Origin of the sequence: Lentilactobacillus kisonensis DSM 19906 = JCM 15041, assembly GCF_001434135.1 — a bacterium.
GTDB classification, from domain to species: domain Bacteria; phylum Bacillota; class Bacilli; order Lactobacillales; family Lactobacillaceae; genus Lentilactobacillus; species Lentilactobacillus kisonensis.
This window is the reverse complement of sequence record NZ_AZEB01000003.1, coordinates 115344-164629: the sequence shown is the minus strand read 5'-3', so window position 1 is coordinate 164629 and position 49286 is coordinate 115344. Positions and strand designations below refer to the sequence as shown.

Below are 49286 nucleotides of genomic sequence, written 5' to 3'. Positions count from 1 at the left end.
TTAACTAGGACTTTTGTCCCAGCCTCATTTTTGAAGAAGTTTTATATTAAGTTAACTTCCATTATTCATGTCTTGCTGCTAAATCTCGCATAATCTTTGGATATTTCTTATCTAAATTGTACATGAGAAGTAAGACGATTTGAGCAATGTAAATGATAACGGGAATATAAATAAACAATTGATAAATGGCACCAATTGCACTAGCAGATTGGGTTGCTGCAGTCCCACTGTAGTGTCCCCAAGCAAGAACCCAGCCAGTTAATGCGGTACCTAATCCAACACCGACTTTTTGACCGAGACTGCCGCCACTATAAAGCAATCCTTCAATTCGCACATGAGTCTTCCATTCGCCGTATTCAATCGTGTCAGGAAACATTGCCCAAACACCACCAAGTAGAGGTGCTTGTCCCAGACCTTTAATGATTTGAGCAGTCATCACTATCCAGAAACTATCTGGGGCAACTAGGGTGAAAAAATAACCAACAATGCTAATTAATGATCCAGCAATCATCACGCGTGTCTTTCCATATTTAGAAAATAGTTTAGCCATAATTAAAAATCCAATTAATACTGGCGCTAGATAGCCGATTGTTAATACGCCTACTAAACTATCGTTATGCAAAATATACTTAGCGTAGTAAATTGTACTGCCTTGGTTTAAAGCATAACCAACACTATAAATAATGAAGAAGATCGTTGCAATCCACCAATACTTATTCTGAAGAATCGCGTTCAGGCTTGTTTTTAGAGGAATTTTTTCTGAAGCAGCTGATACTTGAACTCGTTCCCTTTGTGATTTAAATACAATCATCAATAGACCGACTGAAATGATAGACAAAACGGTATAAGTGATTACCCAACTTAACTGCTTATTACCAAAGAAATTAACCATTGGCATCGTTGCGTTGGTAACAATTAATACGCCAATTTGGGCCATAAACATTCGGAATAAGTTGAACTTTTCTCGCTGATGTTGATCACGGGTTACTAATGAATTGAGCGTTCCATAAGGGATAGCAATAGCTGAAAAGGCAATCATTAATAGGTTGTATGATAGGAAAATATAAATAATTTTCCAAACCTCAGACCAACTTGCAGGAACGGCAAAAATGGAAATTGTCAAAATAGCAAATGGTAGGGCACCAAATAATAACCACGGCCGGGTTTTACCCCAGCGACTGTGCGTTTTGTCAACCAAACCGCCAACTACCACGTCAATGATTCCATCAAAGGAACGTGAAAACAGCATTAACGTGCCGATAATTCCGGCTGAAATCCCAATCACATCTGTATAAAAGAAGACAACGAACATTCCCAGGGAAGCAAAGGTAAAGTTAATTGCCATATCCCCGAAGCCAAAGCCAACGTAATCTGTAAATCCAAGCTTTTCTTTAAACGAAACTGGATGTTGTGCATCTGCATTACTTGCCATAGTTTTCTCCTTCTTCATTAACTAAGCGTCTACATCACAATTAATGACATTCCAAGAGGCTTTTGGAAGTGATAGGTTAGCAACGTCTTGTGAAGGAGTTGTCGTCTTTGGAACAATATTTTCAGGCTTCTCAAACGTATTGGTGGCTTTTAAATCGGCTCCTGTAAAGACGATTTGTTCTTTAGGAGTAACTTTACTGAATCCTGCAAAGTTCAAGTCTAATTTAGCATCGTTATTTAAATCAGTATTCAAGGCAAAAATATGCAACTGTTTCTTTTCTTTGTCATAGACAGTAGCTGATGTAACCACTGGAAGATCGCCATAGTCCGTTGCTTGCGTATCCCCAGAAACTCTTGGTGATAAAACGGTTCCGCGACCGTATTTGGATAGCAACTCAAATGGATAATAAATGGTTTGTTTGAGTAAATGACCATCTTCATCAGTAGTAATTGGGGAAATAACGTTTAGTAGCTGTGCTAAGCAGGCAATCTCAACTTGGTCAACGTTGTTCAAAATAGTAATTCCTAATCCACCAACGGTTAGCGCATCTAGCAAGGAATACTTCTCTTGTAAAATAGCTGGATGCTCTTCCCACTTTTTAGCATCAGTTAATTCAAATGTTGTCATACCATTCAAATCGTCTAAATTATTAATTTTGATATCTTGCATATTCCAAACATTCCATTCATCCAGGCAGATCTTGATGTCTTTGTTTTGGTACTTTGGATCTTTCTGCAGTGATTTTGAATAAGCAAGGACATTCTTTGTGTTTTGAATATGATTGTCTAACTGTTTCCATGAGGATAGGAAGTTTAAGGTCCCTTGACCAGAATTCATATTGTAATTGTGAGTTGAAATGTAATCAACGTATGGATAGAGATCCTTCATAATGGTTTCGTCCCATTTAAGATAGGTCGGAAGCATTTCATAAGAACTACCACAAGCAACTAAACTAATACTCTTATCAACCCATTTCATCATTTTTGCTGCTTCGCGGGCTTTCTTAGCATAATCAGCTGCTGACATATGCCCGGCTTGCCAATCGCCTTCCATTTCGTTTCCAAGGCACCAATACTTGATGTTGTATGGTTTGCGATGGCCATTTTTGATTCGGAGGTCACTCCAGTAAGTTCCATGATCATGATTACAATATTCAACTAGTTCTGCTGCGGAGCGAATATCGCCGGTTCCTAGGTTAACGGCGATCATTGGTTTAACCCCAACTTCTTCAGCCCATTGACAAAAGTCGTCAATTCCAAATGTATTTGGTTCAACACTAGACCAGGCAAAATCCATTGTCTTCGGACGGTTATCCTTAGAGCCAATGCCATCTTTCCAGTTATAGTTTGAAACGAAGTTACCACCAGGATATCTGATGACTCCTAAGTTTAGATCTTTAACGGCTTTCTTGACGTCTTTTCGAAAACCATTCTCGTCGGAAAATGGTTTGTCAGGATCGTAAATCCCACCATAGATTGATCGTCCTAAATGTTCGGTGAAGGAGCTCCATACTTTTGGATCAACATTACCTAATTCGAATAATTTGTCGTAATTGTAGACTGACTTCATAATTAATTTCTTCCTTTTCCATATTAATTACCTAGGTGACTGTCTTTCGTACTGTGCACATCTTTATAGTAGCCTGCTGTTGTTAACGCTTGCAACGCTAAAATGATAATTAAAATAGAAAATATCAGTTTCAAATAACTCGTAAGTTAATTGAACGACTTGAATTAATAGCCTATACTTGTCTTAATATCAAGCAAGTTACTTGCAGGCATTTAATTAACCGTTATGTTATTTGAGAAGGAGAAATAATGATCGTCGATTTAAGTGAAAAATCATTACCAGTCTATAAAGCATTAGCCAATCCCGTTAGACTTCATATAATTAGGATTCTCTGTCAAAAGCCATATAGTGTGAAAGCATTAGCGAAGCAAATTGGTTTAAGTCAGCCAATTACGTTACGTCATGTCAATCAACTTCAAGAGGCTGGCATTGTTCAATTCAAACGAGAGGGTAAGAATAAGGTATCTCATATATGTATTACAGAAGTTAAGTTGGACCTGCCACAACCTGATAATACTTCGTTACTTTCACAAAGCACTGACATTCCCGTTGGTTCCTACGTTGATTTTGACGTTGTCCCTACTTGTGGGATAGCTGATGTCAATAATTTTATCGGCAACGTTGATGATCCTAAGTATTTTATGGATCCGGGCAAGTTGAACGCTCAAATCATCTGGTTTTCCAAGGGATTTATTGATTATAAAATTGGTAATTACTTGTTTGCTAAAGATCAGGTGCAAATGCTGACACTCTCGGGTGAGTTTGGCTCTGAGGTTCCTTTATCTAACCCTGATTGGCCATCCGATATTACTTTCACGCTTAATGGTCATGAGTTAGCAACTTGGACAAGTCAGGGCGACTTTGCTGACACGCGTGGTAAATATACGCCAAGATGGACACCCGCAGAATTCAATCAGTACGGAACCCAAGTAACTATCTTGGTATCCGACACTGGAACCTGGATTGGAGGTTCTAAAGTTAGCAACCTTACCATTAGTGACTTACTACCACTTCCGCGACGGATGGATCTGCGGATTGAAGTCAAAGACAATGCAAAGCACGTCGGCGGGTGTACGATCTTCGGTAAAAAATTTGGGAATATTGATCAGGATATGAGATTAACGTTGTATTATAAGTAGTTTGGTCTGATCATTGAGCGAATTATTGCTAATATAGAGTGAACGACACGCATCCTTATTTTGGGTAGGATGCGTGTCGTCTCATTCTTATTTAATGTTGATTAGTTACTTAGTACATACATTTGAGTTTTTTCAAGAGTGATAGTAATTTCCTAATCTACCCAAAAAGTTTGAAAACAGAATATCGTTTTGGACTTCAAAGAAGGAATGGTCTGAATCACATGCATAGAATATTATTAAGAAACCATTCGTGCTAAATAAGGCGTATATTATCAACTAGAGGAAAAGGTGATCAGCCTCACTTTTCAAGTTGATTGAAATTGACTGTTTAAAGATTTAATAATAGCTCTACAGTAAGGATTTGTTAGTGTATTCCTACGTGTGGAGGAAATACATTGTATTAGGTGAAGGAGTGATAGGCATGAAAATAACAGATGTTCATTTTAAGCAAAGTAAACCAAGGAAAACAGAATACGAACAACAGCTGGAATACTCAAGTTACAAGGGTTTAAGTCCTGACGAATGGTATTACTTCCTATATGAGTACCTGGACACCGGACCAGAACGAGTTGTGAACACCTATAACTTGACGGATACTAGTAGTTATCCGGTCAATTACTATAGTGTTAAACTTGGCAATCAGTTACCAAAACACAAGGCGGTTACTTTAATCAGCAACAAACCGCAATTTGTGGTGATGAGAGCCTACGATGCTAATAGTAAAGAAGACGATTATCTACTATTTGACAAGCATGCAAACGTACTATATCACGATGTTATGAAAGCTGGTGACTTGGTACACTATACGCACAACTATGAATGGAACATTTACGAAACTGTTTTACACAAGTATTTAAAGGGAAGTAACTAACATGGTAATCCAACGACCGAACAAGAAACCTAGTCAAATGCGAGCGGAGTATGAACAAGCACAGGCACACCGCAGACATGTTAAAATGGCGTTACTAGCCGTTGTAATTGTCCTAGGGGTAATCTTTTACAAGTTTGTCTTACTAGTATTCTTGGACACAATAGCCGCTTTACTAGTCGGAGCGGGAACCAGTTATTTCATGTATGCATTGGCAGTCTTAATGTGGTTTGATGGTGATCGAAAATAGTATTTCCCTATTGTGGGAATTCCAACGTTGAAGACTCTAAAAATGAGTTGATCAAGTGCTCTCCGCATATGTGGAGTAAGGTGATCCTATCTAAAGGTGGTAGGGACTAACGTTTAGAAATTTGTTGGATACGGTTTTTGCGCGTGGGATGTATTCTTTAGCTTATAATTATTGGAGTTGTGCTTACATATGTCGTTAAATTTTTTTGTGATTGCACAATAGGGGAAACTTTACCTTTTTTCTTTAAGAGATCTTGAAATTAGACTAAGACCGTCTTTGAAGTGCAACAGAAAAGTTACATCCAAACTGAATTAATTGTCACAAAGGCCTTTATTAGTAATGGTGGCAAGTTGACAAGCGTTACCTTAAGAGTTGCTGATAAGAATATCGATTTGACGTTTGCTATTACGGATTCTTCGGCAATTGTTATTAATAGTAATATTTCAGAAAAATATGTGTTATTTAGCTCGATGGATCAGGAAATGTTTTTCGTGTTATACGTATATACTTATCTAATTATAAAACTAAAGCGCATATATGAAAGCGAAGCTGATATCTTTAAAGAGAAGGAGAGCCCTAAATTCTCAAAAAAGATAGGGTTAGAAGTTATTCGATCCATAGTTCAAAAGAATAAGATAACTATGAATGAAGTTCGAAATGTTTATGAGAAGAGCGAGTAATATTTTTTTGTTGGGTTAGTTTGTGAAATGGTTTTTATATGAATACCAATGTAATAATAAGAGTCTTAATTACATTGGTACTGATAAGCTATTGGTTCTAAAATAAATTGTAAATATTACTAAACCATACTTTCTCTCTTTCTCTGCAAACGAGATCATTGTCTGTTTCTTAATAAAGCTAAAATAGTTCATCCCATTTTTCCACTGATTCGGGTCCCCACTTAGGCGAGTATAAATTCCTGTTGTCGTAAGTAAGGGCATAAAGAATCTTTTTGTTTATATCGTAGTTGGCGGTGTACCAACTCCAGGCAACCAAGGTATTGTTTTTCATTAATTCATAAAGCTTCTTAGTGTGTTGACTGTCGTTAATAATTGGTTCAGGACCTCATCGTCTTGATTAACTTATAAAAGAATCTTAAGGATAGAGTGGTTAAAAACATTTATCACAAGACAAACAACAGTAATCTTGCCTAATCGCAATCTTACTGTTGCTTTTATATTCCCGAAAAATAAAAATACATAAAACAAATATTTTCACCCCACATTAATCCCCAAAAAATCATACAAATTCCACCCCTCAGTAAAATGAGGATTCTTCCGCGCCGTCATCGGGCAAACGCCAACTAATGCTTTAAAGTCACGACTTAGATGTGCTTGATCTGCGAAATTTAATTTGGCAGCAATCTCAGATAACGGAAGATTCGTGGTTGAAATCAACTGAATCACGCGATTAATTTTAACTAAGATTTTGAAGCGGGAAATTGAAACGTCGACCTCTTTTTTAAAAAGAGTAGATAAATAATGTGAAGATAGTCCTAACTGATTGCTCAGTTCGGGCACGGTCAAATTGGCTTCTGGTGAGTCAAGAATTATTTGGTAAATATAACGGATATCCTTAGATAAGTGAACATTTCTAAGTTGTTGGACACGGCGGGCCATGTCCTTTAAAATTTCTTCGATCTTGTTCATGACGTCATCAAATGCATTCAAGGATTCAATCGTTCTAACATATTGATCGTTTAACGAATAGGCCTGATCATAATCGATGCCGGCGTTAATTGCTGATCTGATCGTTACCGAGACACAGATAATGCCCCAATTTTTAACGCTTCTAAGTCTACCTTTATCTGACAAGATTCCAATTCGCCCGGAATTAATGAGTGCCAGAAAGGTTGAATGGATCGATGAAGGATCCCCCAGCATGATTGCGGCCTTTAATGCCCGTTCGTATACATAACTAATATGGACACCATCATCGTTAAAATTCACTGCAGTAATAATGTCATCAAGTTGTCTGGATGGGATTGCACGCTGGAAGGCAAGGTCAATCGTCTGGTTATCAATGGGGAGGCCGATTAATTGTGAGAAGAATAGGATCTGCTGGTAACAGTTATTTTTCTCCAGGATTGCTGTGTTCAGGCGTTTTGAAAGGTAAATGATCTTAGAGTTTAAGTTTAGATGTTTATCCTCTTGATTATAGTTAATGACTTCGGGCCCAATCAGATAGACAAGGTCCTCTTTGATAAAGCAAAAGGTAAATAGTGTTTGTGTATGGCAGAGAACGGTAAAACTGTCCCGTTTCGGTATCCGCTTTAACATTGATGCATAGGAGTTGGTCAGAATCTTCCCCTTTTTAAATAAAACGTCAAATTGCTGGTCATTAATTTTAAATTCAATTGCCGGAATGTTCAAAGAGCTTATGTAGAGCTGTTCTAACGTCATATTTCAAATCTCCCTTCAAAAATGTTCAAAAAGTTGGATATTTGTCAAAGTTATTTGCATTTAACCTGATTATACTAATTCTTGTAAGCGTTTACGAATGCTTATCGACCAACTTATAGGATATTAGGAATAGTTAGCAAATCGTTTTGACATAGGGAGGTATTGTGTTTTGAAGATATACGTTGACGCAAGTGCAGTAAGAGATGGGAATGGGACAAAGGAAGCTCCGTACAAATTAATTAACGAAGCGGCCAAAGTTGCCGTCCCAGGAGACGATGTATTAGTTTTCCCTGGAGTATATCGGGAGTATGTGAATCCGATAAACGGTGGAACGGAAGATGCCCGGATTACGTACCGAAGCGTGGAACCACTAAAAGCAGTTATCACAGGGGCTGAAAAGATCAATTCTTGGAAACAATATCAAGATAACGTATGGGTTTGCCGGATTAACAATAGTTTGTTTGGTGATTATAACCCCTATACAACGTTTGTAATGGGTGACTGGTACTTTGGTCCAGTTAATAAGCATACTGGAGCAGTATATATGAATGATCGCCAGTTCTATGAGACAACTTCGCTTGAGGAATGCATTGAAGCAAAGGTATATGCACGATCATGGGAACGGAAAAATTCCATTTATAAATGGTATACGGAACAGGATAAGAAAACCAACGAAACAATTATCTATGCTAATTTCCAAGGTAAAAATCCTAATCAAGAAAATGTTGAAATTAATGTCCGCCGGGAAGTCTTTATGCCCCAAGAAACTGGTATTAATAACATCACTGTTAGTGGTTTTAATGTAAACAAGGCAGCAACGACCTGGGCACCACCTGCATCATACCAGGATGGCATGATTGGACCACACTGGGCAAAGAATTGGATTATTGAAGATTGTGATATTAGCCATAGTAGGTGTGCAGGAATTTCATTAGGGAAGTACCGGGATCCTGAAAATGATCAATACTTTACATATGAACATGTAAAGAGTCCGACTCAAATGGAACGAGATGCTGTTTGTCGCGGACAATATCATGGCTGGTTAAAGGAGAATATTGGCCATCATATTATCCGTCGTTGCAATATTCATCATTGTGAGCAAGACGGCATCGTTGGTCGTCAAGGTGGCGTCTTTAGCTTAATTGAAGATAATCACATTCATGATATTAACAACATGCAGGAATTGGCAGGGGCAGAAATCGCTGGGATTAAAATGCATGCAGCAATTGACGTCATCATTCGCCGGAACCATATTCATGATTGCACGATGGGCATCTGGACAGATTGGGAAGCTCAGGGAACGCGAATTAGCCAGAACTTGTTGGATCATAATTATGCACCTAAGGGGACGGCCGTTCGAATTGTTGGGGCAATGCAGAGCCAGGATATCTTCGTTGAAGTTGGTCATGGACCGACCCTGATTGATAATAACTTGCTATTATCCAAAGCATCCCTGCGATTAGCCACTGAAGGGGTGGCCTGCGTTCATAATTTGATGCTAGGATCAATCACTTCAATTGGCGCTAATACTGACTTCTTAGTTGATGGTAAAAACCAACCAAGGTTCACGCCTTATCACATTCATCACCGGACAGAAGTTGCCGGCTTTATGACAATTTTGCATGGAGATGACCGCTTCTACAATAATATCTTTGTACAAAATTGGCCAGTTGAAAAACCGGGCGAAGAAACACTAGTTGACCGTGAGGCGGAAGACACTGAACAAGTTGGGACAAACGGATTTGATGACTATCCAACCTATGACGAATGGTATTCTCAATTCAAGAAATTTGATGGCACGATTACCAAAGAAAACGATATGTGGGATTTAATGAGTGCCCACTTTGGTCACTTACCAGTTTGGGCAGCCGGGAATATGTACTTTAACGGTGCTAAAGCTTGGAAGAAGGAGACGGATAACTTAGTTAATACGAGTGATAAAGTCATTTTTGATCTTGTCGAAAATGACAATGAAGTAAGCATTAAGACAAATCTATATGATTTGATTGGCGATTACTTTGAAGGAATTATCACAACTAAGACGCTAGGTGAAGCGTTTGAACCAGAGCAACGTTATGAAACCCCTGAAGGCGACGATATTATCTTCAATGAGGATTACTTTGGCAATCATCGTGGTGTTTCCACCATTCCTGGGCCGTTTGCGTCTGGTAAAACGGCAAGTAAAATTCTGTGGCAGAAATAGCTTTAGGATAACTAATTAGTAATAGCTAATAATTGGAGGTTTATTTAGTATTGGCTGTTTAAAAGATCCGTACTAGGAATTCTGGATATTGAAGATTGTTTCTAGTAGGGACCTTTTCTATACCCCAATTTATAAAAATGATCGAACAAAAAACGCATTGTAAAGGCTTTTAGGAGGGCAGTGTTATGGATGATAAAGAAGTAACGGCAAAGGGGAAATTTCCCTACCGGTTGGGATTTGGACTTTTATTTGGGCTTTTAGGGTGGCTGGTTCCATATTTAGGCGTTAATTCAACGTTGTTACCCGCTAAGATTCAACAAATTGCGCCTAATCAGAAAGTTGAAATCGTCGCACTTTTGGCAACAATTGCAATGGTAGTTGCAACGATTGCCAACATTATTGAAGGTGCATTGTCTGATCGAACTGTTAGTCGTTGGGGAAAGCGAAATCCGTGGATATTCGCAGGAATGATCAGTACGCTAATTTGTTTTTATTTCTTAACTAAAGTGACGACAATTTCGGGAATTATTATTAACTGGTCTTTATTCCAGGTTGCCTTAAATATGATGGTTGCCCCATTAGTTGCCTTTATTGCTGATAAAGCACCAGAAAAGTATCGGGGGTCAATTTCAGCGTTTTACGGAGTAGGAATGAATATTGGGACGCCAGTTGGAACCATGATTGCGTCACAATATATTACTGGTATTAATCAAGGAATTTACATCTTCATGGTTTTTGAAGTGATTTTTACAATTACTGGGTTATTACTGGTAGGTGATGGTAACAATAAGGGAGAAAAGGTTAAAAAATTGCATGGTTCAGAATTAATTGAAGCTTTTTCCTTCCCAATACATGGCGATATCAAGGATTTCTATTTGGCAGTTGTAGGTAAGTTGCTATTTGTTTCCGCCCAATTTATTATTACAGGTTATCAATTGTATATCTTTACGGATTACATGAAGCTGTCATCCGCCAATGCTTCCCATAATCTATCAATTATGTCAATGATCCTGTTAGTTGCGGGGGTTTCATTTGCAATTATTGGCGGACCACTTGCTGATAAATTTCACAGCTTAAAATTGTTGGTTGCGGCTTCAACAATTGCGATGGGCCTTGGGGTTGCAATTCCAGCAATTGATCCAGCACCGTGGACCATGTTTGTCTATGCGGGCTTAAGTGGTGCTGCCATGGGGATGTATAACTCAGTTGATCAGGCTTTGAACGTGTCGGTTTTGCCTAACCCTAATAGTGTGGCTAAGGATTTAGGAATTGTTAATCTGGCTAACTCACTCGGGCAGGTGTTTGGTCCGATTGTTGCTTCTATGATTATTGGTGCAATTGGCTATCGAATGATGTTTCCAGCAGCTGGGGTTATGTGTTTAGTCGGTGCAATTTTGATTCTGATGATTAAGAAAGTGCACTAGTACAACATGAAATCTGCTTTCAATTTAAATAGGTATATTTATTTTGAAATGTTAATAAAAGTCTCAAACTATCATACTAATAGCTTGAGACTTTTATTAACATTAGAAATAAGTAAACGAACTTGATTTAACGGCATATCATCTAACACAGACTATTTAAAATCACATCTTGATAGTGTATACTTCTAATTATATTTTAACTTAATTAGAAAAGAGGAACTTTAAATGTTTGATAACACGTTTAGAAAACAAATCAATGATTGTGAACCATATATTGCTGGGGAAACGGAGGATGTTGTCCGGAAAAGGTACCATCTTACTAAAGTCGTTAAATTAGGATCCAATGAGAATCCATATGGGCCGTTTGACCATGCTCGGCAGGCAATGATTCGAAGCATTGATACGGTTAATCGTTATCCTGAAGATGATTTTGTTGAAACCAAGCAATTGATTGCTGACCAATGGGGCCTGGCTGCCGAAAACGTTGCGATTGGTAGCGGGGCAGGGAACATCTTAGAGAATTTAGCTAAGGAATTTCTGAATGAAGGTGACGAGGTATTGATTGCCAAACAATCTTACCGACTTTACCGAGAGATTTCTAAGATGATGGGCGCTAAGGTGCTTGAAATTCCGTTACGCAACGATTTTCAATTTGATTTAACTGCTTTTCAAAAACAAATTAATGATAAAACAAAATTAATTTGGATCTGCAACCCGAACAATCCGACATCCACGCTGACGGACGCAGCTCAGCTTGAGACATTTATCGATAACTTACCCGATCATGTCTGGGTCGTTATTGACGAAGCCTATGCCGACTTTTCTGACCAGACGAAGTTACCAGATCTGCGTAAATATATTGGTAAGAAACGGGTTGTCATTGTCAGAACCTTTTCGAAGTTTTATGGTCTTGCGGGAGCTCGACTGGGATACGCTTTATCAGATCCCAAAACCATTCAGGGTTATGATACAGTGACCGAACCCTTTAGTACGAACAGAATGGTACTGGCAGCGGCGATGGCTTCCATCAAATTTGATCAGAAGCAAATTGCGACAACCTTGGCCAAAATTCAAAATGATCGTCAAGAAGTGACTACTGAACTAGAGAAATTGGGATGTGAAGTTGCGCCTTCACAAGCAAACTTTATTTTTGCTAAGATCCCTGAAAATGGGGCAACGGCAAGCGATATTTGCCAACAATTAATGGAACAGGGTGTCATTATCCGTGACTGTACACCATGGGGTTACCCACAACACGTTCGGATCACCATTGGTACCCATAAAGAAATGCAATTCTTCTTAGAAAAGTTCATCGGGTTGCTCAAAGCCGACGAAGAAGTTACGCAATAGTGGGGTAAGCTCAATGACAAAAGTAAAACAATATTTGCTATTAATTTTGCTCGGAATGGCGGGCGGCACCATTTATGATTTCCCGTACATTAAGTATATTTTTTATAACCAAATGCTATCTTCAATGCACATCAACAATACCCAACTTGGAATTTTGACTTCCATTTATGGGATTGGCTGTCTAATTTTATACATTCCTGGTGGGATTTTAGCTGATAAGATGCGGTCTAAAAATGCGTTGGTTATCTCCCTATTTGGAACGGCAGCCCTTGCGGTGGTCTTTGGGATGACGTTAAATTTTGTGGTTGCCATCATCGTCTGGATTCTATTAGCGCTTAGTTCCGCGTTCATTTTCTGGTCAGCCATCATTAAGGCGATCCGGCTGGTTGGCGGTGAGGAAAACGGCGGTAAAATGTACGGCATTTACTATGCTGCCAACGGTTTATCAGCTGCCATCCTGAATTTTTTGGCATTAGCCGTTTATGGCAAGGTTGGCAATGGTAAATTTGGCATGGCTGCCGCTTCTATCACCATGGCGCTGGTCATTGGGATTATTGCGATCCTATTGGTCATTTTTTTACCCAACCAAGATGCGCAGATTGGTGATCAAGATAATTCTCCTAAGCTCAAAGATTTCAAACAAGTTGTTTTTAATCCATCGGTATGGGTGATCGCGGTAGTATTTTTCATGACTTATGGTCTGTTTTCTGGCGTATCGTACCTAACCCCATACTTAGCGGATGTCGTTGGGGTGTCTAACCAGACTAGCAGCATGTTGGGGATTGTCCGAAACTATGTCTTTCTTCTGTTAGCCCCAGTTAGCGGTATCATTGCGGACCGGTTCTTTCACTCCACTTTACGCTGGTTTACCGTTGGTTACGTCATTTTAGCAGTATCACTAATTGTAATTGCACTATCAACTGCTTTGCCGATGGGGGTCATTATTATCCTGTCACTGATCCCAGGAATCATGGCACTAGGACTTTACGGCATCCAATTCTCGATTATTGGGGAAAGTAAAATACCACTTTCCTTGATGGGGGCCACTACCGGGTTTGTATCATTGATTGGTTACTTGCCTGATATGGTGATGCCGACGGTATTTGGGAGGATTCTCGATAGTCAAAAAAATCATGGCTATTCAACGGTCTTTTTGATTCTAGCCGCTTTCGCCTTGGTTGCGAGTCTGGGCAGTGTCGTGATTTATAAGTTAAACCAATCAAGAGAGAAAAAGTCTTCGTTATTAGCAGCTAAGGAGGGAATTGACGAATGAAAGTTGTGATTACGGACACTGCCGAACCACTTAATCGAGATTTAGATTATGAAAAACGGTTATTGAGACGGATGCTAGGTGACCAGGCTGAAATTGTTGTCTATCCGTATGCCGGGGATCGGCAAGAACTAATTAATACGATTCAGGATGCCGATGCAATTTTAACTTCATACTTAACCTTTGACGCGGAGTTACTCCAAGCTTGTCATCGTTTAAAAGTAATCTCGATTGAAGCGACCGGCTATAATAATATTGATATGGTAGCTGCCAAATCGCAGGGGGTTGCGGTTTGTGTGATTGCTGAATACTGTACCGAAGAAGTTTCTGATTTTGTTGTTTTAAGTGCGATCTCTATGAATAAACAACTCAAGTATTATATGACTCAGGTTGATCAGCACGACTCCTATGACTTTCAACCCAACAAACCAGTTAGACGGCTAAGTGATTCAGTGTTTGGCATTATGGGATTAGGAAAGATTGGCTCCGAAGCTGCCCGTAAAGCCCAAGCATTTGGGATGAAAGTGATTTCGTACAGTACGCCCCATGCTCAAAAGCGGGCGGCTGAAATGAATATTCCCTTAGTTTCCAAAGCCGAATTGTTTGCGCAATCAGACTTTATCGCCCTGACAATGCGGCTAACTAAGGAGAATACGCATATCCTAAACGAGGATACTTTTAATCAAATGAAAAAGTCGCCAATTATTGTCAATATTGCCAGGGGTGTGATGATTGATGAAGATGCGTTGCTAACGGCCTTAGATTCTGGCAAGGTAAGGGGGGCTGCCCTCGATGTCTTAACTAATGAATCTGCTCAGGGGTTGAAGGAAAGCAAACTGGTTGGGAGAGATGATGTGATGATTACGCCGCACGTCGCGTTTTACTCGGATCAGTCTTTGGAAGATTGTCAAAGAATTGCGGTTGAAAACTTGGCTTATTCACTGTTGGGCAACGAGGAGAAGTTGTTTAGGCAGGTTAACTAATAATGTAATGTAATTGAGGATGTTTTGGAACGAGCTAAAAGGCCAAGGGTCACGCACTTTTCTGTGTGATCTTTGGCCCTTTGTGGTAGTTGTAAAAATAGAAGAAATTGACAATTTTTATTACTTAAGTATGGTCAAGTGGATGAGACCTCACATCCCCACCAACTTCACCGTACTCTTCCCTTGGCCAACCGCGGTTACCCGAATCTGGCAAGGAATACTATCCTGCAGCATTGACACGTGGCTAATAATACCAATCGTGCGATTGCTGCTTTCAATATTTTCTAATGCCGCCATGGCGGTTGAGAGGGACTCTTGGTCCAAACTGCCGAAGCCCTCATCAACGAACAGGGTGTCGATGCTAATGCCACCTGCTTCGTTTTGGATGACTTCACCGAGTGCTAAGGCGAGACTTAGGGCAACAATGAAGCTTTCGCCGCCTGACAAAGTGTGGACGCTTCTAGTTTCGCCGACGGTATCATCGTAAACGTCAATTTCGAGTCCGGTATCCTTTTGATAGGTGCCGGATTCTTTGTGTAACAAGAGGTGATAACGCCCAGAACTCAACTGCTTCAAGTGCTCGTTGGCAACACTTAGGATTTCCGCCAATTGGGCTCGTAGGACGTAGCGTTCCAGACCTAATTTGGCATCGTTATTGCCGGTAACCGTTGAGACCAGCTGATTTAACTGGGTGAGCTTTTCTTGCTGGCTGTGGATATCCTGGTAGCTTTTATTAATCCGCTGCAGCGCGTTACCGTTTAATACGTACCGGTTGTTTTGAACCTTTGACTGGGCGTTTAAATCATCCCGCGCTTGGCTCAATTTCTTAAGTTGCGCCCGTTCTTCATTAAGGTTAACTAACTTGTGGTCACCAATTGCTTTTTCGGTTGTCTCAATTGCAACCGTCACGGCCTGAACCTGGCTTTGGTAATCGGTTGCCCGTTTTTGATAGTCGGATAAGTCACTTAGATGTCGCAAGAGAGATTCGTACTCTGACCACTCGTCAGCGCCCAGTTGGGTCCGCACGGCATCAGTAATCGCTCCTTGAATTTCGACTGCCCTTTTCTTACTCTCATCGATATACTGGCTGATTTGCTTGATGGTGGCAGTAGCTTCGGAAATGGCATTACCAATTTTGGTTAAATCATGATTGTTCTGTTCAACCGCAGTTTCATAGGATTGAACGGACTTAGTAATTTTTTTCAGATATATATCCAGTGATGCCAAATCGTCAAATTCGGTTGGTAAGTCCGCTTGAATGGTCTCTAAAGTGCCCTTTGTTTTTGCTAAATCTTTTTCGGCTCCCTGAAGCTGGTCTGTAAGTGTCTTCGCCGTTGCCGTTAGTTGGTCAAGCTGTTCTTTAATGTGGCCTTGCTTTTCGGCTTTCTCTGCTAAAATTTGGAGCTGATCGGCAACCGTCTTCGTCTCCTGATCATTCTTTGTTGACTGCTGCTTAATCAAGGCAATGGCAGCGGCTAAATCACTGACCGGTTCTTGGGCAACTTGTTTCTCAACGAAGGTTGCTACCAATTCCGAGAATGATTCCTGATACTGGTTTGTTTGTTTGGTGAGTTGGTTTTTGAGGTTGGTAACTAAAGACGCTTGCTTAGTTGCTTCATCTTTAACAGTTTGCAGGTGATTTTGCGCGGTTTTGAGTTGCACGTTGGAAACAGTTTGGATGTCTTCAACGTGGGCGGGAGCGGGATGTTCCAAGCTGCCGCAAACGGGACAGGGCGTGCCATCCTTTAACTGCCCAACTAAATTCATAATCTGGCTCTTTAACCAATTGTTGCGTAGCTCATCGTAATTTGCTTGGGTTACCTTAACCTGAGTCTTAGCAGTCGCTAACGCGGATTCGGCCGCTTTAATTTGGGATTCAAGGGTGTGATTATCAGTCATTTGTCGATATAAATGATTCAATTGCTGTTGATAGCTAACTAGTTGGGCCTTGGCCTGCTTAAGACGGTAATCCTGATCCTTTAGTTGATCTCGTTGCGTCAAATCAGTTTCAATCTGATTCGTTTGTTCTTGGAGATCCGTCACTGATTTGTTAGTGATCACAAGCTGCTGCTTAATGCCTGCAAGGTGATCTTCACCAGTTACCACGGCTTGTTTGAGATCAGCAGCTTTTTGAAAGGACTGGCGTTGCTTGGTTAGGACTGGAATGCGGTCTTTGAGGATGGCTTCATCCGCCTGCTTAGATTGAAGTGCCTGCTGGGTCGTTTGGGTGGTCGCTTGGGTTGTCTGATAGCTGGTTAATTGGTCGGTTGCGATTGTTAGTTTGGCCTGCGAATCCTGAATGGCAGCTTGTAATTCTTGGAACCGATCATACTTGGGCTTCAATTCCTTTGCCCAGGTTAGCTGATTAATTGCTGTTGTTAGCTTTTCGTAATCGGCTTTTTTGGCAGTTAACGTTACCAACTCTTGCTGTTTATGAGCTAATTCGTGAATTTGGGTGTTCATTTGGGTTTCGGCATCAATTTTAGAGGACTGGCTGGTAATTTTAGCTTGAAGTCCAGTAATCTTCTCGGCCAGCGCATTTAGATCATCTTTGGCGGTCTTTTGCTGGGCTTTTAATGTTCCAATCTGCTTTTCCGTTGACTGTTTTTGAATGTCAGCGGGTGCAGCGACCCAGTTGATACTGGCTAAATTATCGGCGATGGCCTGTTGCCACTGTTTAGAGTCAGCATTCATTTCCCGTAATTGAGTCGCTAGGGCGTCACTCCAACGGCGGTAAATATCCGTGTGAAAAATATTTCGCAGTAGGGTTTCCTTATCTGAACTGCTGGCGGCTAGGAACTTTCGGAAATCACCTTGGGGAAGGAGAACAATCTGGACAAATTGTTGACGGTTGAGTTGTAAAATCTTTTCAACGTTAGCCGTAATTTCTGAAATCCGACTAATTTCGTTAACCTTTTCACCATTTTTAAAAAAGCTTAGCTTACCTTTGGCCTCATAGACTTTTTGGCCGTCGCCGCGTTGCCTGTTTAATGTTTGCTTTGGTTGGCGGGTAATTTCGTATTGTTTGCCTTGGTGTTCAAACGTTAGGTCAACTTCGGTAGGAGAATCAAAATCCGCGAAGTCTGATCGCAGGCTTTCAGGATCTCTGTCCTTGGTAATGCCGTCACCAAATAGGGCAAAGGTGATGGCATCAAAAATGGTTGTTTTACCGCTCCCGGTGTTGCCGAAAATTAAAAAGACGGGGGACTGTTCAAGTTGCGTAAAGTCGATTGTTTCGTCTTCATAAGGGCCAAAATTCTGCATGTGTAATTTTAATGGTTTCATTAGACTTTCCCCCCGTTGCTGGCAATTTTTAGTGCCGTTGCTGCCCACTTCTTTTGCTGGTCAGTTAGATCGTCATTCGCAATTTGCTTATAAAAATCTGCTAACAGCATCATAGGATCCTTTTGGCGAATTTGTTTACCACTTTCCCCCCGATAATCTACGACCGTTTCATAGCCATTTTCACGGTCTAACGAAATGATGTGGGGGTAAATATCCCGCAATTGAGCGAGGACGTTGGGGATGGCCTTGGTGTCCTTCAAAGTGACACCAAAGTAGTCAGCTAGTGGCAACTGTTCATAGAATTGTTTATCCGTGAGGGTGGCGAAGAATTCGGTTAACTTTCGAACATCGTGCAGTGGCTTAATGGGTTTAAATGTAAAGGTTACTGGACCCGTGTCTACAATAAACACACCCTTTTGCTGGTTGGCTTCTGACAGGGAAAACTTCACCGGGGAGCCACTATATCGTGCATTGTCCGCGTGAAGGGCGTCTTTCCCATGTAGATGGCCGAGGGCGACGTAATCAAAATCTTTAAGTAGTGATACTGGAACGGATGCTAGGCCACCAACGGTTAACTGGGTTTCAGAATCGGTTGTGGCGCTACCGTCCGCAAAGAAGTGCGCAACCAAAATATGTTTCTTCTTGGGATCAAACAGGGATTTCATCTTTGCTGCGATTGGTTTAAATGCCTGGTCAAGGTGTTTGATGGTGTCGTCGTTGAAATACTGCTGGGCATCAAATAATTCGAAGTAGGGTAGTAAGAAGAGCTGCGTATCAGCGAGTTCGATCGGTATAAAGGCCTGATCCAACCTTGTGTGTAGGTAGAAATGAGTTTGCTGAAACCACTTGGAACCGGTTGATAGGCGAGTCGCGCTATCGTGATTACCGGAAATGGCGTAGATTGGGAATTTATCGGTTAGGTTTAATTTTTCGATCATCTGATTAAGCAGGGCCACGGAGTCTTCGGCGGGGAGGCTGCGATCGTAAAGATCACCGGCGATAATGATGCCATCAACCTTTTCTTTAATTGCAATTTTTTCGATCTGGTCAAAGGCATTTTGTTGTTCTTCGGTCAAATCAAAACCGTGAAGTCGGCGGCCAATGTGCCAATCGGCAGTATGTAAAAAGCGCATGTTAGTTTTGTCCTTTCAACGTGTAAAAATTTTAGGGTTCAATAGTCATATACGAATTATTTGCAAAGTTGTTTTGAGTATATTCCTGGTGAAATTTGAAAGCAATTAGGTGAGGGAATCGAGTGATTAATTCTGGTTATTTTTGAATTTAATCAGTAAATAATACATTAATTGTTATAATTTACTAAAATATCATAAATCGTCACCAATTTACGTAAAAAAACTATTGATTATTGGCTTGGAATCGCTTACACTAAATGCTATAGTTAAACAGTAAACAGGTATTAATAAATTTGAAAGTGGGCATTAAAAATGTTAGAAAAACAATATCGCGTTAATGCCGAGAGCGGCATCATGGCTCGGCCAGCAACTCAACTTGTAATGGCAGCCAATGATTATCAAGCAGCGATTACAATTATTTATCAAGGCCAACAAGCAGATCTTAAATCAATTATGGGTGTTATGTCATTAGGAATTCCAATGGGCAGCAATGTTCAAATTAAGTTTGAGGGTGAAGATGAACTTGAAGCCCTAAATGGAATTGATAAGCAACTTAAACGAGAAGCGTTAGTTGAAGATGTGGATGAAAGGCGTGAAGCATAAGCTGTCGGCTTTTATCTGATCTGATATGGAGGGCAGCTATGAATCGTATCAAATTAACGGTACCACTCATTAGTCAATCCCCTGAATTACCAACTGGCTGTGAAATCACGGCGGTAACAATGATGCTTCGTTGTGCGGGAAATGATGTTGGTAAAGTTCAGTTAGCAAAGGAGATGCCCTACGATCAATCTGATTGTAACAAAGGATTTGTCGGCAACCCGTTTACAGACGATGGTAATAGTATTTACCCGCCAGCTTTAATGGCGTTGGTAACTAGGTACGTGGGGGATGCTGTCAATTTGAGTGGCCAATCGGTTGATCAATTGATCGCCCACTTAGCTAAGACTAACCATCCAATCGTGGTGTGGGTCGGAAATTTCGATGGTTTCAATACTCATGCACTTGTGATGACCGGATTTGATGAGAAGGCCGTCTATTATAATGATTGCTGGACGGGAAAACGGGCAGCGTTATCGATACCTGAATTTGAAACGATTCGAGTAAATAAGCAGAAATTGGCATTGAGCTATTGAAGAGTGCGGAACCAAGCGGTTAGAAAGCGGAGTAACTTAGGTGTAGCTTTCTGCTTGGTGGAGCACGTTTTCTACTATGTTGAAAAAAAGCCCCCCCTGGATTTGAGGATTTTTGGTTGTAGTGCTTACACTCCGATTCCTGCTTTGTGGAGCGGTCCTACTCTATGAAGCAAGAGATCAAATTTTAGTAAAAAAGAGAAGTATCCTGTGTTTGGATTTTCGGGGGGGAAAAGACTTAAGTACAAGCCTCTGCTTTGTGCAGCCATTCCTAGCCCTTGAAGCCTAAGACTTACTATTAAGGCTCACGCTTCTACAATATAAAATACAATGGCATGATAATTCTCAGTTATAGGGAATTACCATGCCAATTTTAGTTTGAATATCTGGGTTACTTTCCCGCCTTAGTATCGGTTCCACTTAGCCGTTCAAAAAAGAGCCGGTGATTTTTTGAAAATGTTTCAATTAAGAGATCCATCAAAATCAACAAGAGAACGAATGAAAGAGCGAGAACAAATTTTTGAATAGTGGCTAATTCTGAATATGGTGCGTAGGAAGTCATATCTAGCAAACGTCCTTGGATAGCGAACGTTCCCCCAATGATGCCATATGCAATGACGTTTCGAAGAATGATTTGTATCCAGTTAGCTCTCTGACCAAATTTATCAGTTAGTTTGATCCCAACAACCCGCATGCCAATGGTCTTTTGATTAGCGATTTCGGTACCGATAATTAAGACGGCCCAGGCAACGAGAGTGATTGGCCACTGTGGCTTGATCACGATGCTAATAATATCACTGATAATTGTAATTAGGATCCAGTCCAGTGCCAAAGCGGTGCAGCGGCGCAGGGGAGAAACGGCTTGGCTTCTAGCGATCGCTGATTGACCAACCCGTTCTTTGCTTGGTAAATAGCGTCCGAGCCAAGCTGCCAAGCCACCACCAAGGCCACCGCCCAGTGTGTTTAAGAGCAAGTCGTCCACGTCGAATAGCCGGTAAGGCCGTGGATAGATGCCATAAAGGCCGGAAAATTGGGTTAGTTCATAAAACAGCGAGAGGCAGAAACTAAGTAGAAATGTCTGTTTCCAATTACGGTTGAAATAGTAATGGAGATAAAATCCAAATGGCAACGTCAACAGAAGATTAAATGCCGGCTGAATCACCGTTGGGGCTTTCAATGCAGCTAACCACGTTGCCGGGTGGGTCAATGAAAATGGATTATACTTGAAAAAGTTAGTTACAAACGTGAATGGAACAAAATTATGGGTGGGCGTTGTTAAATGAGCAACAAAGCTTCTTGATGGTAGTGGCAAAATGGTTAAAAAGTAGGCACATAACATGTAGAAAACGAATGTGTAGAGCATAAAAATATTCCATTTTGGTAAAGCCCCGTATCGGTGGTAACTTATCAAAAGGATTGGCAAAGTGATGATCATTGCAATAACTGGAAAGAAAATGGCGGCAGTATAGATAACATGAATATATTGTGACATGAAGTTCTCCTAAATAGAATTAGTTTTGATTAATGCCCTTGGGTGATGAGCGTCACGATGCCTAAAGCAACTGATAGAGCAAACATGAGGCCAAACATCACAGTATGAAACCATTTGTGCATAACGAAAAGGGCTAAGTATTCTCGAATAATAGCATTGGGTAAGAAGTAAAATGGTGTCGGGGCGCCTAACCCATAGGCGGCCATTTTTTGCTTGTGAGCAAGAATTCCTGCCCGTAAAGTATGGTAGTTATTAGTGACAAAAATTTTTTTACTTTGTTTAGAGCCACCATCCTGCTGAATTACTTGCGCGGAAAATTGCATGTTCTGATTTGTATTAACTGATCGATCCTCAACCAATGTATCAGTTTCTGGGACCCCGTGGTCGATGGCATACCTTTGCATTGCAACACTTTCAGGCAACTTTTCATCGCCGCCCTGGCCACCCGAGAAGAGTAGTTTAGCCCGTTTGTGAGTACTTTTAAGTTGTTGGTGATAGAAATCGATGGCTGTATTGATTCGGTTTCCCAGCAAGCGGCCAACTTTGTAACCATCGATTAAGCCGCTGCCCAAGACAATGATGTAATCTTTATCCTTCTTGGGAAAGTACCATTGGTAAACGATTATTGATGTGATGGTATTCCAAACAGTCAATAAAATGTAGAAAATAATCATTGTTAGAAAGGTGCTAATAAATGTTTGCAGCGGTGCTGGCGCGTGAATTGGGTTGAAGAAAACGAAAATATCAACTAAGATGACGCCGATCCCAACAATCAGTGTCAACGAGCTACTCAGACTATACCCTTCACGCCGCCAAACAATAATGGCATTGGCGAATAAAAAAATAAAGCTGAGCGTGAGGCCAAGAAAAATGAGTAGCCCAATTACCGCAATGATGATGCCAACGATAATCCCAAGCGTTACGTTATTAAAAATTGAAATCAATTGAACTAGCAAGATCAACAGTGTGATCAGTGATAAGTTTACCAGCCAACCAAGCAGCGATGAATTGCGGTTACGGATTAAATAAGTACATAAGGTTCCCCCCAGCAAAAATAAGATGATGAGGGTTGGAATTAGTATGACGGTCAAAGTAAACACCCCTTTATACCATTATATTTCAGTGGTGGAGGTTAGGCAAAAGAGAATTGGAAACGCGAAAACCCTGGCTGAAAATTCAGCGGATCTCCTTTATACTGGTGAGATGGACTTTTGGTAAAGGAGAAAGTAATGAAACGATATGATTGGTATCGAGTGGGCCAGTTCCTCTCGGTTTTTATGGGTGGGATGATCGGTGGTGTTGGCAGGTATGAGGTTGGTATTTGGCTTAACGACGGTCATTCACTGCTGGCGACAACTACTGTTAATCTAGTCGGTTGCTTTTTGTTAGTATTTACAATTTACGGATTAGATTTACATTTTGCCTTTCCAGAGTGGATTATCTTGGGGCTCGGAACGGGGATAATTGGGGCGTTTACGACGTTTTCAACGTTTACGGTTCAGTTTGTCCAGACAATTCAGACTGATAGCCTGACCGCAATTGGGTTTCTAGCAGCAAATTTATTTGGCGGCATGCTGATGGCGATACTTGGATTTGGAGCGGTTCAGCTCATTAAATGGCGGGTGAGAGAATGATAATTCTTCACGTTGCCTTGGGAGCAGGAATTGGTGCCATCTTGAGATATGAACTAACGGTATTGGGAAAGCGGGTTTCTCGGATTATTCCTTATTCAACAGCAATTATTAATAGCATCGGCTCATTAATCGCCGGGATCCTAACGGGAATGTTAATTACCAGTAGGTTAAGTGCCTTTTTGTTGACTGGCTTATGTGGTGGGTTGACGACTTTTTCGACGTTCACGACCGACACGTTTGTACTTTTGCGAAATAAACGGTTCCTAATAGCGGCCGTATACTGGATAGGGACGGTGATGGTTGGAATTGGCGCGGCAGCAATTGGTATTTGGCTAGGGATGCATGTGTGATGCGGAACCAAGCAGTTAGAAACGCTGGGAATGTTTGCTGCAGCTGTGTCTGGTGGCGTCTCCTGCCTTGCATAGTCTGTTTCTACAATGGTCGACCAGAAAGACACATTTGTACCAGCTGTGGGTGAGCAATCTTCAAAGCAGTAAGCGGTACAATGAACTAATAAGGAGGTGTTCACATCAATTCGAAAGTAAAATTAATGAGTCGAAATGGGCTGCAAATCATTGTGGGGGCGTTTATTTACGCTATTGCAATCAACGATTTCTTGATTCCTCATCAGATTGGGGAGGGTGGCGTAACCGGCCTGACGACAATTGGTTACTATGCGTTACATATTTCCCCAGCCTACACAAATTTTGTTCTTAACGGTCTCTTAATGCTGGTGGGTTTTCGGTTCCTTGAAAAACAGACGGTTTGGTACTCAGCCTGGGCGGTTCTTTGGATTTCAATTTTCTTAAAATTGCCACCTCTCTTGCACTATCACACGGATCAAACCATTATTCCAGCAATTTTCGGTGGCGTTTTAATGGGAATTGCGATGGGGATCATTTTCCGCGGCGAGGGCACGATTGCCGGGAGTACCATTCTGGCAAGAATCGTTAATCGTTACTTTGGCATGCAAAATGGGTCGGCAATGTTACTATTTGATTTGATGGTGGCAATTCCGTCGGTCCTAATCATTGGGCTGCAAAATATGTTACTGACAATTGTTGAATTAGCGGTATCCGCAGTTGTTTTAAATAATTTTCTATCGAGGTTTGGTGCGAAAAAGGCCGTGACGATTATTTCAGATCAGACGACCGAAATGACCGCTGAACTGTCACGAATTCTGAATCAAGGGATTACCTTGATTAACGCAGAAGGTTACTATCACCAAGAAAAGCGGCCAATGATTTACGTGATTTGTACGGACAAGCAAGTGGCGGAAATCGTCCCGGTAATTTCTAGCATTGATCCCAAGGCGTTCGTGGTGATCGATAATGTTCGGAGTGTGAAGGGGACCGCAATAAGCAAGCTACTTTAATTCAATTAAATAGTTCGAAAGTTAACCGTTCAGGGGAATCTTGATAACCCGATGAACGGTTTTTAATATGGTTTAGGATTCCGGTGGTTAAAGTTGATTATGAAAGTTTTTTACATAATAACTAACAAATCAATGGGGTTATGGTAGAATGAAAAAATGTGAGCAATCTTCAAAGCGCTGTTTGCTTGCATTTGTAATCTAAAAAGTTAAAAATATGCACAAAAAGTAATGTGAATTCGCTTACAAAATTGTGTATACTACTGGTATAGTTTTTCGATTACGGATTAATTCACGTTTTGCAAGCTCTTCTTGGGGGTGGTTATCGAAATAATTTCAAATTGGTATAGAATGATAAAAATATATTTAGGAGGAAAGTATGGGAGCATTAATCTTACCTTGGTGGGCTGCCTTGATTGGCTTAGCCCTTGCTATTATTTTAATTTTATGGAAATTGAATCCGGTTTATTCGCTGATGTTGGGAGCCATTGTGGGCTGCTTAATCGGTGGTGGCAATCTGGTTCAGACCATTAACGTATTGATTCAGGGATCTCAGAGTGTCATTGGGACGATCCTACGGGTAATCGCTGCTGGGATGCTAGCCGGTGTCATGATGGAATCCGGTGCGGCCGACACGATTGCCCGGGCGATTGTTAATAAGTTAGGTGATCGCTTGGCCCTGTTCAGTCTTGCGTTTGCGACAATGGTTATCACCGGTGTGGGGGTCTTCATTCCAGTGGCGGTTTTAATCGTTGCCCCAATTGCCCTGGAAGTTGGCGAACGGATGCATATTTCTAAATTGGCCTTGTTAGTTGCCTTGTCTGGTGGTGGAAAGGCCGGAAACGTCATTTCGCCTAATCCAAACACGATTGCGGCGGCGAAAGGCTTCGGTCTGGAACTGAGTCAAGTGATGATTGCTGACTTCATTCCGGCTGTTGTTGGTTTAATCGTTGCGGTCTTAGTGGCATCATTACTCAAAAATAAGGGATCTAAAGTTTTAGATGCCGATTTAGCTAATTTAACCCAGGAGACGAACGTGAAAGATTTGCCATCACTGGGATCATCATTGGTAACACCAGTTCTTGCTATTGTTTTACTTTTATTAAACCCAATTGGGTCAATTTTTCACATTGATGTGTTAACCAAGTTGAATCTGGATGCAATGTACGTGCTGCCAATTGCCGCTGTTGTTGGTGCCTTGGCAATGCGTAAGGGTGTTCATCTCAAAGCATATGCTCAGGCCGGCATTTCTCGGATGACTGACGTGGTGATGATTTTACTGGGAGCTGGTATGATTGGGGCTTTAATTACATCGTCGAGCCTACCAACTGAAATTATTAGTTTAATTAAGGTCAGCCACGTTTCTGGAGTCTTCTTAGCGCCAATTTCTGGAATTCTGATGGCTGCCGCAGCGGCATCAACTTCAACCGGCGTTATTTTGGCAACTGGTTCGTTCAGTAAAGCAATTTTAGGCTTTGGCGTGAGTCCATTAGCAGCTGCTGCCATGGTTCATACAGGAGCAACCGTTATTGATCATTTGCCTCATGGAAATTATTTCCACGTTACTGCTAACGCAATGCACATGGAAATTAAGGAACGCTCTCGTTCGATCGTTTACGAATCAATGGTTGGGTTATCAATGACGATCGTTGCAACGGTTATGTACGGATTTTTCTAATGAGCTAGGACAGCTTCGTCAGGCAGAAACTTGCATGTAAGCACCTCTGAGAAAAATTCCAAAACCAGGAATTTCCCTCAAAGGAGACTTACACTCCAGTTTCTAATCGCCTGACTCCGCTCACTTGTTTTTAGGACAGCTGCACAAAGCAGAAATCTGCACGTAAGCACCTCTACCAAAAATTCCAAAACCAGGAATTTCCGATAGAGGAGACTTACGTTCCGATCTCTAGGCGCTTTGTTCCGCTCACTTATTAGGACAGCTGCGCAAAGCAGAAACTTCCACATAAGCACCTCTAACAAAAATCCCCAAAGACCAGGGATTTCTGTTAGAGGAGACTTATATTCCAGTTTCTAAACGCTTTGCTCCGCTCACTTATTTTTAGGACAGCTCCTCCAGGCAGAAACCTGCGTATAAGCACCTCGGTCAAAAATTCCAAGCCCAGGAATTTCTGTCTAAGGAGACTTATACTCCGGTTTCTAACCGCCTGGATCCACTCACTTATTTTTAGGAGGATAACATGCTATGAAATTTGTAATTGCACCCGATTCATTTAAAGGAGGCTTGACCGCTAAGCAAGCCGCTGAAGCGATGAAGACTGGGCTTGCCCGGGTATATCCAGACGCTGATTTTACCTTGGTCCCAATGGCCGATGGTGGCGAAGGGACGGTTCAATCTCTTGTTGATGCAACCCGGGGGAACCTAATTACCGAAAAAGTGACTGGGCCACTTGGAAATCAGGTTGATGCTAAGTACGGTATCCTCGGTGATGGTAAGACCGGTGTCATCGAAATGTCACAAGCCAGTGGCATTCAATTTGTCAATGAACAGACCCGAAATCCATTAATCACGACCACTTATGGAACGGGTGAGTTAATTCTTAAGGCTTTGGACCAAGGAATTTCAAAGCTGATTTTAGGAATTGGCGGTAGTGCGACTAACGATGGTGGCGCCGGGATGGCTCAAGCAATTGGCGCTCGCTTACTAGATTCAGCTGGTAATCAGATTCAAGTTGGTGGTGGTCAACTTGATCAGCTTGAGCGAATCGATACATCTAAAATAGATCCGCGAATCAAAGACTTAGAGATTTTGATTGCTTCTGATGTGACGAACCCATTAGTAGGCAAGGACGGCGCTTCTGCCGTTTTTGGACCGCAAAAGGGAGCTACACCGGAGATGGTCGAGACCTTGGATAGCAATTTACAGCATTATGCTGCCGTTATTAAGGCCGATCTTGGCAAAGATTTGGCTAACTATGCTGGGGCAGGAGCTGCTGGCGGCCTTGGCGCTGGGTTACTCGCCTTCACCAATTCAACCATGGAAAAAGGGGTTGATATTGTGGTTGAGTATAGTGGCTTAAAGCAGAAGGCAGCTGGTGCCGATTTTGTCTTTACTGGTGAAGGGGGAATTGACTTTCAGACTAAATTTGGAAAGACCCCCTATGGTGTTGCTCTGGCAACCAAACAAGTTGCGCCAAAGGCACCCGTGATTGTAATTGCTGGTAGCGTCGGTGACGGAATTAGTGAACTATATTCTGAGAAATCGATTGACGCAATCTTTACCAGTGTCGCTGGCGTAAAAACACTACCAGAAGCACTGAATACGGCAACTCATGATGTTGCTCAAGTGGCAGAAAATATTGGCCGGTTGATTGAGAAAACGTTGACGAAGTAATTGCCTTTGGATTCAAAATGTTACACGTGAAACAAATCAGTCGGTATCGTAACACAATCATAGTGTCTATCTAAAGGTTCTACGTGGGGATTATTAATTATTTAGATACGCACTATGGTGAAATGGCATGTCTTTGCCAACTAATAGAGCTGCACAATCATTCTAAATTCAAGAATGACTGTGCAGCTCTATTAAATTTTGGGATCATCTCCCAGTTTATGTGGACGGATGCGCTAACCACGCTTATCATATTGGCATCGATGTAAAATAAAACGAGTAATTGGTATTTTAGTAACAGAATATGTGGCCGCTAGCTCTGAAAAGAAAGTATCACTTTGCGATAACACCTTTAAGTGGTATATCGGTAATTGGAGATCTCGATCAGGCTAGTTTAAATTTGGTCGATTATTTACCACCGTGCACACACATTATGATAACTTTAAACTGAATTAGTAGAATCTAGTAAATTTTTCCAGAATCCCCTCAGAATTCTCGAACTATATAGGATCCCCGCTTGGTAATCAAATAACAGATAATAGGTGTCACTTTAAAACTTGACTAGAAAATAGTGCGATTAGCACAAAAATCAGATCGCCACATCTTTATTATAAACTATTGTGAAATACTAAACAATATGATCAACGATAGTCATACTGAAATTAAAGGACACTTTGCTTGAAACCAACTAGGGAAATCTTTTAGTCTTAGCATTGTAGTGATGTTCATGAAAGAAGGGAAGTATTGCAATGAAAATTGGATTAATTGGTGCTGGCCACATTGGCAGTAATTTAGCTCGACTAGCCATCAAAAATGGCGATGACGTGATTATTAGTAATTCAAGGGATCCCGAAACATTGGCAGATTTGGTGGCCGAATTGGGACCGCATGCTAAAGCTGCGTGGGCTAAGGGTGCCGCGACAGAGGGTGACTTGGTTGTCGTGACAATTCCATTAAAGAATTATCAAACGGTTCCGGTTGAACCACTTGAGGGAAAAGTTGTGATCGATACAATGAATTATTACCCGGCAAGGGATGGTCATATTGCAGATTTGGATAGTGGTAAGACAACTACTAGCGAACTTCTACAAGCTCATCTGCCAGATTCAAAAGTCGTGAAGGCCTTCAATTCGATTTTTGCTGGGGACTTAATTTCAACTGCATTACCAAAGGAAGATCCTAACCGGCGAACATTGCCAATTGCTGGCAATAATGCAGCTGCTAAGATGGCTGTTGCGACATTAATTGATCAATTTGGTTTTGATGTCTACGATGCTGGTCCGTTGCGTGAGGGCTTTCGGTTCCAGAATGGGACGCCGGCCTATACGATGCGAGCTAATCGTGAGCAGCTCATTGAAGCATTGAAAAAAGGATAAAATGGTATTAAATAGGCGCAACTTCACTAGATTTTGTGGAAGTTGCGCCTAAACTGTTCTATTCAAGTTCTGATCATTAATGGCTCCAGCGCCATGCCATCACGATATCCATGATGGACATCACCACAAGGGTTGCGCCGAAGAATTGTAAGACGACTAGGACGGTACTAAATGGGTTAAACATCAGCAAAATCCCCACTAAAGCCAAGAGAATTCCGTAAAGGTTATTCGGAAATGGTGAGACGTTCACATATTGCCGGTGTTGCTGCATCCCATCGACCGTTTTGGAAATTCCCATGATCACAAGGGTTAAGCCGACAATAAACGGTAGAAATGCCAGCAATGGCTTTGCAAACACCCAAATGATGAGGGCAATGATTAGCTGGGAGACGCCCATTGTTAAGCTATAGCTCGTGACATCATCACGGGATCGTTGCCGCCAACCAGAGAGTAAGTTGATAATCCCAAAGACGGCAAAGAAGATGGCCAATATATTGATAAAGAGGTTGAGCGTTTCGTGCGGCTCAAACAAGAATAGTAAGCCAAAAATGATGTAGGCGATACTTTTGAGCCAAATATAATTTCGGATACGACTAATAAATGAGTACATTTTCATTCCCCCAACATAATTACTATCTTAATAATACGAGTAATGTTATCAAAACGACAGTAATTAATGCGGAAAATTTAGTATACTGACGTTGTGTTATCAAAACATTACCACTAAGGAGGCTCCAAATCATGCAGTACCCAAATCATCACCTTGCCCGTTTCATCGACCGGCCTAATCGGTTCATTTCTCATTGCCAATTGATTGATACAGGTGAAACCGTGGTGGCGCACGTTAAAAATACGGGAAGGACAACGATTCTGCAGCCTGGCGTAACGGTCTCGTTGGTTAAAAACGATAATCCAGCACGGAAAACGCAGTATGATTTAGTAGCTGCCAAGAAGTATGATTTAAACTGGATTAATATTGATTCTCAGGCGCCTAATAAAGTAGTCAAAGATGGGCTGACAGCCAATGACATTAAGCTGCCAGAAATCGCGAAAATTGTGCAGGTGATGCCAGAAGTCACCTATTTAGATTCACGGTTAGATTTTTCTGGGAAGGATGACCACAATCGCCCGTTTTTCTTAGAGGTAAAGGGGGTTACGTTAGCAAATCAAGGAATCGCAGCCTTCCCAGATGCGCCAACAACTCGGGGACTCAAGCACGTTCAAACATTAGAGCGGGCTATTGACGATGGGTACCTAGCTTATTTGTTTTTTGTCATTCAGATGCAAAATATCAGGACAGTGACGATTGATCAGGATATTTTTGAACCACTTGCACTTGAAATTGACCGGGCCCAGAAAAAAGGTGTTCACGTTGTGGCTTATGATTGTCGTGTGACACCAAATGAGTTGATTTTAAATCAACCAGTTCCGTTTGATCTCAATCAAATATTTACTAGTGATGGCTTACCATCGTCGATTACAAAATAAGCTATGATTATTTCTTGAAAGTATTCTGAACCGTGTTATTATGTTAAGGACGTTAGTGCGAGTGACTCGTGTATCCTTGTCGATCGCATTTGATTTGGCATTTTGGAAGGAAGCAACTTAATTATAATGGTAAGTAAAACATTGATCTTTGGTCACCGTGGCTATCCGCATAAGTTTCCAGAGAATTCATTAAAGGGATTCGCGTACGCAATTGCTCATGGTATTGATGGCTTGGAATTTGATGTTCATTTGACCAAAGATAACGTTCCGGTTATCATGCACGACGAAAAAATTGATCGAACAACTAATGGGAGCGGTGAAATTCGCTCGTATACCTTCAAGGAATTACGGCAATTTCAACTGAGTGATGGCGAGAAGGTACCGATGTTAAAGGAACTATTAGCCCTCGCTGATCACAAGCCCGTTCACTTAAACTTAGAATTTAAGACAAACGAGATTCATTATCGAAACATTGAACGGATGGTATTGGCAATGATTAAAGATTACGATCTTGTCTATCCGGTCATCTATTCATCATTTAACTTGGATTCATTAAAGATCGCTTACAAGATTGACCCAACTCAGCAGTACTGTTTCTTGTCAGAACACGACATTAAAAATCCACGGGAATTAATGGCGAAAGAACATTTGGTGGGGCTTCATTTGAGTCACTATGTGCCAATGCGTCACATCAAGGAAAGAATTTGGACTGTTGATGATCCCAAGGCACAAAAGCATTTGTTTGCTCAAAATGTGGCGGGAATTTTTACTAATAATTTTGAAGGTGCTGAGAAGGTTAAGGAAACTGTTTTAGCATAACCTTAGTAGGATTGAAATCAAATATAATATTCAGCTGACAGCCCATCTCAAATAGGAAGGTCACTATAACATCTCTCATCAATGTGGATGTTATAGCGGCCTTCCTATTTTGATTAATTCATTATTCCTGATTTATTAGACGGAATTGAAACCTGCAAGTTTAACTTCGAACAAACTGAAGCAAATTTATCACTTTAAAGAAACCTCAAGCTTTTTTCCTAAGGCGATGGCTAACTTTCCCAGCGTATCTAAGCAATCGGTCACTAATTGTTCAAAATATATTTTGAAGATCTGCCCTTGCCAATAAGTTGTATTCGCTGACTTTTCTTCAATTCACTAAGAGCTCGCTTGATTGTTATATCGCTGTATTGTGGAATCAAGGCTGTCAGCTCACTTCTGGACATTGGCTTTAATTCCTGTCCCAATGTTTTAAGAATTAAGTCCGCTGCAGATACTGATTTGTTTTGTACTAGGTTGAGCCGATCATTAAGATTGCGGTATGCTTGTAAAATGACACCCAAAAAATAATCTAGAAAGGGTGCATAGTCATTCTGGTTATTTTGCCAATTTAAAGAACTCTGCTTAAGCACTTCATAATAAGACTGCTTCGTTTTTTCAATTAGTTTTTCCAGGCTAATATACTTTCCGACATTAAGTTGTGCTTGATACATGGTTAACAGCATTAACAGTCTCGACATTCGACCGTTACCATCACGAAACGGGTGAATCGAAACAAAATCAAAGATAAAAGCACCCAATAAAATAAGTGGTGAAAAAGTTTGCTGATCGACTGCCAAGTTATAATTAGTACAAAGTTCCTGAACCAATTGCGGGGTTAAATACGCTGCTGGTGGTTGAAAACGAACTTTCTGTTTGCCGTTCGCATATTCGGTAATGATTTGATTATTAGAATCTTTGAATTGGCCCCCCCAAGTGCTATTGGTATAGCTAAACAAACGCTTATGCAGCGTTAAAATCGAACTGTTATTAATCGGAATGTAGGCGTACTGTTCGTGAATCAAAGCCAAGACGTCCCGATAACCTGCAATTTCCGCCTCACTGCGATTACGTGGGCTCGTTTTTTGATGAACCAATTGGTTTAACCGAGTGTTACTGGTATAAATTCCTTCAATTCGATTAGAAGCATCAGTACTCTGGACCTTAGCAACATTAACCAAGTGATCTAAGGCTTCTTTATAGGTGATTGACGTGACTGATAAACGTCCTTTAAGTTCATAAATTTGGTTCAACTTGTCATTCATTGAAGCGGTTATTTCTAAATGATTTAAAGTTTTATAATCAAATTTTTTCAGGGTCATCTCACTCCTTTCGGTATCATTTTACATCATTTGATACCGAAACTATATAGATGATACTGATAAAGTAAATAATATGGCGTCAATAGAACATCCATAACAAAAAATTAAATCGGCAGTTCGATCAGCTTCGGGCTTATAGAGCCGAAAAAATTAGCCAGGAAAAGTTTACGGGAACTCAGCGACAACGGCCGGGACTTTTTATCGCGAAGTGAACCGACTCAAGCTAAAAAAGCTTAAACGAAAAGACGAACAACAAGCGTCATTCATGCTTGGCTAATTCGTCTTCCTACCGCTACTTTTCGTATGGATGTTCCATTGACCCCATTAACTACTAACTTTCGCTTAAATGATCAATCGTATTCATCAGCATCCCCACAAATTGTTTGATTAGCTCGGGTTGGTTTATTCGAATAGTAATACCACTGTTGCGACTAAAGCCCAGATCAGAAGATAACCACATTTGTTGATTATTAACGATTAAACAGTTAGGTAAGTTTCGATCATATAAACTGTAAGTAATACTTTTTCTATTAAATTGCTGTTTTTCCTCGGCTGTTACTTTGTTGGTCAAAATATTAATTTTGGTATCTTGAGGAACGTCCTTTAAAACTTCAGTCTGTAGGAATGGTTCGAGCTTATTTGTAATGATTCGAAGCTGTTGCGCACTTGCTAGTGATTTTAGAATGTTTTGCTGATAATGACCATCAAAGAATTTAATCCCTGATTGTTGGCTATGGGCATCGTCTGTAATTGTGTAATGTAGCTCTTTGTATGTCTTTTGCCGTTTGCGATACATTTTTGCTAACATCGGAACGAACATATCAATATAATCGTAGACGCGAATTTCTGATTTCTTGGATAAGTCTCGTTGAGCTCTTCCTAAATACTGAACACTATTACCCTTCCAAGAATGGGGCATTGCAAGAATCAGTGTGTCAATAGAAGCAATGTCTAAGCCTTCACCAGCATACTTACCAGTTGCGATCAATACATAAGGACCGTCAAGTTTATTCACTTGGTCGATGGCCCTTGTATTTTCCCTGTCTTTCTGTTCGCCATAAAGTAAAAATACTGATTGCTGATTATTCAGTATTTCTGCGAGTCGATGAACGTGCTCAACTCTTCTTGTCAGGACAAGAACATGCCGGCCTTGTGATAAATTATCTGTAATATCCTGAATAATTGATTGATTTCGAGTAGGGTCATTGATAATTGCTTCATAATTACGATTGATATCATTATTAGCAATTTCCAAGCTGGTAACGCCAAGGCTTGTAAAACGAGGAATGACGACTCGATTTACTTGATTAAGTGTCTTCTCATCAATTGGCGCGGTTTGATATCGGATTGGGCCAAAGCGCATCGAAATAATCGGATCTTGCCCATCCCTGCGATAAGGAGTTGCTGATAATCCGTATAAATACTTACAACTCAATTTTTTGACTATCTGTTCAAATGTAAATGCGGCATCATGATGGACCTCATCGCTAATTACTAATCCGTATTGGTCTAGAATCTCCTTGCTGGCAGCATCATCTTTAAAAGATTGAATAGTAGCAACATCGATAATGCCACTACGATTATGAGTGGTGCCAAAATAGCGGCCAATGACGTTTTTGTGGCGTTGTCTACCTGTGGGAGTGAGCTCCTTTATAAAAGGGTTATCCTTAATCTCTAAAAATTGATTAAGTCGTTCAATCCACTGCTTTGCCAATCCCTTATCATGGACGAGGATCAACGTGCTGACGCCAATTTTTGAGATGAGGGCGGCAGCGATGACCGTTTTTCCAAATCCAGTTCGGGCAGCGAGAACGCCGATTTGGTGGTCAAGTAATTCTTGGAGAGCAGATTGCTGCTCAGATCTAAGCGTGCCGTTAAACTTGGCATGAATTGGTTGACCGGTAACTGTTTTGTCAATCCAGTTAATATGTGGGATTAACCCGGTGATTTCTTCCTCTAATCCTCTTGGTAAAGCAAGAAATTCATTGGTTTCATCAAACAGACTAATGATTCGGGGAACGTTGAACATTGGCATTCGGTGACGTTGCTTTTCATAAAAAATTGGATTTTTAAATGATGCAAACCACTTAAGCTGATTGATTTGGTGGTCAGTTAATTCAGATTTGTTGAAGAATAGGGAATTACTACGAATAATTGTTATTAATTGATTAATTTTAAGGGGTTCGGTTAATAAGTCGGTTTGTGCTTTCTGATCATCAAAGAGCCGGAAATCATTTTTGCTTGAAAGGTTACTGATTAACGCGTCTAACTGATTAGGATCCAGTAATGCAATTTCCGATAATGCCTGCCATTGATCGGGTAATGGCTTAAAAGAGTGATCAATAAAAACACTGTTACCAGCCTTTCTTCGCTCACCTTGTAATGGTCCGGCAATTAAATTACCAATTCTTTTATCACTAATAAGATCTTGGCTGGGAAACATCCGATCGAATGCAGTAAATGATAAATTTGGATTGATTGCCATCGTTTCCTTAAGGATAGCATCTCCTAGTCTACGAGCATCTGCAGCCGCAAGTTGAGTCTTGAAGAAGATCCAAAGATGACATCCATGTCCTGATTGGGATAGTTCGGTTAAAAAGGGAATTTGATTTTTTTGACAAACCTTTTGAATTGAATGGGTAATCTCTTGCCACTTGTCACCGTCATGATGACCATCAACATCTAAAACTAGGTATTTTGTTGTATTGTCGGCGAACATTGGGTAGAATCCTAAAAACTTCTTGCCAGTCAAATGCTGACGAATATCTTCATCCGTTAGAGGGATCCAATGATCGAGAAGTGGACGGCCATTTTCGAATGGTACAACGGGGCTATATGCATATTTGCCCATCTTTTTGTTGTAATAACGATGGGCATACACGTCAGTTCGCCCGATAAAGCGCTGCTTATATAAATGAAGGCGATTATCTAAAATGGTATTGGTTTCAGAGCCGGAATGAGTTAGTTGGGTGAGTTCCTGGGTAGTGATCACAACACAATTATCCGTGTCGACCTGTCGGAGGATTGCTAACCGCTGTGAAGTAAGTTTGCCAAGGCCATCACCAATACTTAATAATTCGTATTTCTTGTCATCAATATTAAAGATTTGACGTCTATTGTTCATTTGATCGTCCTCATAAGTTGTTTTATATAGATAGCGCTTGCAGTTATTTTAACATAAATGGTGTTTATTCATAATTGGGTTGACATTAGTTGAAGTATCGAAATTTCATTATCAATGAAGCTGGATTTTTGATAGTAAACTCTCTATTATCATAAAAGAGATCAATTTTAATTCATAAAATAACAGTTTGGAGCCAAAAAATGAATTTCCCAGATAAAGTAACGTTAACTATGAAAGATAATCAAAAGTTAGTAATCAAAGAAATGATCACCTTAGTTTATTCAATGTCCCGGCTTTCTGGAGGCAAAGCGACCCTGCGTGAAGCTGAGACAGTTATCCTCGGTTCGGACGTCTATGGCCTTTCTATGGAAGATACCCAGCTGATTCGGCGGCTGCAAAGTGCCGTTGAGTTGGTTATTCGAAATGATCACCCTGGTTCTGTGGAAATTCTGAGTAGAATTAATGGCCTAGTAACGATGGCAAGTTCATTGAAGGCAGGTCAGCTGCGAAAGGCACCTTTCAAGGTCGTGGCAACTGGCCGGATGATTCCAGCCGCTGATGAAGCCGTGGTTGCTAATGCCGTTGAGGGGATCTTACACACGGAAGACTCAGCGACTTTAAAGGCACTACGGCTAATCCTAGTTATCGTTAACCAGCAATTTTACGCTGACGCTAACGAAGCAACGGCCTTTCTGTTTGCCAATTACGTCATGGTTCATGCTGGCGCTGGGATGATAATGGTTGCGGATGAGAAACTCACAGCATTCCGACAGCTAATGGCTGCTTACGATGGGATTGATGATGAGCCGCCATTAAAATGGTTATACAAAAATTGTGTGATTAGTGATCACTGAATAGGCCACAAGTGAGTGATGTGATTCAATTCGAAAATCGTTGCTAACCGTTATATAATGAAAGCGGTACCCAAGCGAAATCAAATCAATTAGAAATGGAGTAATCAAAATGGCGCACGCATCTGAACAAAAACTAATCAAATTATTTCAGGGAAGAACTGAAAACGACGTGATTCCCCTCATTAAGGAAGCTGCTGTGGCTCCCGCGGATGGCGACCGGTTGGCAATTGACATTGTCCCGGTCCTCAAACGATTAGGATTCCATGTTTTTAAAGAGCTTGGCGGGGCAACGATTTATTCAAAACCCGATTGGGACCTCACTTGCATTGTCACCCATGCTGGCTACACGTTAACGTATCCAGAAAAGATGATGGAAATGGTTAAGACGTTTGAAGTGCCGGGCTTTAAAATGTTGGCCAAACAAATTCAGATTAACCATCTTTGTCACTATTGTTGGGTAGGTGAACCAGAGGATGTCCGAATCGTTGACCGATTTTTCAATCACAATTCAGTAACATCCCGGTATCGGGTGGTGAATCGGGAATTGTTTAAATAAACAGTAGCTTGATTTACCTCCTTGAAGTCGCTCAATAACCGAATAAGCAAATAAAGATCTCGTATACTGGCATGATGCCGGATGCGAGATCTTTTGTATGAGTAATTTTAATTCAGCTTTCCAAGTTCCTTTCGAACTTCAGGTGCTTCCTGTTTGCTACTTGTAAAAATAATCCGGTCATTTAACTTAAGTGGGGTGCCACCAGTTGGCCTGATGAAACGTTTATCACGGTAAATTTGGGTGACGGTAATTTTGTCGATAAACGGAATATTTCGAACTTGGATGTCCGCATACTTGCGATTCCGTAAGGCCACTTCGTACACGCTGGATTCCGTTGAAGTCATGAGCTTCATGGTTGATGGTGCTTCAATCAATGCTCGTAGCATGCTGATATTGACGTCAGGTGTGTTGTAGAGTTCAACGCCTAAACGGTCTAATTCATCCTGTTTCTCGTCTAAGATATTCCGGTCTTCAAAGCGGACGATGACTCGTCGAACACCGTATTTCTTAGCAATTTTAGCCAATTCATAGTTTTTCTTGGAGTTGACCTGGCCTAACACAACGATATCAGCGTCAAACACGCCATTGTTGACCATGAAGCCAGGTTCCATATTGTCGAGTAAATCAATGGTAACTTCACTATTGAACGCGCGGTAATTGTGTTGATTATTTGTATACATCGTGACGTCATACCACCCCTTGGCTAACTGTTGGGCAACCGGGACGGTCGTGAGGTTAGTGCCAATGAAATGGACCGTGGTTTTCTTGAGATCCTCAGCTTCAGCGGAATACAGTTTGTTAAAAATCAACGGACCGACAACACAGGTAATCACTGCTGCCAACAGAAAAGCCCCGGCTTGCTGGTTGGTCATCCTGTGCAAATGCTGGGCAACTTGGAGAGCAGCCAAGACAACCGTAATGGTGGTCGCACTCATCGCGGTGCCGGCAACGGCGTTAAATGATTTGAACCGTTTGCGGAGGACAAAGTAAACTAATACTTTGGCGATAATGTAGCCGACAAATAAAACGGGAATGAGTACCAAAATGTGTGGGTTAGAAATTAATTGCCGTAGATTTAAATTGACCCCACTCATAATGAAGAAAATCGGGATGAAAAAGCCGTAACCGATTGAATCCAACCGTACTTTGGTTTCTTCATGAGGTTCTAGAAGTTTAATAACGATACCGGCTAAAAAGGCGCCCAGAATTCCCTCAGCCCCAACGGTTTCCGCCACAGTGACAAGGGTGACAATCATAAAGAACGCCAACCGGACGTCTAACTGGGTCGTTGATTTATTGATGGTGTCAAAAATTCTGAAAAAGGCTTTAAAACGCCAGAACAACAGGGCGGCCGCTACTAAGATTAATAGAATTAACCATAGTGATTTGGAACTTGGGCTGTAAGCCGAAGCGTAAAAGGTGAGCCCAATCATTGGCACAACTTCACCCAGAGCGGCGATTAAGAGAATTGTTTGACCAAATGGTTTACTGAGGAGCTCTTGTTCCTTCAGACTGGCAATAACGATTCCAAGCGAAATGGTCATAAATAGAATGGCAGCCAGCCAAACGTCAGAAAAGAGGCCAGTTAATCTCAATCCATAGCCCATGATAATTGACATGACGACGATTAAAAGATAGCTCATGGAAGCAATCTGCAAAACAGAATACTTGGGCTGACTCTTTTTGCCTTTTTCTTCTAGAGGTGATAAGCGGGACGGCTTGCGCTTGAATAGACTAAAGTCAATTTCCATTCCACTTAAGAACAGTAAGAAAATCACCCCAACATTCTGTAAGATATCCAGCGTCGGTGAGGCGGCGATCCAATTAAAGAGGGAGGGCCCCAAGATAACCCCAATGATGATTTCCACAACTGCTGTTGGTAAAAAGGTGATTTTAAATCTGGCCATTGCTAACGGGACAAACAACGCTGCCAGTAGAATAATAACTAAGGATAATTGATCCATATTGCTTCCCCTTCCCCGAAAAGTGAGCGGAGTAGAGCGGTTAGAAACTGGAATATAAGTCTCCTCTAACAGAAAATCCCCGGTTCTGGGATTTTTGTTAGAGGTGCTTATGTGGAAGTTTCTGCTCTACGCAGCTGTCCTAAAAACAGTGAGCAGAGCAAAGCGGTTAGAAGTCGGAGCATAAGTCTCCTCGGGTTTGGGATTTTTACCCGAGGTGCTTATGTGCAGACTTCTGCTTTGCTGTCATGCTTAAATGAATTCAATCGAACAGATAACACCTTAATGGAAAGCAGCTATAAAAACAATAGAAATGAGTTATTTTTCAAATTATTTTTTAGGTAAGTTAGGTTCAGGATTTGACAAATTAAGGGTTACTTTTGAACAAAGTCGGTAAGTTGGTTTAGTTGACTAACTTGTTAGATCCCTTTATTATGTTAGTGATAGCGATTTCAATGTTGAATGTGAGATGACCGCACAAAGCAAAAGTCTATGCGTAAACACCTCGAACAAAAATCTCCAAATCAGGGATTTTTTTTCAAGGAGACTTACACTGCGATCTCTAAGCGCTTTGTTGCACTCACTAATTTTAGGACAGCTCTGCAAAGTAGAAGCCTTCAACTAAGTTATTTCGGCTAAAGATCCAAAGCCGGGATTTCTGACCGAGATAACTTAGGCTCCAGCTTCTAAGCACTTTGCTCTGCTCACTGTTTTTAGGACAGCTGCGCAAAGCAAAAGCCTGCACCTAGACCACCTTTACCCAAAATCCAAGCCCGGGATTTTCGACGAAGGTAACCTAAGCTCCGGCTTTTAAACGCTTTGCTACGCTCACTCGAGGTGAACAAATATGAAAAATTTTATTTCAATACCAGTTGTTGAATCTGGGCTATATATATTTGGTGGTCACCAGCATACGGTTCCAGGGGGCTGGAGCTTTTTTGAGCAGAAGCACCAAGCGTTTGAATTGATGTGTGTCTTGAAAGGCTCGCAAACAACGACGTTGAAAGGGCTTGCTCCCATGACGTATGGGCCGGGAAGTGCGTTAATTATTGCCCCAGGGACACTCCACAATAATCGCAATGCCAGTAAAGACAAAGAAATGACCTATATTTGCTTTCATTTTAACTTTGAGAGTCTGGGACTTAAGTCAGCGATTATCAGTAACATTGCAAATGCCGTGATCCCACCGGATAATCCGGTTGCCAAGGCCTCGATGGCTGCGGCTTTAGACATTGTTAAGTACAGTAAGGGTGTCAAACTGACGGAAGAGCAGGTTAACCTCAAAATTCAAATTCGGTTGTTGAGTTATTTATATGAGTTGACCGAAAAATTATCCGCATTCTCCCGTGAGGATCAACTCCATTTCACTGAACGAGAGGCTAAGGTCGCCCGAAAGATGGCAACGTTAATAACGGAGGGGATTGATAAGAGCGATCACCATCAGTTCTCATTTGGAGACATCTGCAAGCAAATTGACATTAGCAGTGGCTATGGGCACCGGACGTTTAGAAAGGTGTATGGCATGACCCCGCTTCGATTCATTGATGAAAAGAAATACCGTAAAGCTAAGTTGCTGTTGGGGTATATGGAATACTCAATTGAAGATGTTGCGTATATGATGGGTGCCAGCAGCATTTCAAATTTCAGTAAGCAATTCAAAAAGTGGTCAGGAATTACGCCAAGTGAGTACCGAAAACAAATCAGCCCGAAGAGAACGGTAAGGTCGGTGGCACAAAGTGGGCACTTTGAGTAAGTGAGCGGAACAAAGCGGTTAGAGACTGGAGCCTAAGCCTTCTCCGCCAGAAATCCTGGGCTTGGATTTTTGGCGGAGAAGACTTAGGTGCAAGTCTCTGCTTTGTGGAGCGGTCCTGAGAAGGCTTAGGTGCAAGCTTCTGCTTTGTGAAACGGTCCTACGCCATACAACGGCGAACAACCACAAAAGCAAACTTTTCACTAAGTGACTTACACAATTCCTTGTGTTGCAAAGTAGTTTCACCCTAATAAAACAGAACACCACCCAAAAAAACAAAATTCCAACAGTAATTTCGAATCTAAGCATCAGTTAAGGCAAATAATTTTTTTGCTTTAACTGATGCTCATTTTTTGATCAACAGTCTAAACTTATAAAGATAAAATAGTCTCACTTTCGAAAAAAACGGAAAAGTTATTATCAATTTATATGGTCACAAATTAACTAATTCCGGTTAAAAACCAAGTTAATATGATTTCCTGAAAGCGGATACAATGTGAGCTGTAGTTAAGTAAATCTCTGTGTTAACGGGGTGACTTGCTCGATAAGGACCACTGAAATTAAAACTCATTTGCTAAATTTCTAACCAACTTACAAACTGCAATTTGTTCAGATACCATTAATCAGCAAATGAAGAATAATTGGTAACGGTTGTCTTATTGAGTAGATTGTCTCATTGATAGCCATGGGTTTACTAACACTGTCATTTGTATGCTATAAGCAAAGGAGAATGAAACATGGCAAGTAATGTTAATGATGCTGCGACTAAACACGTTGCCGAAAAAGAATTCGCCAAGCTCTCATGGGGTGAGCGAATTAGTTATGGTGCCGGTGATTTAGCCCAGAACCTTATTTTTGGTACGGTTGGTTCAATGTTACTGTTTTATTTAACCACCGTTTTTGGAATTTCTGCCGCAGTTGGGGCAACTATTTTTCTAATTGTTCGTTGGATTAACGTTTTCTGGGATCCTTATGTTGGAGCCGTTGTTGATAGGAGTAAGTTTAAACGGGGTAAGTATCGACCGTTTATTTTATATTTTGGAATCCCATTAACCGTCTGTGCAGCCTTACTATTCTTCCCAATGGAAGCCGTTCGGGGTAATGTCATCTTTGCATTCATTTCATATATGGCGACTGCAATGATTTATTCGTTTGTTAATATCCCATACGGGGCTTTGAATGCGTCGCTTACCCGGGATAACAATGAAGTTTCGACTTTGACAACTGTCCGGATGACTGAAGCTAACATTGGTAACTTGATGGTTTATACCTTCTTACCGCTGTTTGTCCAACTAGCTTCCCCAGACAAGCAATTAAAAGACATTGGTTTCTTTGGAATTAAGTTACATCTTGGGAACTATGCATCCCCTCATGCTGGGGGCGCATACTTCTTGGTTATGTCAATTTACATGGTAATTGGATTTGCGTTACTGATGGTCACTTATTTTGGTGTTAAAGAACGAGTATTGCCGACCGCAGAGGAAACTGATGCCGTTAAATACTCAGATCTGTTCGCTGAAATCAAACGTAATAAGCCCCTCCAAGTTTTGGGGATGTTCTTCCTAATTGGCTTTACCTTCATGTTCTTTGGCAACACCGTTTGGCCATTCTACATGCAGTATAATGTTGGCCATCCAGAATGGGTTGCTTCCATTAACTTGATTGGATCGATTCCAGGAATCTTCCTAGTATTCTTATGGCCAATTGTTCGTAAAAAGATCGGTAAAAAACAGTTCTTCTACATTTTCTTAACATTATTTATCGTTGGTCAACTCATCTTGTGGGTTTGGCAAATGCCTGCATTTAAAGACTCACCACTACTTGGCTACGTTGGCCGTTTCTTGATGCAATGGGGGATTACTGCCGCTACTGGTTACATGTGGTCATTGGTACCAGAAGTTGTTTCTTATGGTGAATACCAATCAAAGAAACGGGTTGCCGGGATTATCAACGCCATCATGGGCTTGTTCTTCAAGATTGGCCTGGCTTTAGGTGGAATTATTCCAGGCTATATCAACGCCTTCTTCAAGTTTGATGGTGCTAAAGCTCACCAAAGTGCTTCTGCTTTGATGGGGATCCAGTTCTCAATGATTTGGGCGCCAATCGTCTTGGCATTAGTTGCAATGTGGATTATGAGCAAGTACCCATTAAGTGACAAGGATGTTGATCGAATTAACTTGGAAATTGACAAGCGTAAGAGTGAAGGTCAACTTTAATAATTAGTAAGTAATAGAAAGGAAATATTGTCATGAAAATTTCAAACCCAGTATTACCAGGCTTTAACGCCGACCCAAGTATGATTAGAGTTGGTGACACGTATTACATCGCCAATTCGACCTTTGAATGGTTCCCTGGCGTTCGGCTTCATGAATCCAAGGATATGGTTCATTGGAAATTGTTACCGTCGCCGCTATCAACGACTACGTTATTGGATATGAAGGGCAACCCAGCTTCAGGCGGCATTTGGGCACCGGATTTGTCCTACGCGGATGGTAAGTTTTGGCTGATTTATACGGATGTTAAAGTGACTGAGGGCACCTTTAAGGATATGACCAATTATCTGACAACGGCAGAAAACATCACCGGCCCGTGGAGTGATCCGATAAGGGTGAATGGCGTGGGCTTTGATGCTTCCCTGTTCCACGATCAGAATGGCCGTAAGTATCTGGTTCAACAAACTTGGGATCATCGTGAATATCACCACCCATTTGACGGCATTACGTTGACTGAGTTTGATACTAAGACGATGAAATTAGATCCAAAGACTGCTCGAACCATTTATCGTGGAACTGATGTAAAGCTGGTTGAAGGGCCGCATCTGTATCAGAAGGATGGTTATTACTATCTATTTGCAGCGCAAGGCGGCACGGTCTTTACTCACCAGGAAGTTGTTGCTCGGTCAAAGACATTGGATGCTGATTCATTTGAAACCGAACCAGATGGCCCATTTATTACAAACTTTGATACACCAGACTTGGCGATTCAAAAGCAAGGTCATGGCGCTTTGGTTAACACGCCAGGCGGTGAGTGGTACTATGCTTCGTTGATGGCCCGTCCTTGGAATCATAAAAACGAGTCCGCGTATGACCCACGTGGCTGGAGTACACTAGGCCGCGAAACATCCATTCAAAAAGTTGAATGGGACGATCAGGGCTGGCCACGAGTTGTTGGCGGCCATGGTGGTCAAGTTGAAGTTGATGCGCCAAAGGATGCCATTGAGACTGACGCGCCGTTAGATCATTCGCGGCATGATGAGTTCGATTCAGAGACGTTGGACTACGACTGGAACACACTGCGGGTACCGTTTAGCAAGCATATGGGATCATTTGGTGACGGTCAGTTGAAACTGGTTGGGCACTTCTCACTGGCAAGTAATTTCGACGTTTCGATGATTGCGAGTCGCTGGCAGGCGTTTAACTTTGATGCTGAAACGAAGGTTAAATTCGATCCGTTTACGTATCAACAGATGGCCGGCTTAACAAACTTCTATAATGACAAGCACTGGTCATGGATCTTTATTACGTGGGATGAAAAGAAGGGTCACGTCATTGAAGTTGCTGAAAACAATCGTGGGAACTACACGTCTTACCTGAAAGATGATGCGATTGCCGTTCCAGATGGTGTTGAATACGTCTGGTTCAAGACGAAGGTTCGTAAACAGAGCTACACTTATGAATACTCGTTTGATGGTGAAACCTGGCATGAGGTTCCGGTAACCTTGGATGCAGCTGTTCTTTCCGATGATTATGTCTTACAAACTTATGGTGGTTTCTTCACCGGGGCGTTTGTGGGATTGGCAGCGGTGGACTATTCGGGTTATGATGCAACGGCCACTTTTGATTACTTTGATTATAAGGAATTGAGGTGAGCGTAGCAAAGCGGTTAGAAAGCGGAGCCTAAGTTACTCCTGCCGAAAGCCGTGGGCCTGGGCTTTTGGCAGGAGTGACTTAGGTGCAGCTTTCTGCTTTGCGGAGCGGTCCTAATCTATGTAAGAGTAGAATGATCACCAGATATTAAAGTCCGGAGACACAAATCTCCTAAATAAAAAATCAACAACTAAAAAAAGCACGATACGACCTATTTTAAAATATGTCGTATCGTGTTTTTCATTACCATGTTTCCCGAAGATCTTTCAGCATTGTTTTTTGATTCATCGCCAGACTTTATCGTTTCGCTGATAAGAGATAAATCAGCGGTATGGTCGGACAAATTCACTGGGTCAATTGCAAAGTTACTGAAATAACTGGTTTTAAAAGAGTTGGGAAGCAAAAATAGTATTGGAATTCGTGAAGTAATAAAAATACAGATATTTCAAGAGGTTAAATACTCACTTGAAATATCTGTATTTTTGTTGCTTAAGCCTGAAACGTTGGTCATCTTAGAATATTAAAGAACTATCAAGAATTGTGCGCTTATTAACTGGCTAAACTAATCGTTATAGGGGTTAATAGCCCTTCGTCGTAAAGTACCAGTGAACACGATCGCCACTCTTCAATGGCGTTAGATTTGCTGCGTGATCAATAAACTTATGGTTAACGCTGAACATCCAACCGGAACCGGTTTTCACATCATTCTCGCGGAGACCATTAATTCCGTTGATGTAAACGGAATGTCCCGGAATGTAGCTGATCTTTAATTTGGTCTGCTTGAGGACTGAAAAGGCGTTAGCGTTCTTTTTGACCCGCATGCTCTTAGCGTAGAATGTCTTTTTGTAGCCATCAACTCTTAAATAAATCTTGATGGTATTGGCGGTGTTACCCGGTTTACTGGCAGCTTTGGAGTTGCCAGTAACAACCTTGGTCTCATTCTTATGGTTGACTTTACCAAGTTTATCGCTCTTTGGAGTTGTAGCAGTCCTCTTGGTCGCAGTCTTTTTAGGACTAGTGGTTGCCGCCTGCTTGCGAGTTTTGGTTGTTTGCTTGCCAGGTTTCGTAGAATTCGATTTACTTGACTGGCCGCCAGCTGCTTTTTTACCATTTGGCTTCTTAGCATCCTTTTTGTTCGAAGGCGTCTTTTTTGCTTTATCAGAGCTGGCTTTTTTTGCTGGTTGCTTCTGTGAGCTTGATTTACTGGAAGAACTGGCTGCCTGCTTTGAAGTTCGGGGACTGTCAGAGTGGCTTTTAGATGAAACTACCTGTTGGATCCCAAAGGCAAGACCAATCGTTAACACAAACGCAAGAATGAACCCGATGACTTTCTTCATATTGTTTCGTTTCATTTTTGCACCTCACTAACGTTGGGAACTAATTAATTGTATAAACAGATCGATTCTTGAGAGCAGCCTTGTAAGCAGCGATGGCGAGGTTTACTTGACCGACACCGTATAGTTGAGTAGCTGCTTTCTTGATTGAACCAGTGTTATTAACGTATGTCAGCATGGCGTAAAGTGGCGTGGCCGTTTGTGATGCCTTCATTGCGCTACTGTTGACGTACTTTTTAGTAGCTGAATCATTGGATAAGGCAATGATGGCTTCGGCGGTTGAATTGGCGTTTGGCGTTGTCTTGCCGTTAAATGTATAGCCAAAAGTGCCGTTCTTTTGCACAATATCAAATAAGAACTGTTGCCCCTTTTGAATGCTTGTCTTGATGTTGCTTGCACTTGACTTGCTACGAGAAAGCGCGGTGAGGGCCATTGCAGTTGTATCCGCGTCCTTGGTACCTTGTCGGTTATTGTAAGTCCAGCCATTATTATTGAGCTGTACCTTAACGAGTCGATTACTCAGGCTGGCTTTGCTGAATTTAGCGCCTTTAGGTTGTTTGAATTTGTTGCTCATTGAGATGGCAATTAAAGCTTGAGATTGTGCACTAGCTGTCTGATTAGTGATACTGGTCTTGTAGAGGCGAGATACTAAATTAATTCCTCTTTTTTGACCATATGGTTTGTAATTCTGAGCGTTTAGCCCCATTGCTTGCACGGCCATTACGGCATTAGCTAACGTGGCAGCTGGACTATTGCCTCGAACCACCAGATTTTTGCGTAACAGATTCTTTTCATTGGTGGTAAATTTGTAACCGTTACCCTTCAATCCCAATAAAAAGTCTGAATAACCCGCTGAGGCACCAGATTCTGGATAAAGCTTTTTACTGAAGATTGAGCTGGCATTACCTGAAAGGCCCGTTTTGTTGGTTTTGATCATCTTTTTAGCATATGAATACGTCAAAGCTGTCCGGCGCTGAATAGTTGAAACGCTGGCTTTCTTCGTTGAAGCGGCATTGGCCCCTGTCGCAAAAGTAAATGTGGTTAGGATTAGGGCAGCAGCTGATAATAAAGTTTTAATTGTTTTAGTCATTGTATAATCTCCTTGATTACAGATTGAATTTTCTTCAATGAAAAAGATCTGGATTTCTCAATTCAGATCTTTTTGTTAAAGGAACGAGCAGAAAAACACCTTATTTATTGTATTCCATTGAAACCGTATCCCCATTCTTGAGTACATAAGCACCCAGAGAAACTTGAATGAAGTTACCACTTACATAACATAGCCAGCCAGTATCGGTTCCCGATTTACCAGCACTATAGCCATTAATGCCGGTAACGTATGCGGAACTTCCGGAGCCAGAAACCGTGACGTTAAGCCCATTTTGGCGAGCTAGGGCATATAAAGCATCTAAGGCAGTAGAACCAACTGGAATTGTGACACTACCGCTTGATAGAACGTTGCCATTGGCGGTGGCATTGACGGTTACCGTTTCAGTAGCTGTTGGAACTACTGGGGTAGGGGTCACTGGCGTATTATTGTTTGACACCGTGCCAGTCGAACTATTTGATGAAGTGCTTGAGGATGTTGAGTTAGTGGTTGTCGGCGTTGTAATCGTCGTTGGGGCAACTGTTGAAGGTGTGGTAGTAGTTGTGTTATCACTAGCCTTGTCGTATTTAGTTGCGAAGACCAATTTTTTATTAGCTGAAACGTAGTTGTCGTTGGTTAATAGGAAACGAGTTGTGCGGCCATAATTAACAACCTTTTTAACGGTTAAAGAAGTGTTCTTCTTAACGTGACGCTGCTTGTTGGTTAACTTAACTTTATTGTATTCGTTAATTCCTTTGGGGTTAATGACTTTAATCTTAGTCACATTAGCTGAATAGTAGGCATTATTAAAGTATTTCGAACCTGAAAGGGTGTAACCAGTTTTGCCACTCTTGGTGTCTTTGACCTTATAAACTGCCTTACCCTGTTTGTTGGTCGTTTGACTGATGACCAGAAACATTGGGCGGTTAACTCGAGCCTGTTTTTTATAAGTTTTTGTGAGATTTGATTTTGTGAAATTCGTGTTCTTGTAAAGCTTAATAGTGGTTAAACCATAAACAACTGAACCATTGACGCTTGGCTTCTTATTAGTAGCTGCTGAAGTTACCACTGGGGTACTTATTGGTGAGCTAATCGGCGCAGCAGTAGTTGTCGAACTTGGCGCGGTTGTCGATACTGACAATCCGTTATTTTGAACGATTGGGGCTACATGAGGGACTGTCACGTTGTTAATTTCAGCAACGCCAGCATTACGATCAGCAATGGCTTCAGCACTCGTAGTATCAGCATTAATTTTGGCGGTATAGGTAGCTAAAATTTGGTTGACAGTACTAATCGCGTTATTTTGATCCGCTGTGGTTGCTTGTGAATCATTGCTGATGGCTTGTTTCTTGGCAGTAGCTGCGTTGGTGAAGCTGGCGAGTTCGCCGGGTTTGAACGCGGCGTTTTGATCAAAAGCAAAAATGGACCCAATACCGCCATTATTTGTGAATTGAGCCTGTTGTA

General features: G+C 41.3%; 37 protein-coding genes (1 of these 37 only partly in view). 23 read left to right on the top strand and 14 right to left on the bottom strand.

Annotated elements, in window-relative coordinates; translation table 11 throughout:
- Positions 1-61: 61 nt before the first annotated feature.
- Positions 62-1432, bottom strand: coding sequence for an MFS transporter (locus tag FC98_RS03105; protein ID WP_056949182.1), 1371 nt, complete (start codon positions 1430-1432; stop codon positions 62-64).
- Between the two features lie 21 nt (positions 1433-1453).
- Complete coding sequence (locus tag FC98_RS03100) at positions 1454-3001, bottom strand: alpha-N-arabinofuranosidase (RefSeq protein WP_054654557.1); 1548 nt, start codon at positions 2999-3001, stop codon at positions 1454-1456.
- A gap of 248 nt (positions 3002-3249) precedes the next feature.
- On the opposite strand from FC98_RS03100, the gene FC98_RS03095 reads away from it, so the two are divergent.
- From FC98_RS03095 to FC98_RS03085, 3 genes are all read left to right on the top strand, one after another.
- The gene (locus FC98_RS03095; protein WP_056949181.1) at positions 3250-4140 is read left to right on the top strand and encodes an ArsR/SmtB family transcription factor; all 891 of its coding nucleotides are present in this window, start codon (positions 3250-3252) and stop codon (positions 4138-4140) included.
- 421 nt (positions 4141-4561) lie between these two features.
- The gene (locus FC98_RS03090; protein WP_054654553.1) at positions 4562-5011 is read left to right on the top strand and encodes a hypothetical protein; all 450 of its coding nucleotides are present in this window, start codon (positions 4562-4564) and stop codon (positions 5009-5011) included.
- 1 nt (position 5012) lies between these two features.
- Complete coding sequence (locus FC98_RS03085) at positions 5013-5258, top strand: hypothetical protein (protein ID WP_056949180.1); 246 nt, start codon at positions 5013-5015, stop codon at positions 5256-5258.
- 1214 nt (positions 5259-6472) lie between these two features.
- Here the strand turns inward: FC98_RS03085 and FC98_RS03075 are convergent.
- A complete protein-coding gene (locus FC98_RS03075) occupies positions 6473-7660 on the bottom strand; it encodes a helix-turn-helix domain-containing protein (RefSeq protein WP_008856175.1) in 1188 nt (395 codons plus the stop codon).
- 169 nt (positions 7661-7829) lie between these two features.
- Here FC98_RS03075 and FC98_RS03070 point away from each other — a divergent pair, with 169 nt between their 5' ends.
- The 5 genes from FC98_RS03070 to FC98_RS03050 all read left to right on the top strand — a co-directional run bounded on the left by FC98_RS03070 (position 7830) and on the right by FC98_RS03050 (position 14890).
- A complete protein-coding gene (locus FC98_RS03070; protein WP_008856174.1) occupies positions 7830-9863 on the top strand; it encodes a right-handed parallel beta-helix repeat-containing protein in 2034 nt (677 codons plus the stop codon).
- A 185-nt stretch (positions 9864-10048) separates the two neighbouring features.
- The gene (locus FC98_RS03065) at positions 10049-11287 is read left to right on the top strand and encodes an MFS transporter (RefSeq protein WP_008856173.1); all 1239 of its coding nucleotides are present in this window, start codon (positions 10049-10051) and stop codon (positions 11285-11287) included.
- Between the two features lie 225 nt (positions 11288-11512).
- On the top strand, positions 11513-12637 hold the full coding sequence (gene hisC, locus FC98_RS03060; RefSeq protein ID WP_054654549.1) for a histidinol-phosphate transaminase: 1125 nt from the start codon (positions 11513-11515) through the stop codon (positions 12635-12637).
- A 13-nt stretch (positions 12638-12650) separates the two neighbouring features.
- On the top strand, positions 12651-13910 hold the full coding sequence (locus FC98_RS03055; protein ID WP_008856171.1) for an MFS transporter: 1260 nt from the start codon (positions 12651-12653) through the stop codon (positions 13908-13910).
- A complete protein-coding gene (locus tag FC98_RS03050) occupies positions 13907-14890 on the top strand; it encodes an NAD(P)-dependent oxidoreductase (RefSeq protein WP_054654543.1) in 984 nt (327 codons plus the stop codon). Before FC98_RS03055 ends, FC98_RS03050 begins: the two co-directional genes overlap by 4 nt.
- A gap of 150 nt (positions 14891-15040) precedes the next feature.
- Here the strand turns inward: FC98_RS03050 and FC98_RS03045 are convergent, their stop codons facing one another.
- Together FC98_RS03045 and FC98_RS03040 are read right to left on the bottom strand one after the other, a co-directional pair.
- The gene (locus FC98_RS03045) at positions 15041-18175 is read right to left on the bottom strand and encodes an AAA family ATPase (RefSeq protein WP_056949179.1); all 3135 of its coding nucleotides are present in this window, start codon (positions 18173-18175) and stop codon (positions 15041-15043) included.
- Complete coding sequence (locus FC98_RS03040; RefSeq protein WP_008856168.1) at positions 18175-19308, bottom strand: exonuclease SbcCD subunit D; 1134 nt, start codon at positions 19306-19308, stop codon at positions 18175-18177. The genes FC98_RS03045 and FC98_RS03040 overlap by 1 nt, the downstream gene beginning before the upstream one ends.
- Positions 19309-19620: 312 nt before the next feature.
- Between FC98_RS03040 and FC98_RS03035 the strand changes: the two genes are divergently transcribed.
- Complete coding sequence (locus tag FC98_RS03035) at positions 19621-19911, top strand: HPr family phosphocarrier protein (protein WP_008856167.1); 291 nt, start codon at positions 19621-19623, stop codon at positions 19909-19911.
- Positions 19912-19949: 38 nt separating this feature from the next.
- Positions 19950-20444, top strand: a complete 495-nt coding sequence (locus FC98_RS03030) for a C39 family peptidase (protein WP_054654535.1) — start codon at positions 19950-19952, stop codon at positions 20442-20444.
- A gap of 388 nt (positions 20445-20832) precedes the next feature.
- Here the strand turns inward: FC98_RS03030 and FC98_RS03025 are convergent, their stop codons facing one another.
- A complete protein-coding gene (locus tag FC98_RS03025; protein WP_008856165.1) occupies positions 20833-21933 on the bottom strand; it encodes a VanZ family protein in 1101 nt (366 codons plus the stop codon).
- Positions 21934-21962: 29 nt separating this feature from the next.
- The gene (locus tag FC98_RS03020) at positions 21963-23024 is read right to left on the bottom strand and encodes a YdcF family protein (RefSeq protein WP_169788684.1); all 1062 of its coding nucleotides are present in this window, start codon (positions 23022-23024) and stop codon (positions 21963-21965) included.
- A 138-nt stretch (positions 23025-23162) separates the two neighbouring features.
- Here FC98_RS03020 and FC98_RS03015 point away from each other — a divergent pair, with 138 nt between their 5' ends.
- The 6 genes from FC98_RS03015 to FC98_RS02990 all read left to right on the top strand — a co-directional run bounded on the left by FC98_RS03015 (position 23163) and on the right by FC98_RS02990 (position 29664).
- Positions 23163-23567: a fluoride efflux transporter FluC gene (locus FC98_RS03015; RefSeq protein WP_040471190.1), complete on the top strand. Its 405-nt coding sequence runs from the start codon at positions 23163-23165 to the stop codon at positions 23565-23567.
- The gene (locus FC98_RS03010; protein ID WP_008856160.1) at positions 23564-23917 is read left to right on the top strand and encodes a fluoride efflux transporter FluC; all 354 of its coding nucleotides are present in this window, start codon (positions 23564-23566) and stop codon (positions 23915-23917) included. The genes FC98_RS03015 and FC98_RS03010 overlap by 4 nt, the downstream gene beginning before the upstream one ends.
- Positions 23918-24117: 200 nt before the next feature.
- Positions 24118-24942, top strand: a complete 825-nt coding sequence (locus tag FC98_RS03005; RefSeq protein WP_008856159.1) for a YitT family protein — start codon at positions 24118-24120, stop codon at positions 24940-24942.
- A 376-nt stretch (positions 24943-25318) separates the two neighbouring features.
- Positions 25319-26617, top strand: coding sequence for a GntP family permease (locus FC98_RS03000; protein ID WP_056949177.1), 1299 nt, complete (start codon positions 25319-25321; stop codon positions 26615-26617).
- 525 nt (positions 26618-27142) lie between these two features.
- Positions 27143-28291, top strand: coding sequence for a glycerate kinase family protein (locus FC98_RS02995; RefSeq protein WP_008856154.1), 1149 nt, complete (start codon positions 27143-27145; stop codon positions 28289-28291).
- Between the two features lie 746 nt (positions 28292-29037).
- The gene (locus FC98_RS02990; protein ID WP_056949176.1) at positions 29038-29664 is read left to right on the top strand and encodes an NADPH-dependent F420 reductase; all 627 of its coding nucleotides are present in this window, start codon (positions 29038-29040) and stop codon (positions 29662-29664) included.
- A 76-nt stretch (positions 29665-29740) separates the two neighbouring features.
- Here FC98_RS02990 and FC98_RS02985 read toward each other — a convergent pair whose 3' ends face one another.
- Positions 29741-30274, bottom strand: coding sequence for an HdeD family acid-resistance protein (locus tag FC98_RS02985; protein WP_040471186.1), 534 nt, complete (start codon positions 30272-30274; stop codon positions 29741-29743).
- Between the two features lie 131 nt (positions 30275-30405).
- On the opposite strand from FC98_RS02985, the gene sfsA reads away from it, so the two are divergent.
- A complete protein-coding gene (gene sfsA / locus FC98_RS02980; RefSeq protein WP_056949175.1) occupies positions 30406-31152 on the top strand; it encodes a DNA/RNA nuclease SfsA in 747 nt (248 codons plus the stop codon).
- A 126-nt stretch (positions 31153-31278) separates the two neighbouring features.
- Entirely contained in the window at positions 31279-31971 is a 693-nt protein-coding gene (locus FC98_RS02975) for a glycerophosphodiester phosphodiesterase (protein WP_008856149.1), read from the top strand.
- A gap of 263 nt (positions 31972-32234) precedes the next feature.
- Here FC98_RS02975 and FC98_RS02970 read toward each other — a convergent pair whose 3' ends face one another.
- Positions 32235-33290, bottom strand: coding sequence for a Fic family protein (locus FC98_RS02970; RefSeq protein ID WP_008856148.1), 1056 nt, complete (start codon positions 33288-33290; stop codon positions 32235-32237).
- A 331-nt stretch (positions 33291-33621) separates the two neighbouring features.
- Positions 33622-36414 carry a DEAD/DEAH box helicase gene (locus FC98_RS02965; protein WP_056949174.1) on the bottom strand — a complete coding sequence of 931 codons (2793 nt, stop codon included), beginning with the start codon at positions 36412-36414 and terminating at the stop codon, positions 33622-33624.
- Between the two features lie 200 nt (positions 36415-36614).
- On the opposite strand from FC98_RS02965, the gene FC98_RS02960 reads away from it, so the two are divergent.
- Both FC98_RS02960 and FC98_RS02955 read left to right on the top strand, forming a co-directional pair.
- Entirely contained in the window at positions 36615-37268 is a 654-nt protein-coding gene (locus tag FC98_RS02960; RefSeq protein ID WP_008856146.1) for a hypothetical protein, read from the top strand.
- Positions 37269-37377: 109 nt separating this feature from the next.
- Positions 37378-37824, top strand: a complete 447-nt coding sequence (locus FC98_RS02955; protein WP_008856145.1) for a hypothetical protein — start codon at positions 37378-37380, stop codon at positions 37822-37824.
- 107 nt (positions 37825-37931) lie between these two features.
- Here FC98_RS02955 and FC98_RS02950 read toward each other — a convergent pair whose 3' ends face one another.
- Complete coding sequence (locus FC98_RS02950; protein WP_056949173.1) at positions 37932-39788, bottom strand: cation:proton antiporter family protein; 1857 nt, start codon at positions 39786-39788, stop codon at positions 37932-37934.
- 844 nt (positions 39789-40632) lie between these two features.
- Here FC98_RS02950 and FC98_RS02945 point away from each other — a divergent pair.
- From FC98_RS02945 to FC98_RS02935, 3 genes are all read left to right on the top strand, one after another.
- Positions 40633-41538, top strand: coding sequence for a helix-turn-helix domain-containing protein (locus FC98_RS02945; protein ID WP_008856678.1), 906 nt, complete (start codon positions 40633-40635; stop codon positions 41536-41538).
- A 734-nt stretch (positions 41539-42272) separates the two neighbouring features.
- Positions 42273-43751, top strand: a complete 1479-nt coding sequence (locus FC98_RS02940; RefSeq protein WP_056949172.1) for an MFS transporter — start codon at positions 42273-42275, stop codon at positions 43749-43751.
- A gap of 32 nt (positions 43752-43783) precedes the next feature.
- On the top strand, positions 43784-45403 hold the full coding sequence (locus FC98_RS02935) for a glycoside hydrolase family 43 protein (RefSeq protein WP_056949171.1): 1620 nt from the start codon (positions 43784-43786) through the stop codon (positions 45401-45403).
- Between the two features lie 576 nt (positions 45404-45979).
- Here the strand turns inward: FC98_RS02935 and FC98_RS02930 are convergent.
- From FC98_RS02930 to FC98_RS02920, 3 genes are all read right to left on the bottom strand, one after another.
- Complete coding sequence (locus tag FC98_RS02930; protein ID WP_008856672.1) at positions 45980-46753, bottom strand: DUF4430 domain-containing protein; 774 nt, start codon at positions 46751-46753, stop codon at positions 45980-45982.
- Between the two features lie 25 nt (positions 46754-46778).
- On the bottom strand, positions 46779-47825 hold the full coding sequence (locus tag FC98_RS02925) for a prenyltransferase/squalene oxidase repeat-containing protein (RefSeq protein ID WP_056949170.1): 1047 nt from the start codon (positions 47823-47825) through the stop codon (positions 46779-46781).
- A 100-nt stretch (positions 47826-47925) separates the two neighbouring features.
- Positions 47926-49286, bottom strand: partial view of a DUF5776 domain-containing protein gene (locus tag FC98_RS02920; protein WP_056949169.1) — the 3' portion only. 892 nt of this gene lie beyond the right edge of the window; the window shows 1361 of its 2253 coding nt (coding positions 893-2253); its start codon lies off the right edge, out of view; its stop codon occupies positions 47926-47928.

What these genes read in the sequence shown, in the direction of transcription:
- FC98_RS02965 (WP_056949174.1), bottom strand. Translation starts at nt 36,414, where the DNA reads ATGAACAATAGACGTCAAATCTTTAATATTGATGACAAGAAATACGAA.
- FC98_RS03105 (WP_056949182.1), bottom strand. Translation starts at nt 1,432, where the DNA reads ATGGCAAGTAATGCAGATGCACAACATCCAGTTTCGTTTAAAGAAAAG.
- FC98_RS03055 (WP_008856171.1), top strand. Translation starts at nt 12,651, where the DNA reads ATGACAAAAGTAAAACAATATTTGCTATTAATTTTGCTCGGAATGGCG.
- FC98_RS02970 (WP_008856148.1), bottom strand. Translation starts at nt 33,290, where the DNA reads ATGACCCTGAAAAAATTTGATTATAAAACTTTAAATCATTTAGAAATA.
- FC98_RS03075 (WP_008856175.1), bottom strand. Translation starts at nt 7,660, where the DNA reads ATGACGTTAGAACAGCTCTACATAAGCTCTTTGAACATTCCGGCAATT.
- FC98_RS03035 (WP_008856167.1), top strand. Translation starts at nt 19,621, where the DNA reads ATGTTAGAAAAACAATATCGCGTTAATGCCGAGAGCGGCATCATGGCT.
- FC98_RS03065 (WP_008856173.1), top strand. Translation starts at nt 10,049, where the DNA reads ATGGATGATAAAGAAGTAACGGCAAAGGGGAAATTTCCCTACCGGTTG.
- FC98_RS03005 (WP_008856159.1), top strand. Translation starts at nt 24,118, where the DNA reads ATGAGTCGAAATGGGCTGCAAATCATTGTGGGGGCGTTTATTTACGCT.
- FC98_RS03090 (WP_054654553.1), top strand. Translation starts at nt 4,562, where the DNA reads ATGAAAATAACAGATGTTCATTTTAAGCAAAGTAAACCAAGGAAAACA.
- FC98_RS03015 (WP_040471190.1), top strand. Translation starts at nt 23,163, where the DNA reads ATGAAACGATATGATTGGTATCGAGTGGGCCAGTTCCTCTCGGTTTTT.
- FC98_RS03025 (WP_008856165.1), bottom strand. Translation starts at nt 21,933, where the DNA reads ATGTCACAATATATTCATGTTATCTATACTGCCGCCATTTTCTTTCCA.
- FC98_RS03045 (WP_056949179.1), bottom strand. Translation starts at nt 18,175, where the DNA reads ATGAAACCATTAAAATTACACATGCAGAATTTTGGCCCTTATGAAGAC.
- FC98_RS03085 (WP_056949180.1), top strand. Translation starts at nt 5,013, where the DNA reads ATGGTAATCCAACGACCGAACAAGAAACCTAGTCAAATGCGAGCGGAG.
- hisC (WP_054654549.1), top strand. Translation starts at nt 11,513, where the DNA reads ATGTTTGATAACACGTTTAGAAAACAAATCAATGATTGTGAACCATAT.
- FC98_RS02955 (WP_008856145.1), top strand. Translation starts at nt 37,378, where the DNA reads ATGGCGCACGCATCTGAACAAAAACTAATCAAATTATTTCAGGGAAGA.
- FC98_RS02985 (WP_040471186.1), bottom strand. Translation starts at nt 30,274, where the DNA reads ATGTACTCATTTATTAGTCGTATCCGAAATTATATTTGGCTCAAAAGT.
- FC98_RS02935 (WP_056949171.1), top strand. Translation starts at nt 43,784, where the DNA reads ATGAAAATTTCAAACCCAGTATTACCAGGCTTTAACGCCGACCCAAGT.
- FC98_RS03000 (WP_056949177.1), top strand. Translation starts at nt 25,319, where the DNA reads ATGGGAGCATTAATCTTACCTTGGTGGGCTGCCTTGATTGGCTTAGCC.
- FC98_RS03030 (WP_054654535.1), top strand. Translation starts at nt 19,950, where the DNA reads ATGAATCGTATCAAATTAACGGTACCACTCATTAGTCAATCCCCTGAA.
- FC98_RS03050 (WP_054654543.1), top strand. Translation starts at nt 13,907, where the DNA reads ATGAAAGTTGTGATTACGGACACTGCCGAACCACTTAATCGAGATTTA.
- FC98_RS02960 (WP_008856146.1), top strand. Translation starts at nt 36,615, where the DNA reads ATGAATTTCCCAGATAAAGTAACGTTAACTATGAAAGATAATCAAAAG.
- FC98_RS02990 (WP_056949176.1), top strand. Translation starts at nt 29,038, where the DNA reads ATGAAAATTGGATTAATTGGTGCTGGCCACATTGGCAGTAATTTAGCT.
- FC98_RS02940 (WP_056949172.1), top strand. Translation starts at nt 42,273, where the DNA reads ATGGCAAGTAATGTTAATGATGCTGCGACTAAACACGTTGCCGAAAAA.
- sfsA (WP_056949175.1), top strand. Translation starts at nt 30,406, where the DNA reads ATGCAGTACCCAAATCATCACCTTGCCCGTTTCATCGACCGGCCTAAT.
- FC98_RS03100 (WP_054654557.1), bottom strand. Translation starts at nt 3,001, where the DNA reads ATGAAGTCAGTCTACAATTACGACAAATTATTCGAATTAGGTAATGTT.
- FC98_RS03040 (WP_008856168.1), bottom strand. Translation starts at nt 19,308, where the DNA reads ATGCGCTTTTTACATACTGCCGATTGGCACATTGGCCGCCGACTTCAC.
- FC98_RS02930 (WP_008856672.1), bottom strand. Translation starts at nt 46,753, where the DNA reads ATGAAACGAAACAATATGAAGAAAGTCATCGGGTTCATTCTTGCGTTT.
- FC98_RS02975 (WP_008856149.1), top strand. Translation starts at nt 31,279, where the DNA reads ATGGTAAGTAAAACATTGATCTTTGGTCACCGTGGCTATCCGCATAAG.
- FC98_RS03010 (WP_008856160.1), top strand. Translation starts at nt 23,564, where the DNA reads ATGATAATTCTTCACGTTGCCTTGGGAGCAGGAATTGGTGCCATCTTG.
- FC98_RS03095 (WP_056949181.1), top strand. Translation starts at nt 3,250, where the DNA reads ATGATCGTCGATTTAAGTGAAAAATCATTACCAGTCTATAAAGCATTA.
- FC98_RS02995 (WP_008856154.1), top strand. Translation starts at nt 27,143, where the DNA reads ATGAAATTTGTAATTGCACCCGATTCATTTAAAGGAGGCTTGACCGCT.
- FC98_RS02950 (WP_056949173.1), bottom strand. Translation starts at nt 39,788, where the DNA reads ATGGATCAATTATCCTTAGTTATTATTCTACTGGCAGCGTTGTTTGTC.
- FC98_RS02945 (WP_008856678.1), top strand. Translation starts at nt 40,633, where the DNA reads ATGAAAAATTTTATTTCAATACCAGTTGTTGAATCTGGGCTATATATA.
- FC98_RS02925 (WP_056949170.1), bottom strand. Translation starts at nt 47,825, where the DNA reads ATGACTAAAACAATTAAAACTTTATTATCAGCTGCTGCCCTAATCCTA.